General features: G+C 67.5%; 56 protein-coding genes (2 of these 56 only partly in view). 25 read left to right on the top strand and 31 right to left on the bottom strand.

Features of this window, described 5'->3' with window-relative positions:
* The 8 genes from sdhA to E1832_RS19255 form a co-directional block, all read left to right on the top strand.
* Positions 1-1,194, top strand: partial view of a succinate dehydrogenase flavoprotein subunit gene (gene sdhA, locus E1832_RS19285; RefSeq protein ID WP_133361411.1) — the 3' portion only. 612 nt of this gene lie to the left of the window's left edge; only the last 1,194 of its 1,806 coding nucleotides appear in the window; its start codon lies beyond the left edge, outside the window; it ends in the stop codon at positions 1,192-1,194.
* A gap of 85 nt (positions 1,195-1,279) precedes the next feature.
* The gene (locus tag E1832_RS19280; RefSeq protein WP_133361410.1) at positions 1,280-2,368 is read left to right on the top strand and encodes a glycosyltransferase; all 1,089 of its coding nucleotides are present in this window, start codon (positions 1,280-1,282) and stop codon (positions 2,366-2,368) included.
* A gap of 108 nt (positions 2,369-2,476) precedes the next feature.
* Positions 2,477-3,256 (top strand): succinate dehydrogenase iron-sulfur subunit, encoded by a 780-nt coding sequence (locus tag E1832_RS19275; RefSeq protein ID WP_133361409.1) that lies wholly within the window; start codon positions 2,477-2,479, stop codon positions 3,254-3,256.
* Between the two features lie 9 nt (positions 3,257-3,265).
* Positions 3,266-3,979: a ZIP family metal transporter gene (locus tag E1832_RS19270; protein ID WP_206021079.1), complete on the top strand. Its 714-nt coding sequence runs from the start codon at positions 3,266-3,268 to the stop codon at positions 3,977-3,979.
* A gap of 104 nt (positions 3,980-4,083) precedes the next feature.
* Complete coding sequence (locus E1832_RS22600; RefSeq protein WP_165978928.1) at positions 4,084-4,260, top strand: hypothetical protein; 177 nt, start codon at positions 4,084-4,086, stop codon at positions 4,258-4,260.
* A 64-nt stretch (positions 4,261-4,324) separates the two neighbouring features.
* Entirely contained in the window at positions 4,325-4,522 is a 198-nt protein-coding gene (locus tag E1832_RS19265) for a hypothetical protein (RefSeq protein WP_133361408.1), read from the top strand.
* A 211-nt stretch (positions 4,523-4,733) separates the two neighbouring features.
* The gene (locus E1832_RS19260) at positions 4,734-5,906 is read left to right on the top strand and encodes a type III PLP-dependent enzyme (RefSeq protein ID WP_133361407.1); all 1,173 of its coding nucleotides are present in this window, start codon (positions 4,734-4,736) and stop codon (positions 5,904-5,906) included.
* Positions 5,907-6,090: 184 nt separating this feature from the next.
* On the top strand, positions 6,091-6,936 hold the full coding sequence (locus E1832_RS19255) for an urea carboxylase-associated family protein (RefSeq protein ID WP_133361406.1): 846 nt from the start codon (positions 6,091-6,093) through the stop codon (positions 6,934-6,936).
* A gap of 79 nt (positions 6,937-7,015) precedes the next feature.
* Here the strand turns inward: E1832_RS19255 and deoD are convergent, their stop codons facing one another.
* The 3 genes from deoD to E1832_RS19240 form a co-directional block, all read right to left on the bottom strand.
* The gene (gene deoD, locus E1832_RS19250) at positions 7,016-7,729 is read right to left on the bottom strand and encodes a purine-nucleoside phosphorylase (protein ID WP_133361405.1); all 714 of its coding nucleotides are present in this window, start codon (positions 7,727-7,729) and stop codon (positions 7,016-7,018) included.
* Positions 7,730-7,747: 18 nt separating this feature from the next.
* Complete coding sequence (locus E1832_RS19245) at positions 7,748-8,071, bottom strand: H-NS histone family protein (RefSeq protein ID WP_133361404.1); 324 nt, start codon at positions 8,069-8,071, stop codon at positions 7,748-7,750.
* 105 nt (positions 8,072-8,176) lie between these two features.
* Complete coding sequence (locus E1832_RS19240; RefSeq protein ID WP_133361403.1) at positions 8,177-10,156, bottom strand: protein meaA; 1,980 nt, start codon at positions 10,154-10,156, stop codon at positions 8,177-8,179.
* 192 nt (positions 10,157-10,348) lie between these two features.
* On the opposite strand from E1832_RS19240, the gene E1832_RS19235 reads away from it, so the two are divergent.
* From E1832_RS19235 to E1832_RS19215, 5 genes are all read left to right on the top strand, one after another.
* The gene (locus tag E1832_RS19235) at positions 10,349-11,761 is read left to right on the top strand and encodes a 1-acyl-sn-glycerol-3-phosphate acyltransferase (protein ID WP_133361402.1); all 1,413 of its coding nucleotides are present in this window, start codon (positions 10,349-10,351) and stop codon (positions 11,759-11,761) included.
* Between the two features lie 167 nt (positions 11,762-11,928).
* Positions 11,929-13,218 (top strand): crotonyl-CoA carboxylase/reductase, encoded by a 1,290-nt coding sequence (ccrA, locus tag E1832_RS19230; protein WP_133361401.1) that lies wholly within the window; start codon positions 11,929-11,931, stop codon positions 13,216-13,218.
* 170 nt (positions 13,219-13,388) lie between these two features.
* On the top strand, positions 13,389-13,574 hold the full coding sequence (locus E1832_RS19225; RefSeq protein ID WP_133361400.1) for a hypothetical protein: 186 nt from the start codon (positions 13,389-13,391) through the stop codon (positions 13,572-13,574).
* Positions 13,575-13,633: 59 nt separating this feature from the next.
* Positions 13,634-15,163, top strand: a complete 1,530-nt coding sequence (locus E1832_RS19220) for an ATP-dependent DNA helicase (protein WP_133361399.1) — start codon at positions 13,634-13,636, stop codon at positions 15,161-15,163.
* Positions 15,160-15,894, top strand: coding sequence for an SDR family oxidoreductase (locus E1832_RS19215; RefSeq protein WP_133361398.1), 735 nt, complete (start codon positions 15,160-15,162; stop codon positions 15,892-15,894). The genes E1832_RS19220 and E1832_RS19215 overlap by 4 nt, the downstream gene beginning before the upstream one ends.
* Positions 15,895-15,920: 26 nt before the next feature.
* Here the strand turns inward: E1832_RS19215 and E1832_RS19210 are convergent, their stop codons facing one another.
* The 13 genes from E1832_RS19210 to E1832_RS19150 form a co-directional block, all read right to left on the bottom strand.
* Entirely contained in the window at positions 15,921-16,682 is a 762-nt protein-coding gene (locus tag E1832_RS19210) for a TIGR02186 family protein (protein WP_133361397.1), read from the bottom strand.
* A gap of 3 nt (positions 16,683-16,685) precedes the next feature.
* Positions 16,686-17,606 carry a sulfite exporter TauE/SafE family protein gene (locus tag E1832_RS19205; protein ID WP_133361396.1) on the bottom strand — a complete coding sequence of 307 codons (921 nt, stop codon included), beginning with the start codon at positions 17,604-17,606 and terminating at the stop codon, positions 16,686-16,688.
* Positions 17,607-17,700: 94 nt separating this feature from the next.
* A complete protein-coding gene (locus E1832_RS19200) occupies positions 17,701-18,624 on the bottom strand; it encodes a sulfite exporter TauE/SafE family protein (RefSeq protein WP_133361395.1) in 924 nt (307 codons plus the stop codon).
* Between the two features lie 63 nt (positions 18,625-18,687).
* Positions 18,688-19,695, bottom strand: coding sequence for an ABC transporter permease (locus E1832_RS19195; RefSeq protein WP_133361394.1), 1,008 nt, complete (start codon positions 19,693-19,695; stop codon positions 18,688-18,690).
* Positions 19,695-20,789, bottom strand: coding sequence for an ABC transporter permease (locus tag E1832_RS19190; protein WP_133361393.1), 1,095 nt, complete (start codon positions 20,787-20,789; stop codon positions 19,695-19,697). The genes E1832_RS19195 and E1832_RS19190 overlap by 1 nt, the downstream gene beginning before the upstream one ends.
* 40 nt (positions 20,790-20,829) lie before the next feature.
* Positions 20,830-22,368, bottom strand: coding sequence for an ABC transporter ATP-binding protein (locus E1832_RS19185; protein WP_133361392.1), 1,539 nt, complete (start codon positions 22,366-22,368; stop codon positions 20,830-20,832).
* 73 nt (positions 22,369-22,441) lie between these two features.
* Entirely contained in the window at positions 22,442-23,440 is a 999-nt protein-coding gene (locus tag E1832_RS19180; RefSeq protein ID WP_133361391.1) for a BMP family lipoprotein, read from the bottom strand.
* Between the two features lie 138 nt (positions 23,441-23,578).
* Complete coding sequence (locus tag E1832_RS19175; protein WP_245514051.1) at positions 23,579-24,025, bottom strand: GNAT family N-acetyltransferase; 447 nt, start codon at positions 24,023-24,025, stop codon at positions 23,579-23,581.
* Positions 24,026-24,035: 10 nt separating this feature from the next.
* A complete protein-coding gene (gene tsaB, locus E1832_RS19170) occupies positions 24,036-24,695 on the bottom strand; it encodes a tRNA (adenosine(37)-N6)-threonylcarbamoyltransferase complex dimerization subunit type 1 TsaB (RefSeq protein ID WP_133361390.1) in 660 nt (219 codons plus the stop codon).
* A 20-nt stretch (positions 24,696-24,715) separates the two neighbouring features.
* Entirely contained in the window at positions 24,716-25,276 is a 561-nt protein-coding gene (locus tag E1832_RS19165) for a NifU family protein (protein WP_133361389.1), read from the bottom strand.
* 95 nt (positions 25,277-25,371) lie between these two features.
* Positions 25,372-25,827, bottom strand: a complete 456-nt coding sequence (locus E1832_RS19160) for a universal stress protein (RefSeq protein ID WP_133361388.1) — start codon at positions 25,825-25,827, stop codon at positions 25,372-25,374.
* Positions 25,828-25,897: 70 nt separating this feature from the next.
* Complete coding sequence (locus E1832_RS19155) at positions 25,898-26,761, bottom strand: branched-chain amino acid aminotransferase (RefSeq protein ID WP_133361387.1); 864 nt, start codon at positions 26,759-26,761, stop codon at positions 25,898-25,900.
* 101 nt (positions 26,762-26,862) lie between these two features.
* Complete coding sequence (locus E1832_RS19150) at positions 26,863-27,327, bottom strand: Lrp/AsnC family transcriptional regulator (RefSeq protein WP_133361386.1); 465 nt, start codon at positions 27,325-27,327, stop codon at positions 26,863-26,865.
* Positions 27,328-27,458: 131 nt separating this feature from the next.
* Between E1832_RS19150 and E1832_RS19145 the strand changes: the two genes are divergently transcribed.
* Complete coding sequence (locus tag E1832_RS19145) at positions 27,459-28,508, top strand: Leu/Phe/Val dehydrogenase (RefSeq protein WP_133361385.1); 1,050 nt, start codon at positions 27,459-27,461, stop codon at positions 28,506-28,508.
* 80 nt (positions 28,509-28,588) lie between these two features.
* Here E1832_RS19145 and trpS read toward each other — a convergent pair whose 3' ends face one another.
* On the bottom strand, positions 28,589-29,617 hold the full coding sequence (gene trpS / locus E1832_RS19140; protein WP_133361384.1) for a tryptophan--tRNA ligase: 1,029 nt from the start codon (positions 29,615-29,617) through the stop codon (positions 28,589-28,591).
* A 103-nt stretch (positions 29,618-29,720) separates the two neighbouring features.
* Here trpS and E1832_RS19135 point away from each other — a divergent pair, with 103 nt between their 5' ends.
* Positions 29,721-30,407, top strand: coding sequence for a rhomboid family intramembrane serine protease (locus tag E1832_RS19135; RefSeq protein ID WP_133361383.1), 687 nt, complete (start codon positions 29,721-29,723; stop codon positions 30,405-30,407).
* 123 nt (positions 30,408-30,530) lie between these two features.
* On the opposite strand, the gene E1832_RS19130 is transcribed toward E1832_RS19135, so the two are convergent.
* The 4 genes from E1832_RS19130 to E1832_RS19115 form a co-directional block, all read right to left on the bottom strand.
* A complete protein-coding gene (locus E1832_RS19130) occupies positions 30,531-30,722 on the bottom strand; it encodes a YgaP family membrane protein (RefSeq protein WP_133361382.1) in 192 nt (63 codons plus the stop codon).
* Positions 30,723-30,805: 83 nt separating this feature from the next.
* Positions 30,806-32,350, bottom strand: a complete 1,545-nt coding sequence (gene murJ / locus E1832_RS19125) for a murein biosynthesis integral membrane protein MurJ (RefSeq protein ID WP_133361381.1) — start codon at positions 32,348-32,350, stop codon at positions 30,806-30,808.
* Positions 32,351-32,448: 98 nt separating this feature from the next.
* Positions 32,449-35,292, bottom strand: a complete 2,844-nt coding sequence (locus E1832_RS19120; RefSeq protein ID WP_133361380.1) for a [protein-PII] uridylyltransferase — start codon at positions 35,290-35,292, stop codon at positions 32,449-32,451.
* On the bottom strand, positions 35,252-36,430 hold the full coding sequence (locus E1832_RS19115; RefSeq protein ID WP_133361379.1) for a penicillin-binding protein activator: 1,179 nt from the start codon (positions 36,428-36,430) through the stop codon (positions 35,252-35,254). Before E1832_RS19115 ends, E1832_RS19120 begins: the two co-directional genes overlap by 41 nt.
* 86 nt (positions 36,431-36,516) lie before the next feature.
* Here E1832_RS19115 and rsmI point away from each other — a divergent pair, with 86 nt between their 5' ends.
* The 3 genes from rsmI (at position 36,517) to gshB (ending at position 38,881) form a co-directional block, all read left to right on the top strand.
* Complete coding sequence (gene rsmI, locus E1832_RS19110; protein WP_133361378.1) at positions 36,517-37,374, top strand: 16S rRNA (cytidine(1402)-2'-O)-methyltransferase; 858 nt, start codon at positions 36,517-36,519, stop codon at positions 37,372-37,374.
* A 4-nt stretch (positions 37,375-37,378) separates the two neighbouring features.
* Positions 37,379-37,843, top strand: coding sequence for a YraN family protein (locus tag E1832_RS19105; protein ID WP_133361377.1), 465 nt, complete (start codon positions 37,379-37,381; stop codon positions 37,841-37,843).
* A 102-nt stretch (positions 37,844-37,945) separates the two neighbouring features.
* A complete protein-coding gene (gene gshB, locus E1832_RS19100; protein WP_133361376.1) occupies positions 37,946-38,881 on the top strand; it encodes a glutathione synthase in 936 nt (311 codons plus the stop codon).
* Between the two features lie 21 nt (positions 38,882-38,902).
* On the opposite strand, the gene E1832_RS19095 is transcribed toward gshB, so the two are convergent.
* The 4 genes from E1832_RS19095 to cobU all read right to left on the bottom strand — a co-directional run bounded on the left by E1832_RS19095 (position 38,903) and on the right by cobU (position 42,382).
* Positions 38,903-40,417, bottom strand: a complete 1,515-nt coding sequence (locus E1832_RS19095) for a YifB family Mg chelatase-like AAA ATPase (protein ID WP_133361557.1) — start codon at positions 40,415-40,417, stop codon at positions 38,903-38,905.
* A 122-nt stretch (positions 40,418-40,539) separates the two neighbouring features.
* Positions 40,540-41,226: a glutathione S-transferase gene (locus tag E1832_RS19090; RefSeq protein ID WP_133361375.1), complete on the bottom strand. Its 687-nt coding sequence runs from the start codon at positions 41,224-41,226 to the stop codon at positions 40,540-40,542.
* A 59-nt stretch (positions 41,227-41,285) separates the two neighbouring features.
* Positions 41,286-41,864 (bottom strand): histidine phosphatase family protein, encoded by a 579-nt coding sequence (locus E1832_RS19085; protein ID WP_133361374.1) that lies wholly within the window; start codon positions 41,862-41,864, stop codon positions 41,286-41,288.
* The gene (gene cobU / locus E1832_RS19080; protein ID WP_133361373.1) at positions 41,861-42,382 is read right to left on the bottom strand and encodes a bifunctional adenosylcobinamide kinase/adenosylcobinamide-phosphate guanylyltransferase; all 522 of its coding nucleotides are present in this window, start codon (positions 42,380-42,382) and stop codon (positions 41,861-41,863) included. Before cobU ends, E1832_RS19085 begins: the two co-directional genes overlap by 4 nt.
* Positions 42,383-42,481: 99 nt before the next feature.
* Between cobU and E1832_RS19075 the strand changes: the two genes are divergently transcribed.
* The 7 genes from E1832_RS19075 (at position 42,482) to E1832_RS19045 (ending at position 49,626) form a co-directional block, all read left to right on the top strand.
* On the top strand, positions 42,482-43,360 hold the full coding sequence (locus E1832_RS19075) for an RNA polymerase factor sigma-32 (RefSeq protein ID WP_133361372.1): 879 nt from the start codon (positions 42,482-42,484) through the stop codon (positions 43,358-43,360).
* Positions 43,357-44,184 (top strand): ChaN family lipoprotein, encoded by an 828-nt coding sequence (locus E1832_RS19070; protein WP_133361371.1) that lies wholly within the window; start codon positions 43,357-43,359, stop codon positions 44,182-44,184. Before E1832_RS19075 ends, E1832_RS19070 begins: the two co-directional genes overlap by 4 nt.
* Before the next feature lie 87 nt (positions 44,185-44,271).
* Positions 44,272-45,468, top strand: a complete 1,197-nt coding sequence (gene coaBC, locus E1832_RS19065; protein ID WP_133361370.1) for a bifunctional phosphopantothenoylcysteine decarboxylase/phosphopantothenate--cysteine ligase CoaBC — start codon at positions 44,272-44,274, stop codon at positions 45,466-45,468.
* Positions 45,469-45,516: 48 nt separating this feature from the next.
* Entirely contained in the window at positions 45,517-45,972 is a 456-nt protein-coding gene (gene dut, locus E1832_RS19060) for a dUTP diphosphatase (RefSeq protein WP_133361369.1), read from the top strand.
* Positions 45,972-47,033 (top strand): HesA/MoeB/ThiF family protein, encoded by a 1,062-nt coding sequence (locus E1832_RS19055; protein ID WP_133361368.1) that lies wholly within the window; start codon positions 45,972-45,974, stop codon positions 47,031-47,033. Before dut ends, E1832_RS19055 begins: the two co-directional genes overlap by 1 nt.
* A 224-nt stretch (positions 47,034-47,257) precedes the next feature.
* Positions 47,258-49,273 carry a M3 family metallopeptidase gene (locus E1832_RS19050; protein ID WP_133361367.1) on the top strand — a complete coding sequence of 672 codons (2,016 nt, stop codon included), beginning with the start codon at positions 47,258-47,260 and terminating at the stop codon, positions 49,271-49,273.
* Positions 49,270-49,626, top strand: coding sequence for an MmcQ/YjbR family DNA-binding protein (locus tag E1832_RS19045; protein ID WP_133361366.1), 357 nt, complete (start codon positions 49,270-49,272; stop codon positions 49,624-49,626). The genes E1832_RS19050 and E1832_RS19045 overlap by 4 nt, the downstream gene beginning before the upstream one ends.
* Before the next feature lie 28 nt (positions 49,627-49,654).
* On the opposite strand, the gene E1832_RS19040 is transcribed toward E1832_RS19045, so the two are convergent.
* The 6 genes in view from E1832_RS19040 to E1832_RS19015 are tightly spaced (at most 59 nt apart) and all read right to left on the bottom strand, a layout consistent with a single transcriptional unit that may run on beyond the window.
* Positions 49,655-50,590, bottom strand: a complete 936-nt coding sequence (locus E1832_RS19040; protein ID WP_133361365.1) for a 2-hydroxyacid dehydrogenase — start codon at positions 50,588-50,590, stop codon at positions 49,655-49,657.
* Positions 50,591-50,603: 13 nt separating this feature from the next.
* Entirely contained in the window at positions 50,604-51,752 is a 1,149-nt protein-coding gene (rodA, locus tag E1832_RS19035; protein WP_133361364.1) for a rod shape-determining protein RodA, read from the bottom strand.
* Positions 51,749-53,692 carry a penicillin-binding protein 2 gene (gene mrdA, locus E1832_RS19030; RefSeq protein WP_133361363.1) on the bottom strand — a complete coding sequence of 648 codons (1,944 nt, stop codon included), beginning with the start codon at positions 53,690-53,692 and terminating at the stop codon, positions 51,749-51,751. The genes rodA and mrdA overlap by 4 nt, the downstream gene beginning before the upstream one ends.
* On the bottom strand, positions 53,689-54,228 hold the full coding sequence (locus tag E1832_RS19025; protein WP_133361362.1) for a rod shape-determining protein MreD: 540 nt from the start codon (positions 54,226-54,228) through the stop codon (positions 53,689-53,691). Before E1832_RS19025 ends, mrdA begins: the two co-directional genes overlap by 4 nt.
* On the bottom strand, positions 54,221-55,150 hold the full coding sequence (mreC, locus tag E1832_RS19020) for a rod shape-determining protein MreC (protein WP_133361361.1): 930 nt from the start codon (positions 55,148-55,150) through the stop codon (positions 54,221-54,223). Before mreC ends, E1832_RS19025 begins: the two co-directional genes overlap by 8 nt.
* 59 nt (positions 55,151-55,209) lie before the next feature.
* Positions 55,210-55,763, bottom strand: the 3' portion of a protein-coding gene (locus tag E1832_RS19015; RefSeq protein WP_133361360.1) for a rod shape-determining protein. Its footprint extends 493 nt past the window's final position; 554 of the gene's 1,047 nt are visible here — the last part of the coding sequence; its start codon lies off the right edge, out of view; its stop codon occupies positions 55,210-55,212.

Here is a 55,763-nt window from a genome sequence, read left to right as displayed (position 1 = left end):
GCCACCGGCGGCTATGGCCGGGCCTATTTCAGCTGCACATCGGCGCATACCTGCACCGGTGACGGCGGCGGCATGGTGGCGCGCGCGGGTCTGCCGCTTCAGGATATGGAATTCGTTCAGTTCCACCCGACCGGCATCTATGGCGCCGGCTGCCTGATCACCGAGGGCGCGCGCGGCGAGGGCGGGTATCTCACCAACGCCGAGGGCGAGCGGTTTATGGAGCGTTATGCGCCCCAGTACAAGGATCTGGCGCCGCGCGACTATGTCAGCCGCTCGATGACGATGGAGATCCGCGAAGGCCGAGGTGTCGGCGAGCATGGCGATCATATCCACCTGAACCTGAGCCACCTGCCGGCCGAGGCGCTGGCGGAACGGCTGCCGGGGATCTCGGAAAGCGCCAAGATCTTTGCCGGTGTCGATGTCACCAAGGAGCCGATCCCGGTTCTGCCGACGGTGCATTACAACATGGGCGGCATTCCGACCAACTACTGGGGCGAGGTGCTGAACCCGACGGCCAAGGATCCCAACGCCGTCGTGCCGGGCCTGATGGCCGTGGGCGAGGCCGGCTGCGCGTCGGTGCACGGCGCCAACCGCCTTGGCTCCAACTCGCTGATCGACCTGGTGGTGTTCGGCCGCGCCGCCGCGATCCGCGCCGGCAAGGTGGTCGACCCCGAGGCGCCCAACCCGGAACTGAACCGCCCCTCGATCGACAAGGCGTTCGACCGGTTCGACGGGCTGCGCCATGCCAAGGGCAACATCCCCACCGCCGAACTGCGGCTGGAGATGCAGCGCACCATGCAGGCCGACGCGGCGGTGTTCCGCACCGACGAGACGCTGAAGGAAGGCGTCGAGAAGATGACCGCGATCGCCGCCAAGGTGGACGATCTGGCGGTTACCGACCGCAGCCTGGTGTGGAACAGCGACCTGATGGAAACGCTGGAGCTGACCAACCTGATGCCCAACGCGCTGGCCACCATCCACGGCGCCGAGGCACGCAAGGAAAGCCGCGGCGCGCACGCGTCCGAGGATCATCCGACGCGCGACGACGAGAACTGGCGCGTGCACACGATCAGCCGTGTCGAGGGCAACCAGGTCACGCTGACACATCGCCCGGTGATCGTCGATCCGCTGACCACCGAGGCCGAAGGCGGCATCGCGCTGAAGAAGATCGCGCCCAAGGCGCGGACCTTCTGAGGGCGGCGCAAATGGGGCACCGGGCCGGGTTCAGCGCAACATCGACACCGCCTTGCCATCGGCAGGGCGGCGGGTGCGCGCGGCCATGGTGAGCCCCGAGCGCCCCGTTTCGCCGCGCGCGGGCGCGGGCGCCGGATCGTCCCGCCCGGGATTGTCCCGGCCGGTGCATTTCGTGGCGCCGGATCCGGCCACCTGGCCCGAGCTGAAATCCGGCGACGGGGCCGAGATCGCGCCGGAGCGGCTGGCCGAGATCTGTATCAACAGCGCCGATTGCTGGGTGCTGCGCAGCTATTACGAGCTGCGCCGCGCCGGGTATGAGGTGACCTTGTCGGACAGGCCGCGCGCGGATGCGGTGAATATCGGCGATATTTATGCGCTGGGCCGCACGGTGCGCGGCTGGACCGCGTTCTTTGTCATTCCGCGCGGCGACGGCCACGAGCCGGAGCTGGCCAATTTCACCCTGTTGCAAAACGCCGGATCGACCTCGACCAGGCCGTTCGCGACGGTGCCGCTGTGGTCGCAGCCGGGGCTGATCGCGCGCGATCCGGACCGCGGCGAGCGGATCGAGACCGTGTCCTTCAAGGGCGCCGCGGTCAATCTGGACCCGGCCTTTCAGAGCGATGCGTTCCGCGCCGCGCTGGCGGGCGAGGGGGTGCGGCTGGAGATCGGCGTGCCGAGCGAGGGCGCCGGTGGCCGGGCCTGGGCCGATTACCGCGAGACCGACCTGATTCTGGCGGTGCGCAACCTGACCGAGTACGACGCCGCGCGCAAACCGGCCAACAAGCTGGTCAATGCATGGTGGGCCGAGGTGCCGGCGCTGCTGGGCCCCGAGCCCGCCTTTGCCGAGGTCGGCACATCGCCCGAGGATTATATCGAGGTGCGCCGTCCGGAGGATGTGATCGCGGCGATCCGGGCCTTCCGGCAGGCGCCCGGCAGCTATGCGGCCATGGTCGAGCGCGGCCGCGAAAAGCGCACGGCCTTCAGCAATGCCAGGCTGGTTGCGCGTTGGGTCGAGGTGCTGAACGGCCCGATCGCCGCGGCGTTCGACCGCTGGCAGGCGCGGTCCCGGCTGCGCCGGATGCTGAGCGTGATGAAGATGTTCCTGATGGAGCCGTTGAGCAAAAGGCGGCATCAGGGCAATTTCAGCCAAGGACGGAGAATTCTCGATGTGTGACACCACCAGCCGCAACCGGCGCAGTGTCCTGTAAACGCCGATTGCATGCCCCCTGATCCCCCTTTGACAGGGCGCGGGGCCTGACTGAAGATAACGAAAGGTCGTGACATGGTACAATTCACTCTTCCCAAGAACAGCCGGATCACCACCGGCAAGACCTGGCCGAAGCCGGAGGGGGCCAAGTCCCTGCGGACCTTCAAGATCTACCGCTGGACCCCCGACGACGGGCAGAACCCGCGTGTCGACACCTATTTCCTCGACATGGACAAATGCGGACCGATGGTTCTGGACGCGCTGATCAAGATCAAGAACGAGATCGATCCGACGCTGACCTTCCGCCGCTCCTGCCGCGAGGGGATCTGCGGCTCCTGCGCGATGAACATCGACGGGATCAACACGCTGGCCTGCATCTATGGCCTCGACGAGATCAAGGGCGATGTGAAGATCTATCCGCTGCCGCATATGCCGGTGGTCAAGGACCTGATCCCCGACCTGACCCATTTCTATGCCCAGCACGCCAGCATCATGCCCTGGCTGGAAACCAAGACCAACCGCCCGGCGAAAGAGTGGAAGCAGTCGATCGAGGACCGCAAGAAGCTTGACGGTCTTTACGAATGCGTGATGTGCGCGTCGTGCTCGACCTCCTGCCCGAGCTACTGGTGGAACGGCGATCGGTATCTGGGCCCGGCCGCGCTGCTGCATGCCTATCGCTGGATCATCGACAGCCGCGACGAGGCCACGGGCGAGCGTCTGGATGCGCTGGAGGATCCCTTCAAGCTGTATCGCTGCCACACCATCATGAACTGCACCAAGACCTGCCCCAAGGGTCTGAACCCGGCCAAGGCGATCGCCGAGATCAAGAAGCTGATGGTCAAGCGCGCGGTCTGAGCGGCGCCGGTGGATCCGACCTCTGGCGTGGTGGTGTTGGCCGGGGCGGCGGGGCTTTCCCTGCCGCTCGGCGGCGCGCTGGCATGGATCGCCTATCGTCACGAGACGGCGTTCACCGAACCGGTGATGCACGCGCTGATCGCCTTTGGCGGCGGCGCGCTGCTGTCGGCGGTGGCGCTGGTGCTGGTGCCCGATGGGGCGGCGATGCTGCCACCCTGGTTGGCGCTGGGGCTGCTGTTCCTGGGCGGGATCGTTTTCTATCTGCTCGATCTGCGTCTGGAGCGTGGCGGCGGCAACGGCGGTGCGCTGCTGGTGGCGATGCTGCTGGATTTCCTGCCCGAGGCGCTGGCGTTGGGCGCCCTGCTGGTCACCGAGGCGGCGACCGCCAGACTGCTGGCGCTGATGATCTTTCTGCAGAACCTGCCCGAGGGGTTTTCCGCCTTTGGCGAGATATGGCGCCATGGGGTGGCGGCCCGGCCGCTGCTGCTGGCCTTTGCCCTGCTGGCGGGACTTGGGCCGCTCTGCGCCCTGCTGGGGATGTGGTTTCTGGTCGAGATGGATGCTGTTCTTGGTGCGATCATGATCTTTTCCGCCGGTGGCATCCTGTATCTGTTGTTCCAGGACGTGGCCCCTGCGGCCCGGACCCGCGACAGCAGCGCACCGGCGCTTGGCGCGGTGCTGGGGTTCGGGCTGGGGCTGGCCGGGGCGCTGGTCATCGCGTGATGCAGCAAGCGCATGGCAAGATTGCGTTTTTGTCCGATGCGGCAGTGCAGCATTGGCCTTAGGTTATGCCGCAGGGAGGGCCTCTGATATTGCCGGAGCGACCCATGTACGACAACGCGCATACCCCCGAAATCGCCGCCAGTGCCATTGCCGAGCGCAAGGCGCAGGCCGCGCTGAAAACCCTTGAAGAAGCCTGGGCCTATTTCACGCCCGAGGCGCTGCCGGTCGAGGCCGAGGCCGATCCGGCGCAGGAGTTGTTTCAGTACCACGCCGCCGCCTGACCGCCTGCTGGCAAGTGTCCCGCCCCTGCAATAGAACGGGCCCCGGACCGAAAGGGAGGGGCCCTTGCCTGTATTGCTTCTGATCCTTCTGGCCGGGGTGCTGGCCTATTTCATCTGGCGCCATCGCAGCAGTTCGCTCAGCCGCGACTGCCGCTGGCGGCAGGACCGTGCGCGCGGCGTCTGGCGCTGCGCCGCCTGCGGCGGCGAGATACCCGGGACCGGCCACGGCCCGCCGCGGTTATGCCTGAAAAACCACAGCTGACAGCATTCGGAAAAAAACGAGTCTGTTGTGATTTTCCCTCTTGATCGACTCGGGGTTTGGCCCGATATGCGCGATCAAGACGCCAACGCACGCGCCTCTGGCGAAAGGGGTTCCAAAGTCCCCTATGGTTACGTAGCGACGGTAACGTCTCCTTTTGAAGTGAGCGGTCTGCGCCGGGAAACCGGAATGGCCGGGTCTGATGGAGATGACCATGAACGCATACGTAACCGAGTTTTCGGTCGCTAAAGACGTGCGCCCGCACGCCCGCATCGAAAATTTCATCCGCTCGACGCAGTTCGACCACCCGACGCTGGTTCTGGACGTGGATCGCGTCGCCGATCAGTATCACGCGCTGAAGGCCGGTCTGGGCCGTGCGCGCATTCACTATGCCGTCAAGGCCAACCCGGCCCGCGAGATCGTGGAGCGCCTGGTGGGCCTCGGTTCGGGCTTTGACGCGGCCTCGCGCGCCGAGATCGAGCTGTGCCTGTCGCTGGGCGCGCATCCCGAGAATATCTCGTTCGGAAACACCGTGAAAAAGGCGCGCGACATCGAGTTCGCCTTTCACGCCGGCGTCACCCTGTTTGCCGCCGATGCCGAGGAAGAGCTGGAGAAGATCGCCGAATCCGCACCCGGATCGCGGGTCTATATTCGCCTGATCGTCGATGCGTCCGAGGCCGACTGGCCGCTGAGCCGAAAGTTCGGCTGCGCCCGCGACAAGGCGATCGGGCTGATGGATTACGCCGTCTCGCTGGGGCTGGCCCCGGTGGGCCTGTCGTTCCACGTGGGCAGCCAGACCCGGCGGGCCGAGATGTGGACCACCACGCTGGATCAGGTGGCGGCCGTCTGGCACGCCGCCCGCGACGCGGGGCATGCGCTGGAGCTGCTGAACATCGGCGGCGGGTTCCCGGCCTACTACGGCGAGGAGATCGAGGGCCCGACCGCCTATTCGGCACGGGTGATGGAGCTGGTGACGGAGCGGTTCGGCGACGTGCCGCATGTGATGGCAGAACCGGGCCGCGGGCTGGTGGCCGAGGCTGGCATGATCGCCGCCGAGGTGCTGCTGGTGTCGCGCAAGTCGGACAGCGATCTGCACCGCTGGGTTTATCTGGACATCGGCAAGTTCTCGGGGCTGGCCGAGACCATGGACGAGGCGATCCGCTATCAGTTCGTGACCGAGCGCGATCACGAGCCGATGGGCGCCTGCATCCTGGCCGGCCCCTCCTGCGACAGCGCCGACGTGCTTTATGAAAAGCGCCCGGTCGAGTTGCCGCTGGGGCTGAAATCCGGCGACCGCATCCTGATCCGCAACTGCGGCGCCTATACCTCGACCTACGCCAGCGTCGGCTTCAACGGCTTTCCGCCGCTGGACGTGGTGGTGATCTGAGCCAGGCGGCCCCGCCCGAACGGGCGGGGCTGTTTCCGGGCGGTTCCCGGGGCGTTGCCCCGTCGCCCTGTCCGGTCCGCCGCCCCCCGGGAATCGTTGCGGTGAAAGGATGACGAGGCGAGGTTGGGCGCTTGCATGTCGGGGCGCGGCGCGGTTTTCTCGGCGGAACAGACGGAGGCCCGCCATGACCCAAGCGCCACAAGACGCCGATGCCCGCCGTGCCGTTGCGCCGGTGATCTGTTATCCGGGTGACAGGCTGCCGCCGCCCGATCCGGCGCTCTACGCGCGGGCGCGGGCCGGGGCGGAAAAGGTGGCCGAGGTGATCGCACCGCCGCGCGAGGCCGCCGCCTTTGCCGTTCCGGCCGGGCAATTCTTTCGCATCTCCAGTATCGAGGGGCCGCAGGTGGGGGATCTGAACCTGTGGAACGCCCATGACCTCACCGAGCGGTTCTATTCCGGCAAGACCCGGGCGCTGCATGGGACGCATGTGACCACCGGCGAGCGGTTGTGGAGCAGTTTCCCCGCGCTGCGGCCGATGGCGACCATCGTTGAGGACACGCTGGGCTGGTATGGGATCGATGAATTCGGCGGCTCGGTGCATGATGTGATCGGCACCCGCTGCGATCCCTACACCCATAATCTGCTGTCGGGCGGGCAGTATCACCATTGCTGCCATTCCAACCTGACCCGCGCGCTGGCCGATCACACCGGTCTGTCGCTGGCCGAGGCGGAGCGCCATGTCCATGACGTGCTCAATGTCTTTATGTGCACCGGCTTTACCCGCGATACGGGGCAGTATTTCATGAAGGCAAGCCCGGTGCGGCCGGGCGATTATCTGGAGTTCTTTGCCGAGATCGACCTGCTGGGTGCGCTCAGCGCCTGCCCGGGTGGCGATTGTTCGGCGGAGCATTCCAGCGATGCCGCCACCTGCCATCCGCTGCTGATCGAGGTCTTCGCGCCGCAGGAGGGGGCGCTGGAGGGCTGGGCATCGCCGCCGGTCAACGGCTACGACCGCAGCCACGGGCGCTGACCCGGCTGCACGCCCACTGCACGGCCCCGTGCACATCGGGTGCAGGGGCGGTGCACATGCTTTTTCGCGCCAGCGCGCTTTAGCGGGCGTCGGGGAACGCGGCGTTCAGCGCGATTTCCACCATGTCGCCAAAGCTGCTTTCCCGATGCTCGGAGGCCAGCGCCTCGCCGGTGATCAGGTGGTCGGAGACCGTCAGCACCGCCAGCGCGCGGCGGCCATAGCGGGCGGCCAGCATATAGAGTTCCGCGGCCTCCATTTCCACCGCCAGGATGCCATGGCGCACCATCTGTTCGTTCAGATCGGGCCGTTCGTCATAGAAGGTGTCCGACGAATAGATGCCGCCGACATGGGTGCGGGTGCCCTTTGCCTCGGCCGCCGCGACGGCCGCGCGCAACAGCGACCAGTCGGCGCCGGGGGCGAAATTCACCTCGCGGAAGATGGTGGAGGAGGGGGAGGTCACCGTGCTGGCCGTCATCGCCAGCACCACGTCGCGCAGACCCACGTGATCCTGCATTCCGCCGCAGGAGCCGATGCGGATCAGGGTCTGCGCGCCATAGTCGCGGATCAGTTCGTTGACGTAGATCGACAGCGACGGCATGCCCATGCCGCTGCCCTGTATGGTGACCGGATGGCCGTTCCAGGTGCCGGTAAATCCCAGCATGCCGCGCACCGCATTGACCTGCCGCACATCCGACAGAAATGTCTCTGCCGCCCATTTCGCGCGGTAGGGATCGCCGGGCAACAGGACCGTTTCGGCAATGTCACCGGGCGCGGCACCAATATGAATTGTCATTTTGAGACCGCGTGGCTCTCAGATTTCCATATCGGTGATATCGGCGCCCCGGCTCAGGGCGTCATGAACCCATTGCGGTTTGCGCCCGCGTCCCGACCAGGTTTGTTCGTGGTTGTCCGGGTTGCGGTATTTCGGCGGTGTCTTGGGTTTTTTCGTCGCGCCGCGCGCCGCCGCGTCGGTGGAGAGTTCCGACAGCGAGAAGCCGAATTCCGCCGCAGCCTTTTCCGCCGCTTTCAGGGCTTCGCGTCTTTCGCGTTGCTCGGCATCTTTAAGGGCCTTTTCGACGTCTTTCTGGAGCTGAAGCAGCTCCTTGCGAGTCATGGAAGTCAGATCAAGCGCCATGGCATTCCCCTGTAAATCATCGGTGCGCCATCCCTATGGTCGGCGCATTCCAATTACAATAGCGATAATCATGGTGCCGGTCAGCGCCAAAATTCAGAACCTGGATTATTCCGCCGCAATTCTTTCCGGATCCACCAGTGTCACGATATCGCCCATAATGGTATTTAGCTCGAAATCCTTCGGTGTGTAGATTTTTGCCACACCCATTTTGCGTAATTTTTCAGCATCGTCCTCGGGAATGATTCCGCCGACGATAACCGGGGTCTTCCCAAGGCCCGCCGCGCGCATGCGGGTCATCACATCCTCGACCAGAGGAATGTGGCTGCCGGACAGGATCGAAAGGCCGACCACATGGGCGTTTTCGCTTTGCGCCTTTTCGACGATTTCCTGCGGGGTGAGGCGAATCCCCTCATAGGAAATGTCCATGCCGCAATCGCGGGCGCGGAAGGCGATCTGCTCGGCGCCGTTGGAATGGCCGTCAAGACCCGGTTTGCCGACGAGAAATTTCAGCCGGCGGCCCAGTTTGTCGCTGACCGCATCGACGGCCTCGCGCAGATCCTCCAGCCCCTCGGTTCTGTTCGAGACCGAGCCGGACACGCCGGTGGGTCCGCGATAGGTGCCATGGACGGTGCGCATCTGCTCGGCCCATTCGCCGGTGGTGGCGCCGGCCCTGGCGGCGGCGATCGAGGGTTCCATGATGTTGCGCCCCTCGCGCGCGGCCTCGCGCAGGGCGGCGAGGGCGGCCTGAACCGCCGGCTCGTCCCGCTCGGCGCGCCAGGCGTTCAGCCGGTCGATCTGATCCTGTTCCACCGCCGGGTCGACCGTCATGATGCCGCCATCGGCGCTCATCAGCGGCGAGGGCTCGGTTGTGGTGAACCGGTTCACGCCGACGACCACGGTTTCGCCGGCCTCGATCCGGCCCAGCCGTTCGGCGTTGGACTCGACCAGCCGCGATTTCATGTAGTCGATCGCCTGGATCGCACCGCCCATGCTGTCGAGATTGGCCAGTTCCGCCCGCGCGCCCGCTTTCAGCGCCTCGACCCTGGCGTCGACCGCCGGGTTGCCGTCGAACAGATCCTCATATTCCAGCAGATCGGTCTCATAGGCCAGGATCTGCTGCATCCGCATCGACCATTGCTGGTCCCAGGGGCGCGGCAGGCCCAGCGCCTCGTTCCAAGCGGGCAATTGCACGGCGCGTGCGCGGGCCTTTTTGCTGAGCGTCACAGCCAGCATTTCGATCAGGATGCGGTAGACGTTGTTTTCCGGCTGCTGTTCGGTCAGGCCAAGCGAGTTGACCTGCACGCCATAGCGGAAGCGGCGGAATTTCGGGTCGGTGACGCCATAGCGTTTTTCGCAGATCTCGTCCCAGAGATCGACAAAGGCGCGCATCTTGCACATTTCTGTAATGAAGCGGATCCCGGCATTCACAAAGAACGAGATGCGTCCGACCATGGCCGGAAAATCCTCGGCCGGGACGCGGGGGCGCAATTCGTCCAGTACCGCGATGCCGGTCGCCAGCGCAAAGGCCAGCTCCTGCTCGGGCGTCGCGCCGGCCTCTTGCAGGTGATAGGAGCAGACATTCATCGGGTTCCATTTCGGCACATGAGTATAGCAATACTCGGCCACGTCGGCGATCATCCTGAGCGAGGGCTTCGGCGGGCAGACATAGGTGCCGCGCGAGAGGTATTCCTTGATCAGGTCGTTCTGCACCGTGCCCTGCAGTTTCGAGATGTCGGCGCCCTGTTCCTCGGCCACCGCGATATAGAGCGCCAGCAGCCAGGGGGCGGTGGCGTTGATGGTCATCGAGGTGTTCATCTGGTCCAGCGGGATCTGGTCGAACAGCATCCGCATGTCGCCCAGATGCGAGACCGGCACGCCGACCTTGCCGACCTCGCCGCGCGCCAGGGTGTGGTCGCTGTCATAGCCGGTCTGGGTCGGCAGGTCGAAGGCCACCGAAAGCCCGGTCTGCCCCTTGGCCAGGTTGCTGCGATAGAGCGCGTTCGAGGCCCGGGCGGTGGAATGGCCGGCATAGGTACGGATCAGCCAGGGACGGTCGGTCTGGCGGGGTTTCTGCGTCTGCGTCATCGGGAACCTCTCAAGTCGGGGTCGCAAGATTATTTCGCTTTGCTGTTCTAAATCGTAATTATCGACGCATGTCAATTCGCTGCATTGCGGCATCGCGGGGCGCCCGGCCGGCTGCGGCGGCGGCGCCACTTTTGCCGCCATCTTGTGCACGCGCCCCTTTCCCGCCGGGCCAGGTTGCGGCAAGGCTTGCACATGACCAAGGCTGTCGAACTCCCGCTGTGGCTGTTTGCGCTGATCGTGCTGTTCGCGGCGGTCACCTTTGCCTCGCATTTCCTGTTTCCGTCGGTGCGCTGGTATTTTCGCCGCCGGCTGGAGCGGGCGGTGGCGCAGCTGAACCAGCGGCTGGACCGGCCGATCCAGCCGTTCAAGCTGACCCGGCGCTTTGATATGATTCAGCGGATCATCTACAATCCGCAGGTCAGCCAGGCGATCGCCGACCATGCCCGCGCCGAGGGCATCCCCGAGAACGTCGCCTTCCAGCAGGCGCGCCGCTATGCGCGCGAGATCGTGCCGTCGTTCTCGGCCTCGCTCTATTTCGGAGTCGCGATCAGGGCGGCGCGGTTCCTGAGCAACGCGCTTTATCATGTGCGGCTGCGGCAGCTGGACGAGCCCGCGTTGCGCGCCATCGATCCCGAGGCGACGGTGGTGTTCGTGATGAACCACCGCAGCAACATGGATTACGTGCTGGTCACCTATCTGGCGGCGGACCGCTCGGCGCTGGCCTATGCGGTGGGGGAATGGGCGCAGGTCTGGCCGCTGAGCCGGCTGATCCGCGCGATGGGGGCCTATTTCATCCGGCGCAGGTCGCGCAACGATCTCTATCGTGCGGTTCTGGCCTGCTATGTGCGGCTGGCCACCGGCGCCGGCGTGACCCAGGCGATGTTCCCCGAGGGCGGGCTGAGCCTGACCGGCGGGCTGATGCCGGCCAAGCTGGGGCTGCTGAAATACATCACCGCGGGGTTCGATCCGGAGGGGCGCGACGTGGTCTTTGTCCCGGTGGCGCTGAACTATGACCGGGTGCTGGAGGACCGGATCCTGATCGCCGCCAGCATGGGGACCGGGCGCTGCTTCAATGCCCGTATCGGGGTGATCGCGGGGCATGTGCTGCGACAGCTCTGGCTGTGGCTGACCGGACGTTATCGTCGGTTCGGCGATGCGGTGGTCACCTTTGGCCCGCCGCTGTCGCTGCGCGCGCTGCGGGCGGAGCGGTCGGGCGACGTGACCGAGGTGCTGGCGGACCGGCTGATGCGGCGGATCGCCGATGGCGTGCCGGTGCTGCCGGTGCCGCTGGTGGCCTGGCTGTTGCAGACCCACGGGGCGATGACCCGGGCCGAGATCGACGCCCGCGCCGCTGCCGCGCTGGCCAGCCTGCCAGCCTCGACCGTAGGCCGGCTGTGCGCCGATCCGCATGCCGCGACCGGGGCCGGGTTGCGCGCATTGAGCCGGCAGGGGGCGTTGCGGCAGGATCAGGGGCGTTACGTCCCCGATGCGCAAGGCGGTGACCTGTTGCGGTTCTACGCCAATTCGATCCGGCACCTGATGCCGGGCGATGTGCCCGGAAATGGGTTGGGGGCCGAGCCGGAGGCCGCGCCGGGGGATGGGTAGGGGACGTCCAGCTCATTCTGCGGGCGCGAAGGTCTTTCTGCGGTCGCAAAGTCATAAAATTACAAAAACACACCAATTCAATGTTGCAATGTTGCGCGGCTGTTTCTATCCCATCCTGAGAGCCGCGATTCTGCATCGCGGCACAGAGGATAGAGAAGGAGGCCATCATGGCTTTGGACACCAATGGCGGCATCGCGCCCTATGAGGCGCCCGAAAAAGACCTTTACGAAATGGGCGAAATGCCTCCGCTCGGCTATGTGCCGAAGCAGATGTATGCCTGGGCCATCCGCAAGGAGCGTCATGGCGAGCCCGACACCGCGATGCAGCTGGAAGTCGTGGATACCCCGACGCTGGACAATCACGAGGTGCTGGTGCTGGTGATGGCGGCGGGCGTCAACTACAACGGTGTCTGGGCCGCGCTGGGCCAGCCGGTGAGCCCCTTTGACGGCCACAAGCAGCCGTATCATATCGCCGGCTCCGATGCCGCCGGCATCGTCTGGGCGGTCGGCGACAAGGTCAAGCGCTGGAAGGTCGGCGACGAGGTGGTGATCCACTGCAACCAGGACGACGGCGACGACGAGGAGTGCAACGGCGGCGACCCGATGTTCTCGCCCAGCCAGCGGATCTGGGGATACGAGACGCCGGACGGCTCGTTCGGGCAGTTCACCCGGGTGCAGGCGCAGCAGCTGATGCCGCGCCCCAAGCACCTGACCTGGGAGGAGAGCGCCTGTTACACGCTGACGCTGGCCACCGCCTATCGGATGCTGTTCGGTCACCACCCGCATGATCTGAAGCCGGGCCAGAACGTGCTGGTCTGGGGGGCCTCGGGGGGGCTTGGCTCTTACGCGATCCAGCTGATCAACACCGCCGGCGCCAACGCGATCGGCGTCATCAGCGACGAGGACAAGCGCGAGTTCGTCATGGGCCTGGGCGCCAAGGGCGTGATCAACCGCAAGGACTTCAACTGCTGGGGGCGCCTGCCCACCGTCAACACGCCGGAATATAACGCCTGGCTGAAAGAGGCGCGCAAGTTCGGCAAGGCGATTTGGGACATCACCGGCAAGGGTGTGAGCGTCGACATGGTGTTCGAACACCCGGGCGAGGCGACCTTTCCGGTGTCGTCGCTGGTCTGCAAGAAGGGCGGCATGGTTGTGATCTGCGCCGGCACCTCGGGCTTCAACTGTACCTTCGATGTCCGCTACATGTGGATGCATCAGAAACGGTTGCAGGGCTCGCATTTCGCGCATCTGAAACAGGCGGCATCGGCCAACCGGCTGATGCTGGAGCGGCGCCTCGATCCCTGCATGTCCGAGGTGTTCACCTGGGGCGACCTGCCGCAAGCGCACATGAAGATGCTGCGCAACGAGCACAAGCCGGGCAATATGTCGGTGCTGGTGCAATCGCCCAGAACCGGGCTGCGCACCTTTGAAGAGGTGCTGGAGGCCGGTCGCCGCTGAGACCGGCCGGAACCTGAAACCGGCCATATGCGCCGGAGACAAGACCCGCAGCGCAGATCGCGTTGCGGGTTTTTCCTTTTGGACCGGGTTTGCGCGTATTTTGATTATCAAATTGATAATTAAACATGTCGTGGTAATACTTCTATTATTAGTCAATAGCGGAATTTTTTATGCCACATCGGAACTGGATCCTTGCCGTTCTGGAGGATTTGCGCCTCTATTCCGAGAAACACGGATTGCCGGAATTGGGGCGGCAATTGGAACTGGCCCGACGGATCGCTACCCGGGAATTGCCGGCAGGGCGTGAGGGGGCGCAGGCGGGGGACATCTCGGGCGGTTCCGGCGATCCGGGTTGAGCGGTTCGGCGCGCCGCTTGATACTGGTGCCCGCCGCGGCAGCGGGGTAGGGTCGCGCCATGACCGCGCCGGCTATTACATTTTCCGAGGATCAGGCGACCGCCTTCGACAGCGTGGCCGAGATGCTGCGCGGCGCGGGGGTCGATCTGGAGAACGGCGCCCTGACGCCGCCTCAGGCGGCCGGGTCGGGGGTGCTGGCGCTGATCGGCAAGGCCGGCTCGGGCAAGACTTTGTTGCTGGCCGAGCTTTACAAGGCGCTGGAGGCGGCCGGGGTCGAGGTAGTTTCGGGCGACTATGAAGGGCGCAAACGGCGGGGGCGCCGCACGCTGGCAATCCTGGCACCGACCAACAAGGCGGCCAGTGTGCTGCGGTTTCGCGGTGTGCCGGCGACTACCATCCACCGCATTCTCTATACCCCCGTCTACGACCCGGAATACGAACGCATCGCCGAATGGCTGGCCGGCACCGGCGAGCGGCCCGAGATCGAGGGGCTGACCGATCTGGCGCTGGACCGCGCGGCGGCCTTTTATGCGGTCAACAAGTCGATTCCCGGCGCCCTGGCCGCCGCCGGCCTGCGCGGGTCCGATTTCATCACCGGCTGGAAACGGCGGGAGGATCCGCTGGACATCGGCTTTGTCGATGAGGCCTCGATGCTGGACGAGCGGCAATTCGGCGATCTGAAAGAGATTTTTCCCAATCTGCTGCTGTTCGGCGATCCGGCGCAGCTGGCCCCGGTGAACCAGTCGGGCGCGATGGTGTTCGACGCGCTGCCCGAGACCCGCAAGCTGGAGCTGCACCGCATTCACCGGCAGGAGGCCGACAACCCGATCCTGGATCTGGCCCATGCGCTGGCCGATCCGCAGCTGAGCTTTGAAGAGTTCGAGCGGATGGTCGAGCAGACCTCGCGGCGCGACGACCGGGTGGTCTGGGGGAGCCGGGTCGAGGTCGATCTGATGGCGCGCAGCCCGGTGCTGGTCTGGCGCAACGCCACGCGGATCCGGCTGATCACCGCCTTTCGCGCGGTTCACGGCGCGCCGGAGGACGACCTGTTGGCCGGCGAGCCGCTGATCTGCGACGGCATCGAGCTGCCGCTCAAACACCGCAAGAAACGGCTGGATCTCGAGGCGCGCGGTCTGATCAAGGGGGCGCAGGTGATCTATCTGGGCCCCGGACGCAAGCCGGGGTTCTCGCGGCTGCATGTGATCGGCGCCGAGGATCCGCAGGTCAGCGCGGCCACGATCATCAAGATCGAGAAGCCGGACGAGGAAGAGCCGTTCATTCCCTTTGCCGCGCGGATGGGGGCGACGTTCCTGCACGGGGCGGCGGTGACCATCCACAAGGCGCAGGGCAGCCAGTGGGACACGGTGCAGGTCTTTGCCCCCGACCTTTACGCGGCGGCGCGAATGGGCCGGGGCGAGGCCGGCCAACCGCTGTGGAAACGGCTGGCCTATGTGGCGATCACCCGGGCGCAGGAGCGGCTGATCTGGGTGGTGCGCAACCGGCTGTCCAAGCCGACCTACCCCCTGCGGGTGGACGATCTGCGCGCCGCCCCGGTGGCGGCGCTGGAACTGCAAGCGGAGGAGACATGAAGACCATACTGATCACCGGCGCCAGTTCCGGCATCGGCCGGGCGACGGCCGAGCTGTTCCTGGCCGAAGGCTGGCGCGTGGGCCTGCTGGCGCGCCGCGCCGCGGCGCTGGAGGAGGTCGCGGCGGGGCAGGCGGGCGCCGTGGTGCTGCCCGCCGATGTCACCGATCCGCAGGCGGTCGAGGCGGCCTTCGCCGATTTCGTCGCCCGTGCCGGGCGGCTCGACGTGCTGTTCAACAATGCCGGCATCTTCACCCCCGCCGGCACCATCGACGAGATCGCGCTGGACGACTGGTTCGCCTCGGTCAACGTCAACCTGACCGGTATGTTCCTGGCCGCGCGGTCGGCTTTCGCGGCGATGCGGGCGCAAAGCCCTCAGGGTGGGCGGATCATCAACAACGGCTCCATCGCCGCCCATGTGCCGCGGCCGCTGTCCACCCCCTATTCGGCGACCAAGCACGCGATCACCGGGCTGACGCGCAGCCTGTCGCTGGACGGGCGGCCCTTTGACATCGCCTGCGGCCAGATCGACATCGGCAACGCGCGCACGCCGATGGTCGAGGGGCTGATCGCCAAGCAGAAGGCAGACACCCCGGACGCGCCGCCGCCCGAGACCATGGCGGTCGAGGATGCGGCAAAATCGGTGCTGCACATGGCCAGTCTGCCGTTGGAGGCCAATGTTCAGTTCATGACCGTGATGGCGACCAGGATGCCCTATATCGGGCGGGGCTGACACCGCCGGTCAGCCGGTTGCGCCGGTCACCGGTTCCGCAGCATGGTGAAGGCGGCCGAGGCGCCCCAGCCGGCGACGATGGCGATCGCCAGCGACATCAGCCCGTAAAGGATCGGCTGCTGCCGCGACAGGACGAAAAGCCACCGCTCCAGCCCGACCTTGCGCACGTCGATCGTGGTTTCGTATTGCGACACCACCTTTCCCTGCCGGGTCAGAAAAATGCGCGCGGTGTAATCGCCCTCGGTAAGGTCGGCGGGCATGTCGATGGCGGTGCGGAACAGCGTCTGCTGATCGAGCGCGACCTTGCCCTCCAGCATCTGATAGAGCCCGGCCTGTTGCCGGATGCGGACCAGCGCCTCGGAGAAATGGGGGGCGTCGCGGATCTCCATCGGGGCGCCGACCGAGCGGATCGCGCGGCCGATACTGACCTTGTGGCGCAGATCCTCGGTATCGGTCAGCACGTCCTTCCACGCTCCGGTGGTGGCCACCGCATAGAACGAGGGGGCGGCGTCCACCTCGACCGCCTCGGCATTGACCCAGATGCCGAACCGGTGCGCCTTGCGCCGCACCAGCACCGGGTGCGAGGGGCCGGCGACGGTGATGACCACCTCCAGCGGTTCGGGCAGGATCGGCGTTTCGCGTTTGACCGCCCCGAAGATCAGGATCTCGGAGCCGTCGAAACTGGTGGTGATCGAAACCCGGTCGCTGGACAGGCCCAGCACGACCTCCTCCTGGGCCCGGGCGCCCAGCGGTATCATCAGCAGCAGGATGGCAAGCAGGCGCCGCATCGCTCAATGCCCCCCCGCGGGGCCGAGCGAATAGAGCTCGGCCGGTTGCAGCAGCAGGTCGGCGGCCAGCCTGCCGCAGACCACCAGAACCATCAGCGCCAGCAGGATGCGCAGCTGTTCTGCCTTGAGCTTCAGCCCGATCCGGGTGCCGATCTGCGCGCCGATCACGCCGCCCACCAACAGCAGCACCGCCAGAACGATGTCGACGGTATAGTTGGTGGTGGCGTGCAGCATGGTGGTGAACCCGGTGACCAGGATGATCTGGAACAGCGAGGTGCCCACGACCACCTTGGTCGGCATCCCCAGCAGGTAGATCATCGCCGGCACCATGATGAAACCGCCGCCGACCCCCATGATCGCGGCCAGGATGCCGACCGCTATGCCGATGCCGATGGGCGGGATCACCGAGATGTAAAGGCCCGAGGTGCGAAAGCGCATCTTGAACGGCAGCGCGTGCACCCAGCCGCGCTGGCGGCGTTTGGGTGTCGGGCCGGTGGCGCCGCGGGCCTTGCGCAGGGCGCGCAGGCTTTCCAGGAACATCAGCCCGCCGACCACGCCAAGGAACACCACATAACACAGACGCACCAGCAGATCGACCTGACCCAGGCTCCTGAGATAGTTGAAGATCACCACCCCCAGCGCGGCGCCGATCAGGCCGCCGGCCTGCAGCACCAGACCCATTTTGATGTCGACCGTGCGCCGTCGGAAATGTGCCAGCACGCCGGAAAAGGACGAGGCGACGATCTGGTTCGCCTCGGTCGCCACCGCCACCGCTGGCGGGATGCCGATAAAGAACAGAAGCGGCGTCATCAGGAACCCGCCGCCGACGCCGAACATGCCCGACAGAACGCCCACCAGTCCGCCGAGCCCGAGGAGAAGAAAGGCGCTGACCGATACTTCCGCGATTGGGAGGTAAACCTGCATGAGACCATCTAACTCCGCTTGTTCCGGCGATCAAAGGCGAAACCGGGTCCGAAAACGCACCGGCGGTCCGGGCGCGGGCGGGGGCGCGCCGGGCTCAATGCCGCCCCGGCTCGGACAGGTTGTAAAGTTCGGCCGGCTCGAACAGCAACTCCAGCGCCAGCTTGCCGCAGACCGCCAGCACCAGCGCGGCCAGCAGGACGCGCAGTTGCTCGGCCTTGAGCTTCAGCCCGATCTGCGTGCCGATCTGCGCGCCGATCACGCCGCCGAGGATCAGGTAGACCGCCAGCACGATATCCACCGTCTGGTTGGTGGTGGCATGCAGCATGGTGGTAAAGGCGGTGACAAAGATGATCTGGAACAGCGAGGTGCCCACCACCACCTTGGTCGGCATCCCCAGCAGATAGATCATCGCCGGCACCATGATGAAACCGCCGCCGACCCCCATGATCGCCGAGAGCACCCCCACCGACAGACCGACCAGCAGGGGCGGGATCACCGACATGTACTGGCCGGAGGTGCGAAAGCGCATCTTGAACGGCAGCGTATGGACCAGGGTGCGGGGGCGGCGCGGCGCCCGCGCGCCGGCCTGCGCGCCGCGCGCCTTGCGCAGGGCGTTGAGGCTTTCGACGAACATCAGCGCGCCGACGATGCCGAGGAAGACCACGTAGCAAAGCCGCACCAGCAGATCGACCTGGCCCAGGCTCTTGAGATAGTTGAAGACAAAGACGCCAAGGCCGGCGCCCACCAGCCCGCCTGCCAGAAGGACCGAACCCATGGTCAGATCGACGGTGCGCCGCCGGAAATGCGCCAGCACCGCGGAAAAGGACGAGGCGACGATCTGGTTGGCGCCGGTGGCCACCGCCACCGCGGGCGGCACACCGACGAAGAACAGAAGCGGTGTGATCAGGAAACCGCCGCCGACGCCGAACATGCCGGACAGTATGCCCACCAGCCCGCCGAGCCCCAGAAGCACGAATGCGTTCACGGAAACTTCGGCGATCGGCAGGTAGGTTTGCATGATCCCAGTTAGGCCCCGGCGCGCGAAAAGGTCAATCGCCAACCCGACCCGGAGGGGCCGCGTTCACCGTTCTTTCACATAGGGCTCGCCGCCTGCCCGCGGCGGGATCGCCTTGCCCACGAACCCGGCCAGAATGACCACCGTCAGGATATAGGGCAGCGCGTCCATCACCTGTACCGGGATCACCACGCCGCCCACGTCGATGTTCTGATAACGCAGCGCGATCGCCTGCAGAAACCCGAACAGCAGGCAGGCCCACATCGCCTGCCAGGGCCGCCACTTGGCAAAGATCAGCGCCGCCAGGGCGATGAAACCGCGCCCGGCGGTCATGTCCTTGACAAAACCCGCCTGCAGCGCGGTCGCCAGATAGGCCCCGGCGATGCCGCACAGCAGGCCGCAGATCGCCACGGCGGCATAGCGCAGCCCGACCACCGAGACACCGGAGGTGTCCACCGCCGCCGGGTTCTCTCCGACCGCCCGCAGGCGCAGGCCAAAGCGGGTGCGGAACAGCACCCACCAGGTCGCCGGCACCGCGAGGAAGGCCACATAGACCAGAATCGAATGGCCCGAGATCAGGTCGGAATAGACCTGGTGCAGCGGGTTGGTCCCGGCGATCAGTTCCGAGACCGGGCGACCGGTGGCCTCGGCATCCGCCGGTCCGATGGCGCCTGGAAACTCCAGCCCGCCGAACCGGCCGCCGCCGATCAGCGAGGGGGTGCGCCCGCCCTGACGGAACCAGTCCTGGGCGATCAGAACGGTCATCCCGGCGGCGAGGAAGTTGATCGCCACGCCGGAAATCAGCTGGTTGCCGCGAAAGGTGATCGAGGCCAGCCCGTGCAGCCCCGCCAGCACCATGGACGCGGCGATGCCCGCCAGCAGGCCCAGCCAGACCGAGCCGGTGACCGAGGCGATGGCCGCCGAAAAGAAGGCCGCCATCAGCATCTTGCCCTCAAGCCCGATGTCGAAGATGCCGGCGCGTTCGGAGAACAGCCCGGCAAGGCAGGCGAGCAGCAGCGGCGTGGACAGCCGCACAGTGCTGTCGAACACCTGGATGAGCGTCAGGAAATCCATCACGCGCGCCCCTTCCGCAGGCTGAGGAACAGTTTCTCGAGCGGCATCCGCACCATGTTGTCCAGCGCCCCGGTGAACAGGATCACCAGCGCCTGAATGACCACGATCAGCTCGCGCGGGATCGAGGTCCAGAGCGCGAGCTCGGCGCCGCCCTGATAGAGAAAGCCGAACAGGATCGCCGCCAGGAACACCCCGAACGGGTGGCTGCGCCCCATCAGCGCCACCGCGATACCGATGAAGCCCGCCCCCTCGGTTGCGTTCAGCACCAGCCGCTCGGCCTCGCCCATCACGTTGTTGATCGCCATCATGCCCGCAAGCCCGCCGGAGATCAGCATGGCGATCATGGTGATCCGCACCGGCGAGATACCGGCATAGAGCGCGCCGGTCTCGGAATGGCCATAGGCGCGGATCTCGTATCCCAGCCTTGTGCGCCAGATCAGCAGCCAGACCAGCACGCAGGCGGCGACGGCGACCAGCAGGCTGACGTTGGCCGGCGCGGCCTTGGAGAAATTGATCCCGATTGGGGCCAGCAGCTCGTGCAGGGTGGGCAGGTGCACCGGCTCGGGGAACCGCGCGGTGGCCGGATCCATCGAGCCCTGCGGCCGCATCAGGTTGACCAGAACATAGTTCAGCACCGCCGAGGCGATGAAGTTGAACATGATGGTGGTGATCACGATATGGCTGCCGCGCTTCGCCTGCAGCCAGGCTGGGATCGCCGCCCAGGCCGCGCCGAAGAGGGCGGCCAGCGTGCTGGCCCCGATCAGCGCCAGCGTCCAGTGCGGCCAGGGGACATAGAGGCACATCAGCGCCACGCCGAGCCCGCCCAGCATCGCCTGCCCCTCGCCGCCGATATTGAACATCCGCGCGTGGAAAGCCACCGCGACGGCGAGGCCGGTGAACATGAAATTGGTGGCGTAATACAGCGTATAGCCCCAGCCATAGGTCGACCCGAGCGCGCCGGAGACCATCAGCCTGACCGCCGCGACCGGATCCTCGCCGATGGCCAGGATGACCAGCGCCGAGAGCGCGGCGGCAAGGATCAGGCTGATCAGCGGGATCAGGACCACGTCGGCCCACTTTGGCATCTTGTCCATCAGCGGACCCCTTCGATTTCTGCGCCGACCCGGGGCCGCATCACGCCGCCTTGCCCGAGACGCCCGCCATCAGCAGGCCCAGTTCGGTCTCGTCGGTCTGAGCGGGCAGCCGTTCGCCCATCATCCGGCCGTCGAAGATCACCGCGATGCGGTCCGACAGCGACAGGATTTCGTCCAGCTCGACGCTGACCAGCAGGATCGCCGCGCCCTGGTCGCGCAGGGCGACGATCTGGCGGTGGATGAACTCGATCGCGCCGATGTCCACGCCGCGGGTGGGCTGGCCCACCAAAAGCAGGTCGGGGTTTCGCTCGATCTCGCGCGCCACGACGATCTTTTGCTGGTTGCCGCCGCTGAAATTCCTGGCGGTCAGCCAGGGGTCGGGCGGGCGGACGTCGAATTTCTCCATCTTGGCTTGGGTGTCGCGGCGCAGCGCGGCGTTGTCCATCAACATCGCGTTGCGCTGATAGGCCGGGTCGTGGTGATAGCCGAAGGCGACGTTTTCCCAGGCGTGAAACTCCATGATCAGGCCTTCGCGCTGGCGGTCCTCGGGCACATGGGCCAGGCCCGCGGCGCGGCGCGACTGGCCGTCGGAGCCGCGCCCCTCCAGCGCCAGCGGCACGCCGTTCAGCATCACCGTGCCGGCGCCGGGACGCATGCCGCCCAGCACCTCCAGCAGTTCCGACTGGCCGTTGCCGGCCACCCCGGCCACGCCGAGGATCTCGCCGGCGCGCACGGTCAGATCTATGCCCTTGACGCGCTCCACCCCCTGCTGGTCGCGCACCCGCAGGTTTTGCACCTCCAGCACGGTCTTGCCGGGGGAGGCAGGCGCCTTGTCGACCCGCAACAGCACCTTGCGGCCCACCATCAGTTCGGCAAGCTCATCGGGGCCGGTCCCGGCGGTCCTGACCGTCGCCGTCATCTCGCCGCGGCGCATCACGCTCACGGTATCAGTGATCTCCATGATCTCGCGCAGCTTGTGGGTGATCAGGATGATGGTCTTGCCCTCGGCGCGCAGCCGGTCGAGGATGCGGAACAGCTGATCTGCCTCCGCCGGCGTCAGCACCCCGGTGGGTTCGTCGAGGATCAGGATATCGGCCTGCCGGTAGAGGGCCTTGAGGATCTCGACCCGCTGCTGCATGCCGACGCCGATCCGGTCGATGCGCGAGTCCGGGTCGACGTTGAGTTCGTATTCCACCGCCAGTTCGCCAAGGATCTTGCGGGCCTTGGCCAGCGACGGGCGCAGCAGCCGGCCGTCCTCGGCGCCTAGCACGACGTTTTCCAGAACGGTGAAATTCTCCACCAGCTTGAAATGCTGGAACACCATGCCGATGCCGGCGGCGATGGCGGCCTGGCTGTCGGGGATCTCGGTTCTTTTCCCGTTGATGAAAATCTCGCCGGCGTCGGCCTTGTAGAAGCCGTAAAGGATGCTCATCAGCGTGGATTTGCCGGCGCCATTCTCGCCGATGATGCCGTGGATGGTGCCCGGCATCACCCGGATCGAGATGTCCTTGTTGGCCTGCACCGGGCCGAACGCCTTGGAGATGCCGCGCAGTTCGATGGCTGGCGATGTGCCGGTCATGTGGCCCCCTGCTGAAAACGCGGGCCGTGCAGTGCGATCCGCACGGCCCGCTGGACTTGCTATCGGGTCCGGATCAGAAATCCAGAACCGGGCAGCTGTCGTTCTCGTAGTAGCTGGTGACCTTCAACTCGCCGCTGATGATCTGTTCGCGCGCGGCGTCCACGGCGGCCTTCATCTCGGGGCTGATCAGCGCGGCGTTGTTGTCGTCCAGCGCATAGCCGACGCCGTCCTCGGCCAGGCCCAGCACGAACACCCCGGTTTCCACTTCGCCGCCGGCCTTCATGGCGTCATAGACCGCCACATCGACGCGCTTGAGCATCGAGGTCAGCACCTTGCCCGGATGCAGGTGGTTCTGGTTGCTGTCCACCCCGATCGAGAGGATCCCCTCGTCGGCGGCGGTCTGAAGCACGCCCACGCCGGTGCCGCCGGCGGCGGCATAGACCACATCCGCGCCCTGACTGATCTGCGCCTTGGTCAGCTCGGAGCCCTTCACCGGATCGTTCCAGGCCGCCGGCGTGGTGCCGGTCATGTTGGCGATGATTTTCGCATCCGGGCTGACCGACTTGACGCCCTGCGCATAGCCGCAGCCGAAGTGGCGGATCAGCGGAACGTCCATGCCGCCGACAAAGCCGACGGTGCCGGATTTCGAGGCCATCGCGGCCAGCATCCCGACCAGATAGGACCCCTCATGCTCGGCAAAGCCGATCTGGCGGATGTTGTCGCCGGCGATCCAGGTCACGTCGACCACCACGAATTTGGTATCCGGGTAATCGGGGGCGACGTTGCTCAGCGGGTCGGCCATGGCAAAGCCCATGGTGATGATCGGGTTGGCGCCGGCCTCGGCGAAACGGCGCAGCGCCTGCTCGCGCTGGGCCTCCGACTGCAGTTCGATCTCGCGGAAGCTGCCGCCGGTCTCATCGGCCCAGCGTTGCGCCCCGGTGAAGGCGGCCTCGTTGAAGCTCTTGTCGAACTTGCCGCCAAGGTCAAAGATCAGGGCCGGTTCGGCCAATGCGGCGCCGGCGCTCAGGGCCATTGCGGCAGCGGCCCCCATCAGGGATTTCAAAAGGGTCATCATTATACTCCCGGTTGATTTTTCTAATTGCGGCGCGCCGTCGGTCCGGTTGGGCGAATACCGGCGCGCCGATCATCTTGACCCGCCAATTTAGGACGCAGCAGAGGCGAGCGGTCAACCCGCTTTTGACCATATGGTTCAGGATTCTGCGGGCTGACCCGAGGGCAACCGGCAGGACATGAGCACGGCGTCGGCGGCGACGGCTCCCGGGCGCGGGTAGTATCCGCGGCGCAAACCGCTGCGGTGGAACCCCATCGCCTCGTAGAGCGCCAGCGCGGCGGCGTTGTCATGCGCCACCTCGAGAAAGGCCTGCGCCGCACCGCGCCTTGCCGCCTCGGCCATCCAGGCGGCCATGCAGGTCCGCGCACGGCCCTGACGGCGGTGATCGGGATGGGTGGCGATGGTCAGCAGCTCCGCCTCGTCCGCGATCACCCGGACGAGCGCGAAACAGGCGCTGTCCCCGAGGGCAAACGTGCCCGGCAAGGACAACAGCGCGGCGAACTCATCGGCCCGCCAGGGGCGGGACTGTCGGAAGGCGGCGGCGTGGGTCATCGCCATCTCTTCGGGGGTCGGCTGGACGCTCATCGCGCCGGCGTCAGTCCAGCAGCACCGGCGGCGCCTCGCGCGAGGGGGCGGCGTCGGCGGCGCGGATATAGAGCGGTCTGGGCGGGGCGATGTCGGTTCCGATCCGGCGCGCGGCGATGCGGGCGATCGCCTCGGCCAACGGATGGGCGGGGGAAAGGGCGCGCCCGCCGGTCAGCCGCGCCAGCGCCTCGGCCTCCGCCCCGATCACGTCGAGGCCGCTGTCGCGCAGATCCTCGCGCAGATCCTCGGGTAAGTCTTCGGGCTGCACCGGTCCCAGCGGCGCGCCGCCGGGGGCCTGCAGATAGACCGCCCCGCGCGGCGCCGCGACGGCGGTCAGCACCGGCGCGCGCGCGCCCTCGCGCAGCGCCTCGAAGGTTGAAACGCCGATCGCGGGGGCGGGCAGCGCCAGCGCCAGCCCGCGGGCGGCCGAGACGGCGATGCGGATGCCGGTGAAATTGCCCGGGCCGACACCGACGCCGATGGCGGAGAGGTCGGCCCAGTGCGCGCCGGCCTCGGTCAGCAGCTCTTCGAGCAGGGGAAACAGCCGTTCGGCCTGGCCACGGCCCATGTCCTCGCCGCGCGTGACAAGGATCTTTCCGCCCGACAGCAAGGCGGCCGCGCAATGCGCGGCCGAGGTGTCGAAAGACAGGATCAGGGGGTCTTGCGCCATGGGGGCGGCCGGTCCGCCGGTCAGACCGCGACCGGGCGCACCTCGATCACTTCGGGGATGTAGTGGCGCAGCAGGTTCTCGATCCCCATCTTCAGGGTCAGGGTCGAGGACGGGCAACCGGCGCAGGCGCCCTGCATGTGCAGGTAGACCACGCCGCGGTCAAAGCCGTGAAAGGTGATGTCGCCGCCGTCCTGCGCCACGGCGGGGCGCACGCGACTGTCCAGCAGCTCCTTGATCTGGCCGACGATCTCGGAATCCTCGCCACTGAACTCGGCATGGCCCGAGGCGCTGTCCTCGCCCTCCATCACCGGGGCGCCGGACTGGTAATGCTCCATCACCGCGCCGAGGATGGCGGGCTTGATGTGATCCCATTCGACATCGTCGCGTTTGGTGACGGTCACGAAGTCATTGCCGAAGAAGACGCCGGTCACACCGCTCACGGAAAAGATACGGGTCGCCAGCGGCGATTTTTCCGCCGCCTCGGTCGAGGCGAAATCGGCGGTGCCTGCCTCGAGCACGGTCTGGCCGGGCAGAAATTTCAGCGTTGCAGGGTTCGGGGTCGATTCGGTCTGGATGAACATCTGACATGCACCTTTGCTGAGTTGTTTCCTATATGCGACTCCAGCGGCAGGCCGTCAAGGTTTGGAATGGTTCTAAGAAACCCCGGACAGGCCGGTCAGGTGATCGCCTCGAGCTTTTCCTTGCTCAGATCGCCGGGCACGATGGTGATCGGGATCGGCAGGCTGCCGGCGGTCTTGGTCAGCTGGGTGACCAGCGGCCCCGGCCCCTTGCGACCGGTGCCCGCGCCAAGCACCAGCACGCCGATGCTGGGGTCGTCCTGAACCTGGGCGATGATCTCATCGACCGGTTGGCCTTCGCGGATCACCAGTTCGGGATCGACATTCTGCTTGTCGCGCATCCATTTGGCGAAGACCTCGAAATGGGCGTGGATCCGTTCGCGCGCCTCTTCGCGCATCACCTCTCCGACGCCGATCCAGTGGTTGAACTCCTCCGGCGGAATCACCGACAGGATCGCCACGCCGGCCCCGGTATGGGCGGCGCGCATCGCGGCGAAGCGCATGGCGTTCAGGCATTCGCGGCTGTCATCCAGCACGACGAGAAATTTGCGCATTTGGGGCCTCTCCTTGACGCGGATGATGCCCGATGGCCCGGGGGCAGGCAAGCACGGGGTTTTCCGCGCCTCAGCGCTCGGATGCCGCCCAGTCCCAGTACATCTCGCGCACGCGCCGGGTCACCGGACCCACCTGATACTGATTTTCTTCAAAGGCGGTCACCGGGGTCACCTTGCTGAAATTGCCGGAGAGAAAGATCTCGTCAGCCTCTTCGAAATCCCTGAAGGTCAGCACCGTCTCATGCACCGTCATGCCGTCGGCGCGCATGTTTTTCATATGCCGCGCCCGGGTGATGCCGGCGAGGAAGGTGCCGTTGGCGATCGGGGTGAACACCTCGCCGTCCCTGACCATGAACACATTGGCGGTGGCGGTTTCGGCGACATTGCCCGTGGCGTCGGCCACCAGCGCATTGGCAAAGCCCTTGGAGCGGGCCTCGACCAGCATCCGGGCGTTGTTGGGGTAAAGACAGCCGGCCTTGGCGTTGCAGACAGCGTTTTCCAGAACCGGACGGCGGAACCGGGTGCGGGTCAGCGTGGTGCCGGCCTCGGGCGGGGGCATCGGGATTTCTTCCAGACAGATGGCAAATCCGGTCTCGTCGGTCCGGGGCACCAGCGCGGTCTCATCTCCGTTGATGCCCCAGTACATCGGGCGGATATAGACCGCCGCGTCGGGACCATAGGACTTGAGCCCCTCTTTCACGATCTCGACCATCTCATCGGTATCGACCGTGGGATTCAGCATCATCGCGCTGGCCGAGCGGTTGATGCGGGCGCAATGGGCGTCGAGATCCGGCGTCAGCCCCTCGAACAGCCGCGCCCCGTCGAACACCCCCGACCCCAGCCATGCACCGTGATCGGCGGCACTCATGATCGGGGTGTCGCCGTTGTGCCAGGTGCCATTGAAATAGGTGCGGATGTTTGTGCCGGTCGCCATGGGGTTCTCCTTGTCTGCCGAGCGGACACTAGGAAGAAGCCGGGGGAAGGTCTAGGGGGCTGATGTCGCGGGGCGCGTGACCGTGCGTAGCGTCGCCGGGGTCACCAGGTTCCCCGCATCGGCAGCGCGGCGCGCCGCACCATGGTCCGCAGCGCGAAGTTGGAGCGCAGGTTGCGGATGCCGGGGATCTGCATCAGCCGGTTTTCCAGAAACGCGTCAAAGGCGGTCAGATCGGCGCAGACGACCCGCAGCAGGATATCGCGCGAGCCGGTCATCAGATAGCATTCCATCACCTCGTCGCAGGCGCCGATGGCGCGTTCGAAGGCGTCGATGGCGGCGCGGTCCTGTCGGCTGAGTTCGACCGAGACGAAGACCGAGATGGGCAGGCCGAGCTTTTCGGCATCGACCCGGGCGCCGAACCCGGTGATCACGCCATCCGCCTGCAACTTGTCCAGCCGCCGCGCACACGGGGTGGGCGAAAGGCCCACCGCCTCGGCCAGATCGGCAATCTTCATGCGCCCGTCGCGCTGGAGGCTGCGGACGATTCTGCGGTCTATGGCATCCATGGGTGAAGCCTCCAATCTGACGTTCGTTATTAGCGGAAATCGCTAACATTATTTGATCTTGCGCGCAAACTTGGTGAAAACCGCTCCCTCGCTCATGGCAGAACCGCGACATAACGACAGGGAGTCATCAGATGGAAATCACCGAGATCGCCGCGCCGGAGCATGAACGTGTGGTGCGGGTCCGCGACACCGCCAGCGGCCTTGCCGGCATCATCGCCATTCACTCCACCCGGCTGGGGCCGGCGGCGGGCGGGCTGCGGATGCGCACCTATGCGGATGAGGCCGCCGCGCTGGAGGATGCGCTGCGACTGTCGCGGGGCATGAGCTTCAAGAACGCCGCTGCGGGCCTGCCGCTGGGCGGCGGCAAGGCGGTGATCCTCGGCGATCCGGCCCGCGAAAAGAGCCCGGCGCTGCTGGCTGCCTTCGGCCGCGCGGTCGAGGCGCTGGGCGGGCGCTACTGGACCGCCGAGGACATGGGGATGACCCCCGCCGACATGACCCGGATCGGGCAGGAGACCACCTATGTCGCCGGTCTGCCCAATGGCCCGTTTGCCAGCGGCGATCCGTCACCGATCACCGCGCGGGGCATCTTCAACGCGATCCGCACCACCGCGCGGCACCGGTTCGGCACGCCCGATCTCGGCGGCCGCCGGTTGGCGGTGCAGGGGCTGGGCCATGTGGGGCTGCACCTGTGCGCGCTGCTGTACGGGGCCGGGGCGTCGCTGACCGTGGCGGATATCCATGAGGCGGCGGTGCGCGAGGCGCAGGAGCGGTTCGGCGCGCAGGCTGTGGCGCCCGAAGCGATCCTGGGGGTGGAGGCGGATATCCTCGCCCCCTGCGCCATCGGGGCGATCCTGAACGAGACCACCATTCCCGGGCTGCGCGTGCAGGCGGTGGCCGGGGGCGCGAACAACCAGCTGGCCACGGCGCAGGACGGGCGGCGGTTGCAGGACCGCGGCATTCTCTACGCGCCGGATTTCGTGGCCAATGGCGGCGGCATCATCAATGTGGCGACCGAGATCCTGCGGATCTCCGGGGGCGAGGCCTGGGTGGCGGAGAAGCTCGCCGCGCTGGATGCGACGCTGGACCGGATCCTGACCCGGGCGGCGGCGCTGGGGGTCAGCCCGAATGAGGTGGCCGAGGGGATCGCAGCCGAGCGGCTGTCGCGCAAAGCGGCCTGAGCGGCGCGCAACCCGTACAGAAAACGGCCCGGAACGTGGGAAACGTCCGGGCCGTGGTTCTTGTGGTCAGAAGGGCGCGATCAAAGCTCGACCGGCGGCACCAATCCGACGATGTCATAGGTCTGGCGCAGGATCGGCGCGGTGATCGCGCGGGCGCGTTCGGCGCCGCGGGTCAGGATGCGGTCGATCTCGTCCTGCTCGCCCATCAGGCGGCTCATCTCCTCGGCGATCGGGGCCAGCTTGGCCACCGCCAGATCGGCCAGCGAGGGCTTGAAGGTGGCGAAGTTCTGGCCGGCGTGATCGGCGATCACCTGTTCCACCGGCATATCGGCCAGCGCGGCGTAGATATTGACCAGGTTGCGGGCCTCGGGGCGCTCGTCCAGCTCATCGGTATTGTCGGGCAGCGGCTCGGGGTCGGTCTTGGCCTTGCGGATCTTCTTGGCGATGGTGTCGGCATCGTCGGTCATATTGATCCGGGAGGCATCCGAGGGATCGGATTTCGACATCTTTTTCGAGCCGTCGCGCAGCGACATCACCCGGGTCGCGGCACCTTCGATCACCGGCTCGGTCAGCGGGAAGAAATCGACGCCGTAGTCGTGGTTGAACTTGGCGGCGATGTCGCGGGTCAGTTCCAGGTGCTGTTTCTGATCCTCGCCCACCGGCACATGGGTGGCGTGATAGATCAGGATGTCGGCGGCCATCAGCGAGGGGTAGGCGAACAGCCCGAGCGAGGCGTTCTGCGCGTTCTTGCCGGCCTTGTCTTTCCACTGGGTCATGCGCTGCATCCAGCCCATGCGCGCGACGCAGTTGAAGATCCAGGCAAGCTGGGCGTGTTCGGGCACCTGGCTCTGGTTGATCAGGATCGACTTTTCCGGGTCGAGGCCGGAGGCGATGAAGCCGGCGCAGAGCTCGCGCGTGGCGCGGCGCAGATCGGCCGGATCCTGCCAGACGGTGATCGCGTGCAGGTCGACCATGCAATAAATCGACTCGATGCCCTCGTTCTGCGCGGCGGCGAACCGCTTGAGCGCGCCGAGATAGTTGCCCAGGTGCAGGTTGCCCGAGGGCTGGATCCCGGAAAACACCCGCGGCGTGAACGTGGTCTCGGTCATCTTGCGACAACTCCCGTCTGGATAAATGGACCTGTGTCGCTTACCCATGCCTCCAGGTGGCGTCAACAGGCGCCGGCAGTCAGGCGCGCGAGGAGATCGGACCATGAAGCAAGAGCCGCATAACGGGGCGGTCAATCCGCTGCCGCCGGTGGTGGCGGCGCTGTTTCTGGTGATCATGGGTATCGAGGTGGCGTTTTTCCTTGGCGCGCGGGGACTTGTGGGCGGACCGGCGGCGGTGGGATGGCGGCTGTCGGCGTTGCAGAGTTATGGGTTCTCGGGCGAGATATTCGACTGGATGTGGCTGACCGGGACCTGGCCGGTCGCGCATCTGATCCGGTTTGTGTCCTACCCGTTCGTGCACGGATCGTTTACCCAGTCATTGTTCGTCGGCGTGTTCGTTCTGGCCATGGGCAAGATGGTGGCCGAGATCTTCGGCAGCCTGGCGATGCTGGCGATCTTCGTGGTTTCGGCAGTGGGTGGTGCGCTGGCCTATGCGGCGTTGCTGAATGATCCGGCCTGGCTGATCGGCGGGTTCCCGGCGGTCTACGGGCTGATCGGGGCGTTCACCTTTATCCTCTGGCGGCGGCTGGGCGCGGTGGGGGCGAACCAGTCCCGCGCGTTTTCGCTGATCGCGATGCTGATGGGCATCCAGCTGGTGTTCGGCCTGATCTTCGGCGCCAGCGCCGATTGGGTCGCCGATCTGGGCGGCTTTGCCACCGGGTTCGTGCTGTCGTTCTTTGTCTCGCCCGGCGGCTGGGCGCGGATGCGCGGGAAGATCCGCCACGAGTGACGCCGCTGACGGCAGGCATTCATTCGGATTGAGGGGCCGCCCGGCGTTGCTGCCGGGCGGCCGGTTGGTTCAGGGCGCGCGCCCTGATTGGCAGGCGCGGCCCCTTGTTCTATTGGAGCGGCTCTATTTCTTCATCGGGCAGGTGCTGAGGCCCAGCACCTTGTACAGCGGGCAATGACCCGCCAGACCGGTCAGCAACGGGATCAGCCCGACCAGACCCCACATGGTCTTGGGTCCGATAAAGATCAGCGACAGCAGGACCAGCCCGACGATGACGCGCAGGGCGCGGTCGATGGTGCCTTCGTTGCGCAGCATGACATATTCCTTCCGAGAATCAGCCAAAGATGCCGGGATGATAGCGGGAAATCGCCCCGCCGTCCCGGCCGTCGTCGCTGGCCTCAGCCCTTGCGGCGCAGGGCGCGGGCGAATTCCGACAGGCGTACCGCGCCGATCACATGGGCGGTGCCAAAATAGACCACGATCCCCAGCCCGACCAGCCCGGCCAGCGCCAGATAGCGCAGACCGCCGGTGTTGAGCGCCGCATCCAGCGCCCGGGCAGCAACCCAGAGGCACACGCCCATCACCGCAGAGGCCAGGCAGATGCGCCAGATGCGGGTGCGAAAGCGGGCGTCGAAGCGGGCGACATCGCCGAACCGCCGGCCGCCGCGCGCCAGCAGCAGCACCATCGCCCAGCCCGCCGCAGTGGTGGCCACCGCCGGGGCGATCCAGCCCAGCAGCGGCGACAGCCCGATCGCGGCGGCGGCGTTCAGCGCCATCGCCGCCAGCGCGTAGTGGAACGGTGTCGTGGTGTCCTCGCGGGCGAAGAACAGCGGTTGCAGGATCTTTTGCAGCACGAAGGCGGGCAGGCCGAGGCCATAGATCGCCACAGCCTGGGCGATGGCGGCGCTGTCGGCGGCCGTGGTCTCGCCGCGCTGGAACAGCACCGAGACCAGCGGCAGCGGAATCACCACCAACGCCACCGCAGAGGGGATGGTCAGCGCCAGCGACACCTCGCCGGCGCGGGAAAACGCATGGCGCCCGCCGCCGTCGTCCTTTGCCGCCAGCCGGCGCGAGAGGTCGGGCAGCAGCACCACGCCGATGGCGATGCCGACGACGCCGAGGGGCAACTGATAGAGCCGGTCGGCGGCATAGAGCCAGCCCACCGCGCGGTCGAAATAGCTGGCCACTTGCTGGCCGACCAGCAGGTTCACCTGGACCACCCCGCCCGCCAGCGCGGCGGGCACCGCGACGCGCACCAGTTGGGCCAGCTCGGGCGTCCAGCGCGGGCGGCGCGGGCGCAGGGCAAATCCCGCCTTTGCCGAGGCCCGCCAGACCAGCGCCAGCTGCGCCACACCCGCCACCGGGATCGCCCAGATCAGCGTGCGCGCGACGTCGCCGCCCAGCCAGTGCGCCGCCGCCATCGCCGAAACCAGGATCACGTTCAGCAGCACCGGGGCCGCCGCCGCGGCGGCAAAGCGGCCGGTGGCGTTGAGGATGCCCGAGAACAGCGCCGCCAGCGAGATGAACAGGATATAAGGAAAGGCGATGCGCCCGAACTCCGCCGACAGCTCGAACTGTTCCTGGCCGGAAAAGCCGCTGGCCATGGCGAAGATCAGCCAGGGCATCGCCGCCTGGGCGATCAGGGTCAGAAGGATCAGCACCGAGGCCAGCCCGCTCAGGGCGTCCTCGGCGAAGGTTTGGGGATGTTCCTCGGTCTCGAAGCGTTTCGAGAACATCGGAACGAAGGCCATGTTGAAGGCGCCCTCGGCGAAGAAGCGGCGGAACATGTTGGGCAGCCGGAACGCCACCACATAGGCCTCGTAGAGCGGGCCGGTGCCCAGCAGCGCCAGGATCATCGCGTCGCGGACAAAGCCCAGTACGCGGCTGGCCAGCGTCCAGACGCCGACGGTGAAGAACCCGGCCATCAGGCGGATCGGTTTCATAGGGCCCTCGTCCTAACCGGGGCCCGGCGCGGGGCCGCCTTGTTCACTGCTCGGCCCAGCTTTAGCCGCCCGGGGGCGCCGGGGGAAGGGGCGTATGCCTAGGTTCCGGCGCGTTCGGCCCCCTCGGCGATGGCCTGCCGCAACTTGGCCTCGAGCGACTTCTGCTTGGCCTTGGAGTGGTATTTCAGCCCGAACATGTCCTTGACGTAGAAGGTATCGACCACCTGCTCGCCATAGGTCGCGATCACCGCGTTGGCGATATAGACATTGGCCGAGGCCAGCGCCCGGGCCAGATCGTAGAGCAGGCCGGGACGGTCGCGGGTGTCGACCTCGATGATGGTGTAGATGTCCGAGCCGTCGTTGTCGAAGGTGATATGGGTCGGCACGTTGAAGGCCCGCTCGCGCTTGCGGATCTTGTCGCGGGTCTTCAGCGCATCGCGCGCGACCACCTCGCCCTTGAGGGTCTTGTGGATCATCTGGGTCAGGCGCGGCAGGCGGGCGGCCTCGAACGGGTGGCCGTCGGCATCCTGAACCCAGAAGGCATCGGTGACGTAGCCGTCCTTGGTGGTATAGCTGCGCGCATCGACCACATTGGCCCCCACCAGCGCCAGCGCACCGGCGATGCGGGCGAAGATGCCGGGATGGTCCACCATCACGAAACAGGCGCGGGTGGCGTCGCGGTCCTCGTCGGGATAGAGGCGGATCACGATCTCGGCCGGGTCGTCCTTGTCCTCGAGCGCGCGCAGCATCTCGGCGAAATCAACATGCGCGGTAAGATGCAGCCCCTGCCAGTAGGGCGGGTAATGGCGCCCGGTCTCGGTCTTGAGCACGGGTTTGGGCCAGTCGGGCAGGGCGTCGCGCAGGGCCTTCTTGGCCTCGGCGCCGCGGTTTTCGCGGGTCAGATCCTCCATCCCCGTCTCCAGCGCGCGGCGGGTCTGGCGATACAGCGCGCGGATCAGCGCCGCCTTCCAGTTGTTCCAGGTGGTGGGGCCGACGCCGCGGATGTCGCAGACCGTCATAACCGTCAGCAGGTCCAGCCGCTTGACCGTCTGCACCGCCTTGGCGAAATCGCGCACCGTGCGCGGGTCGGCGATGTCGCGTTTCTGCGCCATGTCCGACATCAGCAGGTGATAGCGCACCAGCCATTCCACGGTTTCGCTTTCGCTCTTGTTCAGGCCCAGCCGGGGCGCAACTTCGCGGGCGATCCTGGCGCCGAGGATCGAGTGATCCTCGGGCCGGCCCTTGGCGATGTCATGCAGCAGCAGCGCCACATAAAGCACGCGCCGGTTGACCCCGCGTTCGAGGATGTTGGAGGCGATCGGCAGGGCCTCGGTCAACTCGCCCTTTTCCAGTTTGGCCAGTTGCGCGATGCATTGGATGATATGTTCGTCAACCGTGTAGCTGTGATACATGTTGAACTGCATCATCGCCACGATCGGCTCGAATTCCGGGATGAAGGCGGCGAGCACGCCAAGCTCGTTCATCCGGCGCAGCGCGCGTTCGGGGTTGCCGTGCCGGAGCATCAGGTCGAGGAAGATGCGGCGCGCCTCCTTGTCGGTGCGCATCCCGTCGTCGATCAGGTGCAGATTGGCGGTGACCAGGCGCATCGCGTCGGGGTGGATCAGCATGCCGGTGCGCAGCCCCTCCTCGAACAGCCGCAGCAGGTTCACCTTGTCGGCCAGAAACGCCCCGGGATCGGCGATGGCCAGGCGGTTGTTGATCACCTCATAGCCGGCGCGGACACGCGGGCGGCGGCGAAAGATCCGCTCCAGCAGCGGTTCGTTCTTGAGGTGGATCGCCTCCAGCTTGGTCAGGAAGATCCGGGTCAGATCGCCCACCGCGGTGGCTTCGCGGAAGTAGCGCTGCATGAAGATCTCGACGCCGCGGCGTCCGGCGCGGTCGCGATAGCCCATGCGCTCGGCCACCTCGACCTGCAGATCGAAGGTGAGCTGCTCGGTCGGCCGCCCGGTGATCAGGTGCATATGCGCCCGCACCGCCCAGAGAAAGTCCTCGGCCTGGACGAAACGGTCGAATTCGTCGGGCCGGAACACCCCCAGCGGCACCAGTTCGGCGGCGTCCTGCACGCTGTGGATGTACTTGGCGATCCAGAACAGCGATTGCAGGTCGCGCAGCCCGCCCTTGCCCTCCTTGACGTTGGGCTCGACCACATAGCGTTCGCCCTGTTTGCGGTGGCGCGCCTCGCGCTCGGAGAGCTTGGCCTCGATGAAGGCGCGCGCGCCCTCCGAGAACAGCTCGTTCCGCAGCCGGGTCTCGAACTCGCTGGCCAGCGGCGCGTGACCGGCGAGAAAGCGATGCTCCAGCATCGCGGTGCGAATCGTGAAATCCTCCTGCCCCAGGCGGATGCAATCGCGGATGGTGCGGCTGGCATGGCCGACCTTCAGCTTGATGTCCCACAGGGTGTAGAGCATGGATTCGATCACGCTCTCGGCCCAGGCGGTGATCTTGTAGGGGGTCAGGAACAGCAGATCGACGTCGGAATAGGGGGCCATTTCGCCGCGGCCATAGCCGCCGACGGCGATCACCGCGATACGTTCGGCCAGCGTCGGGTTGGGCAGCGGATGCAGATAGGCGGTGGCCAGATGCAGCGCCGCGGTCACCAGCCCGTCGGTCAGGTAGGTATAGGAGCGGGTCAGCGGCCGCGCCGCGAAGGGCTGTTCGGCAAAGGCCGCTGCGATGGCGGCGCGTCCGGTCTCCTGCGCGGTGCGCAGGACGTTCACCACCTCGGCCCGCAGCGCGGCCGGCTCGGGGCTGGCCGCGGCAGCGGCGTCGATCCGCGCCCGCACGGCGGCGGCATCGAAGATGACCTGTGGCGCACAGATCAGCTGTCCGGAGGGAACCGGCAGGATGTTGTCCGCGAGGGCGGGCGCGCCCGGGGCCGGATCAGAAGCCGGCGCCGGAGAAGCTGGTCGGGGCAGGGTCAATCACAACCACCTGTTTGTTCTGGATCGCGGCCACAGCGAGGCCGCGCTCATTGGTGCCGTCCGGGCGCAGCCGGAAGATGCCGCCGACGCCCTTGAAACCGGCATTCTGGGTCAGCGCGGCCCCGGTCAGCGCGTCCGATTTGCCGGCGCCCACCAGCGCGCCGATCGCCGCGATGCCGTCATAGGCCAGACCGCCGATCGGATGCGGCGGGCCGCCGTAGGCATGGGCATAGCGGTCGCGGAACTGGGCCGTCAGCACCGGATCGGGCAGCGCGAACCAGCCGCCCTGAACGCCGGGCAGGGAGAGGGTCTGGGCCGGGATGTCCCAGCGCGTGAGGCCGATGTACTGCGTGGTCTGCGGCGCCACGCCGGCTTCGGGCAGCAGTTGCGACAGCAGCGGCAGCGCCCCGGCGGTCGTGGCGGTGAAAAAGACCGCGTCGGCGCCCTGGTTCTGGACCGCGTCGCGGATCGCGGGCACCGCGTTGATCACGCCCTGCTGCGACAGCTCGTGGGCGACGGCGCCGGCCTCCTGCGCGCCGGTCTCGGCCAGCGCGGCGCGGATCGCATTGCGCCCGAGCTGGCCCGACACGTCGGTGCCGTGCACGATCAGGATATTGCCCTTGCCCTGGCGGGCGGCAAAGCCGGCCAGACGCCGCGCGGTATTCTCGAAGGTGGGGCCGAGCACGAAGACGTTGCCGCCGGCGATGGTCGGGTTGTTGGAAAACGACAGCACGTTGATCTGGCGCCCCGCCACCGCGAGCCCGGCGGCGTTGGCGGCCTCGGCATAGACCGGGCCGAGGATGAGGCGCGCGCCTTCGCTCACCGCCTGCGAGGCGACGGCGGCGGCGGTGGTGGCCTCGCCCCTGGTGTCGTAGACGCGCAGGTCGATCTGCACGTTCTTCAGATCGGCGATGGCCAGGCGCGCGGCGTTCTCGAGGCTTTGCGCCAGCACCGCATCGCCGCTGTTGCCCGAGCCTTGCGGCACCAGCAGCGCGACCGGGACCGGTTTGGAGGTGTTGATCATCGGCCCGCCGCCGCCACCGGCGATATTGGTGTCGCAGGCCGCCAGCAGCGCGGCCGCGGTCAGGGCAAGAACGGCCAGCGCCGCCTTGCGGGCGGTGGTTAAAACGGCAAACATGGCGTAACGAACTCCCTGATCCGGCGGAATGGATGTGCTGTGGCAATCGGCCTTGGATCATAAACGTCTGAAAGGTCGGGTCCAGCGTGAATCACCAAAAAGTCAGTTTGTCCGCCGGGCTGTATTTCGTCGCCACGCCGATCGGGACGGCGCGGGACATCACGCTGAGGGCGCTGGACATCCTGTCCTCGGCCGATGTGATCGCGGCCGAGGACACCCGCAGCCTGCGCCGGCTGATGGAAATCCACGGTGTGCCGTTGGCGGGGCGGCGGATCGTGGCCTATCACGATCACAGCGGTGTACAGGCGCGGGCAAGGCTGCTGGCGGCGCTGGGCGAGGGGCGTTCGGTCGCCTATGCGTCCGAGGCGGGCATGCCGCTGATCGCCGATCCGGGATACGATCTGAGCCGGGCGGCATCGGAGGCGGGATATGCGGTGACCGCCGCACCGGGCCCCTCGGCGGTGACGACGGCGCTGACGCTGGCCGGGCTGCCCACCGACGCGTTCTTTTTCGACGGCTTTTTGCCCAACGCCAAGAGCGCCCGGCGCGCCCGGCTGGAGGCTCTGCGCGATATCCCCGGCACGCTGGTGTTTTACGAATCGCCAAAGCGCGCGGCGGCGAGCCTGGCGGACATGGCCGAGGTGCTGGGGGGCGAACGGGCGGCGGCGCTCTGCCGGGAGCTGACCAAGAAATTCGAACAGGTGCGCCGCGGCACGCTGGAGGCACTGGCCCTGGGCGCCGCCGAGGATCCGCCGCGCGGCGAGATCGTGATCCTGGTGGATCGCGGACATTTACCGATCGTTAGCGCATCCGAAATAGAGTCCGATCTGCGCGCGGCGCTCGAGGATCATTCCGTGCGCGACGCCGCCGACCTGGTGGCGCGCATGCATGGGCAGAAACGCCGCGAGGTGTATCAGCTTGCGCTGAAGCTGTCGAAAGGGTGACGGGATGCTGGATTTCGGCCGGGACGCCGATCAGGAGGTCGATCAGGACGCCGATCAGGACGTGTGCCAGGATGTGGGCCAACCGGGTTCTGCCGGACCCGTCGCGGGGCGGCGCGACCGGGGGCTGCGGGCCTATCTGTCGGGGGAGGCGGCCGAGTTGCGCATCGCCCGCGACTACGAACGGCGCGGGTTTGCGATTGACCGGCGGCGCTGGCGCGGACGGGGCGGCGAGATCGACCTGATCGCGCGCCATGGCGGGGGGGTTGTTTTCATCGAGGTGAAATCGGCACGGGATTTCGCCACCGCCGCCGAGCGGCTGGGCGCGCGTCAGATGCGGCGGCTCTACACCGCGGCCAGCGAGTTTCTCGAAGGGGAGCCGGCCGGTCAGCTGACCGAGGCGCGGTTCGACGTGGCGCTGGTCGACGGGCGCGGCGCCTATCAGATCGTCGAGAACGCTTTTGGCGCCTGATCGCCGCTGACCCCCATTGATCCCCCGGGCCGGCTGGGCCATGTATCTTGCGACCAAGCCGTCGCAGACAGCCGCAGACAGCCGCACACAGGGGACCTGCCCATGAAAATCGCCTTTCAGATGGACCCGATCGGGGCCGTGGACATCAATGCCGACAGCAGCTTCCGGCTGGCCGAGGAGGCACAGGCGCGGGGGCATGAGCTGTTTTTCTACGGGCCAGACCAGCTGGCCTATCAGGAGGGGCGGATCACCGCGCGCGGCCATGACTTCACGGTGCAGCGGATCCCGGGCGACCCGGCGGTTCTGGGCGCGGCGCGTGAGGTCGATCTGGCCGAGTGGGACGTGGTCTGGCTGCGCCAGGATCCGCCCTTCGACATGCATTACATCACCTCGACCCATCTGCTCGACCGCTTGAAGGGGCAGGCGCTGGTGGTGAACGATCCGTTCTGGGTGCGCAACTATCCCGAAAAGCTGCTGGTGCTGGATTTCCCGCATCTGACCCCGCCGACCACCATCGCCCGCGACCTGTTCACCATCCGGGCGTTCAAGGAGAAGCATGGCGACATCATTCTGAAACCGCTCTACGGCAACGGCGGGGCAGGGGTGTTCCGGCTGGACGCCAATGACCGCAACCTGAGTTCGCTGCATGAGCTCTTTACCGGGTTCAGCCGCGAGCCGCTGATCGTGCAGAAGTTCCTGCCGGATGTCAGCAATGGCGACAAGCGGGTGATCCTGGTCGACGGCGCGCCGGTGGGCGCGATCAACCGGGTGCCGGCGGCGGGCGAGACGCGCTCGAACATGCATGTGGGCGGTCGGCCCGAGAAGATCGGGCTGACCGCGCGCGATCTGGAGATCTGCGCCGCCATCGGTCCGCTGCTGAAAGAAAAGGGCCAGGTGTTTGTCGGCATCGACGTGATCGGCGACTACCTGACCGAGATCAACGTGACCTCGCCCACCGGCATTCAGGAACTGGAGCGTTTCGACGGCATCAACGTCGCCGAAATGATTTGGGAGGCGGTCGAAGCGCGGGTGCGGTGAGCGGTTCGGCGGCGGGCCGGATCAGGCGGGGATTGCCGCCGTCAGACGAAAGCTGAGCGCCTCGGCCAGGTGCGGGCGGCGGACGCTGTCGTCCCCGTCGAGATCGGCAATGGTGCGGGCCACGCGCAGGATGCGGTGATAGCCGCGCGCCGAGAGGCCAAAGCGCTCCGCCGCCCTGATGAGCAGCGCGCGACCCTCGGCATCCGGCGCGGCGATCTCTTGCAGCAGACGGCCCTCGGCGTCGGCGTTCTGGCGGGCCTGCGGGTGGCCGGCGAACCGAGCCGCCTGCACCGCGCGGGCGTCGGCGACGCGGGCGGCGACAGTTGCCGAGCTTTCGCCATTGGCGGGCAGGTCGAGATCGGCAAAGGCCACCGGCGGCACCTCGACCCGCAGGTCGAACCGGTCCATCAGCGGCCCCGATATGCGGCCGAGGTAGTCGGCGCCGCATTGCGGCACCCGGGCGCAGGCGCGGGCCGGGTCCGAGAGATAGCCGCATTTGCAGGGGTTGGCGGCGGCCACCAGCAGAAAGCGGCAGGGATAGGTGACATGGGCATTGGCGCGGGCGACCATCACCTCGCCGCTCTCGATCGGCTGGCGCAGGGTCTCCAGAACGGTGCGCGAAAACTCGGGAAACTCGTCCATGAACAGCACGCCGTTGTGCGCCAGGCTGATCTCGCCCGGCCGGGCGCCGCGGCCGCCGCCGACGATGGCGGCCATCGAGGCGGTGTGATGCGGCTCGCGGAACGGCCGGGTGCGGCTGATACCGCCCTCCTCCAGCACACCGCAGAGCGAGTGGATCATCGAGGTTTCCAGCGCCTCGGCTGGGGTGAGCGGCGGCAGCAACCCGGGCAGCCGCGCGGCGAGCATGGATTTGCCCGACCCTGGGGTGCCCACCAGCATCAGGTGATGGCGGCCCGCCGCGGCGATCTCCAGCGCGCGCTTGGCGCGTTCCTGGCCCTTGACGTCGCAGAGATCGCGGTCGGCGGGCGCCTCTTTCACCTCGCCCGGCTCGGCGGGCGGGATCGCAGCCTGGCCGGTGGCGTGGCGGATCACCGCGCCGAGGCTGTCGGCGCCGATCACCTGGCAATCGCCGACCCAGGCGGCCTCGGCGCCGCAGCCGGCCGGGCAGATCAGGCCGCGCCCCTCCTCGGCGGCGGCCATGGCGGCGGGCAGCGCGCCGGGCACCGCGATCAGTGAGCCGTCGAGCGACAGCTCTCCCAGCGCCACGGCGGTCTCGGCGGCGTCATCGGGGATGATGCCCAGCGCGGCCAGCAGCGCCACCGCGATCGGCAGGTCGAAATGGCTGCCCTCCTTGGGCAGGTCGGCAGGCGAGAGGTTGACGGTGATGCGTTTGGCCGGCAGCGCGATGGCCAGCGCGCTGAGCGCGCTGCGCACCCGGTCGCGCGCCTCGGACACCGCCTTGTCGGGCAGACCGACGATGGCGAAGGCGGGCAGACCGGCGGTGACGGCGCATTGCACCTCGACCAGCCGGGCCTCGACCCCCTGGAAGGCGACGGTATAGGCGCGTGAGACCACGGGTGCGGACCCCATGTGAGGACGGTTGTCCGACCATCGCTAGCGGTCGCGTGGTTTAGAAAGGGTTAACGGCGCCGCGAGGGGCGCCGCTGGATCGGGGCAGTCCGGCAGGCCGGAAGGGATCAGTCGGCAATCGGCCAATCGGTCGAGGCCAGGCTGCAGGCATAGGGTTCGGGGTCATAGGTGACCTCTTGCGCCTGCCGCCGCCAGGCCCGCACCGCCGGGTCGGAGAGCAGCGCCGTGCAATAGGCGCGCGCGTCCTCGCCGACCGCCAGGTCATAGCCGATGATCCGGGCCGCCACCGGGGTGTAGAACACATCGGCCAGGCTGTAGCCGCCGAAAAGCCAGCCTTCGGCGGCGCCGGAGACGGCGCGGGCATGGCTCCAGAGGGTTTCCAGCCGCGCCAGATCGGCCTGGACCGCGGGGGAGGGGGCAAAGCCGATGTACTGGCGCTGGAACTGCATCGGGCAGTCGGCGCGCAGGGCGGCAAAGCCGGTCGCCATCTCGGCGCAGAGCCAGCGGGCGGCGGCGCGGGCGGCGGCGTCCCCGGGCCAGAGCCCGGCGTCGGGGTGCCGTTCGGCGAGCGTTTCGGCCATGGCCAGCGTTTCGCCCACCACCGTGCCCTCGGGCGTGCGCAGCACCGGCACCAGCCGCGCCGGCGCCAGCGGCGCGAGATCCCGGGCCATGGTGCCGCCGTAGAGGCCCACCATATGGGTGCGGCAGGGGAGGCCGAATTTCTCGAGCATCAGCCAGCCGCGCAGCGACCAGCTGGAATACATCCGGTCGCCGAGGAAAAGATCATAGGTCATGGGCGCAACCTAGACCGGGCGCGCGCCCCGCGCCCAACGACGTTTTGTGCAGCCCTTCGTCACGGGATGTGATTGATCCGGCCCACGTTCCAGACGGTGCCGTCCCGGCCGATCTCGGTAACCGACAGATTGTCGATGCGGTGGCCGAAGGCCTGCGTGGAGTCGAGCGCCAGCGCCCGCTGGATCTGGGTCACGATCACGCCGAAATGGGCCACCACGATCAGATCGCCGCCGACATGTTCGGCGATCAGCGCGTCGATGGCGGCGTCGACCCGGGCACGGACCTGATGCCAGCTTTCGCCGCCGGGGGGGCGGGTCTCGCCGGGGGTGTCCCAATAGGCGCGGGCTCGCCCGGGGTCTTCGGCCTCGATGTCGCGAAAACTGCGCAGCTCCCAACTGCCGAAATTGATCTCGCGCAGCGCCCGGCGATGCGGCAGGCGCCGGCGCGCGCCCTGAATCGCGTCGGCGGTGGCGGCGGCGCGGGACAGGTCCGACGAGACCACCACCGCCCGCTCCGGCAGATGCGCCGACAGCCGGGAGAGGGCGGCGGTGTCGGACAGATCGGCGGGCAGGTCGGACCAGCCGACCATGCCCCTGGCATGGGTGGGGCCGTGGCGGACCAGATGCAGGCGGGTCATGGCAACGCCCCCTTCAGCACGTTGGGCAGGCCGGCGACCACCTGCACCACCAGACCGGCGCGGGCGGCCAGCGCGATGTTCAGCCGGCCCTGCGCCTCGCGGAACCGGCGCGACAGCGCATCGGCGGGCACGATGCCCTGGCCGACCTCGTTGGAGACGACGATGACCCGGGCCGGACAATCCGTCAGCGCGTCCAGCAGCCGCGCCTCGGCGGCGGCCAGATCGCCGTCCCGCATCAGCTGGTTGCTGAGCCAGAAGGTCGCGCAATCGAACAGGCACACGCAATCGTGATCCAGCGCGGCCAGCACCGGCGCGGGGTCGAGCGGCGCCTCGTGGGTGATCCATTCGGCGCCGCGACGGGCGCGATGGGCCTTGACCTTATGGCGCATTTCCTCGTCGAGGGCCTCGCCGGTGGCCAGATAATGCGCGGACAGGCCGGATTCCAGGGCCAGCGCCTCGGCGAATTCGGATTTGCCGGAGGCCGCGCCACCGAGTATGAATATGAGTCCCGAAGACATGTTTTGCCTTTTGTGATCCGCCATGGACCGGCATGCGTAGCACGATCATGCCGCCAGACAAGATGCGGCACCGAATTAGGCTGAGTTAAGGGGGAAGAGATGGCACAGGTTTGGACCGACGACAAATCGCTGTCGCGCCGCGCGATGAAGGCAGAGCTGCTGGACGCCGAGACCGAGCTCAGGCTGGCCTATGCCTGGCGCGATCAGCGTGACGAGGCGGCGCTGCACCGGCTGATCACCGCCTACATGCGGCTGGCGATCTCGATGGCGTCGAAATTCCGCCGCTATGGCGCACCGATGAACGACCTGATCCAGGAGGCTGGCCTCGGTCTGATGAAGGCCGCCGACAAGTTCGACCCCGATCGCGGTGTGCGGTTTTCCACCTATGCGGTCTGGTGGATCAAGGCCAGCATCCAGGATTACGTGATGCGCAACTGGTCGATGGTGCGCACCGGCTCGACAAGCAGTCAGAAATCGCTGTTCTTCAACATGCGCCGGGTTCAGGCCAAGCTGGAGCGCGAGGCCGCCGCGCAGGGCGAGGTTCTGGACCGGCACCAGCTGCATCACATGATCGCAACCGAGATCGGCGTGCCGCTGCGCGATGTCGAGATGATGGAGGGGCGGCTCGCCGGGTCGGACTTCTCGCTCAACGCGGTGCAGTCGGCCGACGAGGACGGCCGCGAATGGATCGACACGCTGGAGGATGACAGCGCCCAGAGCGCCGAACTGGTCGAGGACAGCCATGACACCGCCCGGCTGCGCGACTGGCTGGTCGAGGCGATGCAGGCGCTGAACGCCCGCGAGCGGCTGATCGTGCGCGAGCGCAAGCTGCGCGACGAGCCGAGGACGCTGGAAAGCCTTGGAACCGAGCTGGGCCTGTCGAAAGAGCGGGTGCGCCAGCTTGAGGCGGCGGCGTTCCAGAAGATGCGCAAGAGCCTTGAAGCCCGCTCGCGCGAGGTGCAACACTTCCTCGTATGACGAGATTTCTGATCGTTCTGAGTCTGACGCTCATTGTCAGCAGTGTCAGGGCCGTCCCGACCGGGGCGGCCTCTTTGCCTGCGGATGCGCTGGCGGCGATGGCGGGCGCCGATGTGGTGCTGCTGGGCGAGATCCACGACAACCCGGCGCATCACCGGCTCCAGGCCGAGGCGGTCTCGGCGCTCGCGCCCCGGGCCGTGGTCTGGGAAATGCTGACCGCCGAGGCGGCGGCAAGACTGGACGCGGCGGTGATCGGCGATCCGGCGGCGCTGGCGGCGGCGACTGATTGGGAAACCTCCGGCTGGCCGCCGCTGCAGCTCTATCTGCCGGTGTTCCGGGCGGCGGCGGGGGCGTCGCAATACGGCGCGCTGGTGCCGCGCAGCGCCGCGCGCGAGGCGATGGAAACCGGCGCCGCGGCAGCCTTTGGCGCAGAGGCCGCGCGGTTCGGCCTGACCGTGCCGCTGGGGGCCGCCGAACAGGCCGCGCGCGAGGCCGATCAGATGGAAAACCATTGCAACGCCATGCCCGCAGAGATGCTGCCGATGCTGGTCGCGATCCAGCGGCTGCGCGACGCCGTGCTGGCGCGGGCGGTGTTGCGGGCGCTGGACGAGACCGGCGGGCCGGTGGTGGTGATCACCGGCAACGGTCATGCCCGCGCCGATCGCGGCGTGCCGGTCTATCTGCGCCGGGCTGCGCCGGACGTTTCGCTCTATAGCCTCGGCCAGTCCGAGGCGGGGCAGATCGCGGGCGCGTTCGACGCGGTGCTGGACGGCCCCGTGACCGAGCGCCCCGATCCCTGCGCTGCCTTCACCAAGGGCGGCTGAGCCGCGCAATCTCCTCTGGCGGATCGGGCCGCGCTTGCCTAGGCTTGGGCGCGGCCGGACGGTCCGGCGCGGAACGGGAGACGAGGGATGCTGGCGAACAGGCGCATTCTGCTGATCATCGGCGGCGGCATCGCCGCCTACAAGTCGCTGGATCTGATCCGCCGGTTGCAGGATCAGGGCGCGCAGGTGACCCCGGTGCTGACCCGGGGCGGCGAGCAGTTCGTCACGCCGCTGTCGGTCTCGGCGCTGGCGGGCAACAGGGTTTACCGCGATCTCTTCGATCTCACCGACGAGGCCGAGATGGGGCATATCCAGCTTTCGCGCAGCGCCGATCTGGTGGTGGTGGCCCCGGCGACGGCCGACCTGATGGCCAAGATGGCGGCCGGGCTTGCCGACGATCTGGCCTCGACCCTGCTTCTGGCGACCGATACCCCGGTGCTGCTGGCCCCGGCGATGAATGTCCGGATGTGGGAGCATCCGGCGACCCGGCGCAACCTGTCGCAGCTGGTCCAGGACAGGATCGCCGTCGTCGGGCCGAATGACGGCGCGATGGCCTGCGGCGAGTTCGGCCCCGGCCGCATGGCCGAACCCGCCGAGATCGTCGCGGCAATCGAGGGGCAGCTTTCCGGCGGGCCGCTGGCGGGAAAGCGCATCGTCGTGACCTCGGGGCCGACCCATGAGCCGATCGACCCGGTGCGCTATATCGCCAACCGCTCCTCCGGCGCGCAGGGCACGGCGATCGCCGCGGCGCTGGCCGCCCTGGGCGCGCAGGTGGTCTTTGTCACCGGCCCGGCCGATGTGCCGCCGCCGCAGGGGGTCGAGGTGGTGGCGGTGGAGACCGCGCAGCAGATGCTGGCGGCTGTCGTGGCGGCGCTGCCTGCTGACGCGGGCGTCTTTGCCGCCGCAGTGGCCGACTGGCGCGTCGCCAGCGCCTCTGACCGCAAGCTGAAGAAAAGCCGCGATGGCATGCCGGTGCTGGAGTTCGCCGAGAACCCCGACATCCTGAAAACCGTGTCGCACCTGGACGAGGGGCGCCCGCGGCTGGTGGTGGGGTTTGCCGCCGAGACCGACGACGTGATCGAGAACGCCGCCGCCAAACGCGCGCGCAAGGGCTGCGACTGGATCGTCGCCAATGACGTGCGCCCGGCGACCGGCATCATGGGCGGGACCGAAAACGCGGTGACCCTGATCACCGAGGCGGGCAGCGAGGACTGGCCGCGCATGGGCAAGGCGGCGGTGGCCGACCGGCTGGCGCGGCGCATCGCGGCGGCGCTGGCCGATTAGGCCGGGCGGCGCAGACAGGAACCAGAACAGGACAAGGGGCCATCGCAAATGGTTGCAATCCGGGTGATCCATGACACCGAGGCGGACCGGGACGTGCCGCTGCCCGGCTATGAAACGCCGGGGGCGGCGGGCGCCGACCTGCGCGCCAATTTTCCCGACCGGGGCGGGATCGAGCTGGCGCCGGGGGCGCGGGCATTGGTGCCCACGGGTCTGAGGATCGAGATCCCGGACGGCTACGAGGTGCAGATCCGACCGCGCTCGGGCCTGGCGCTGAAACACGGGATCACCCTGCCCAACAGCCCCGGCACCATCGACAGCGATTATCGCGGCCCGCTGGGGGTGATCGTGATGAACGCAGGAAGCGAGCCGTTTCGCATCGCCCACGGCGACCGCATCGCCCAGATGGTCGTGGCCCCGGTGGTGCAGGCGCGCTTTGAGCTGGCCGGCGATCTGTCCGAGACCGCGCGCGGCGCCGGCGGTTTTGGCTCGACGGGGCGGCGCTGATGCTGCTGGTTCTGGTTCTGGCTGCCGCGCTCTGGGCCATCGGCTGGGCCGCCGGGCTGCCGCATCGGCTGCGCTGGGCGATGGTCGGGCTGCTTTATCTCGCGGTTATCGCGCTGCATCTGGTTTTGCCCGAGGGGCACGCGCTGCGGCTGGCGACCGGGAAATCCCCGGCGCTCTGGCTGATGCTGGGCGGCGCGGCGCTGATCGCGCTGGTCTATGGCCGGGGCGTGCGCGCGCTGAAGCGTCGGGCCGGGGCCAGGCGAGAGACACAGGCCACGCCGGCGCCAAAACCGGGCACCTTCTCCGAGGCCGAGCTGAACCGCTATGCCCGCCACATCGTGCTGCGCGAGCTGGGCGGGCCGGGGCAGAAGCGGTTGAAACAGGCGCGGGTCCTGGTGATCGGGGCGGGGGGGCTCGGCTCGCCGGCGCTGCTCTATCTCGCGGCCGCCGGGGTCGGCACCATCGGGGTGATCGACGATGACGCGGTCGACGGCTCCAACCTGCAGCGGCAGGTGATCCACACCGAGGCGCGGATCGGCACGCCAAAGGTGTTCTCGGCCGAGCTCGCGATCCGCGCGCTCAACCCCCATGTCGCCATCCGCCCCTATCACCGCAGGCTGGACGAGGAGATCGCCGGCGAGCTTTTCGCCGACTACGATGTGATCCTCGACGGCACCGACAATTTCGCCTCCCGCTACCTCGCCAACCGCACCGCCGTGGCACAGGGCAAGCCGCTGATCTCCGGCGCGCTGGCGCAGTGGGAGGGGCAGGTGAGCGTCTTTGACCCGGCCCGGGGCGCGCCCTGTTACCAGTGCATCTTTCCGCAGGCGCCGGCGCCCGGCCTTGCCCCCTCCTGCGCCGAGGCGGGGGTGATCGCGCCGCTGCCCGGCGTGGTGGGCGCGATGATGGCGGTCGAGGCGGTCAAGGTCATCGCCGATGCCGGCGCACCGCTGCGCGGCCAGATGCTGATCTATGACGCGCTTTATGGCGAGACGCGCAAATTCGCGCTGAAACGGCGCGCGGACTGCCCGGTTTGTGGCGGGATCGTCGCGCAATCGTAGAGAGGCGATTGGGCTGCGCCGCTTCACCGGCTGCCCCACAGAACAGGCCGCGCAAGCGCCGGACCGCCCCCACGGACCGGCACTTGCCCGGCGGCCTTCGGCCTTGAGACCGCGCCGGGATTTCTTCTGAAACACGGATTTCTGCTGAAGCAATCGCAAGGGTCATAACCGCCCCTAGACATTCCCCGCACACTGCATAGCTTGCAAAGGCAAAGGAGACCCCGATGAACAATCCGATCCTGTCCGACTGGAACGCCCCGTTCCGGATCGCCCCCTTCGACGCCATGTCCGACGAGGATTTCGCCCCGGCGCTGGAGCTGGCGCTGGCCGCCCACCGCGACGAGATCGCGGCGATCACGGAAAACCCCGAGCCGCCCACATTCGCCAATACCATCGAGGCGCTGGAGGCGGCGGGCAAGGCGCTGGACAAGGTGCTGTCGGTGTTCTTCACCGTGACGGGGGCGGACAGCAACCCGGCGCGCGAGGCCTTGCAACGCGACTTCTCCCCCAAGCTGGCCGCGCATTATTCCGAGATTTCCGCGAACACCGCGCTGTTCGCCCGTGTCGCCGATCTCTGGGCGCGGCGCAATGCGCTGGGGCTGAGCCCGGAACAGGCGCGGGTGCTGATGCTCACCCATCGCGGTTTCGTCCGCGCCGGCGCCGCGCTGGAGGGCGAGGCGGCCGATCGGATGAAACAGATCAAGGCCCGGCTGGCGACGCTGGGCACGCGGTTCACCCAGAACCTGCTGGCTGACGAACGCGGCTGGCGGATGCACCTCTCCGAAGACGATCTCGAGGGGCTGCCCGATTTCGTGATCCGGACCGCCCGCATGGCGGGCGAGGAAAACAGCCTGGGTGGGCCGGTGATCACGCTGTCACGCTCGCTGATCGTGCCGTTCCTGCAATTCTCGCCCCGCCGCGACCTGCGGGAAACCGCCTGGCGCGCCTGGGCCGCGCGCGGCGCCGGTGGCGGCGAGACCGACAACCGGGAGGTCGCCGCCGAGATCCTCAAGCTGCGCGAAGAGCGGGCGTGGCTGCTGGGCTACGACAATTTCGCCGCCTACAAGCTGGAAACCGAGATGGCCAAGACGCCCGAGGCGGTCAGGGATCTGCTGATGCAGGTCTGGCAGCCCGCCAAGGCGCAGGCCGAGGCCGATGCCCGGATATTGACCGGCATGATGCGCGAGGATGGCCTCAACGGCGATCTGGAACCCTGGGACTGGCGTTATTACGCCGAGAAACGGCGCCGGGCCGAGCACGATCTCGATGAGGCGGCGTTGAAACCCTATTTCCAGCTCGACCGGATGATCGAGGCGGCCTTCGCCTGCGCGACGCGGCTGTTCGGGCTGGAGTTCGCGCCGCTCGACGTGCCCCTCTATCACCCCGATTGCCGGGCCTGGGAGGTGACGCGGCAGGGCGCGCATGTGGGTGTCTTCATCGGCGACTATTTCGCCCGCGGCGCGAAACGCTCGGGCGCCTGGTGCAGCGCCATGCGGTCCCAGGCGAAATTCCCCGAGGCGCAGGCGCCGGTGGTGATCAACGTGTGCAACTTTGCCAAGGGCGATCCGGCACTGCTGTCCCATGACGATGCGCGCACACTGTTCCACGAGTTCGGCCACGCGCTGCACCAGCTTTTGTCGGATGTGACCTATGAGAGCATCTCGGGCACATCGGTTGCGCGCGATTTCGTCGAACTGCCGAGCCAACTGTACGAACACTGGCTCGAAGTCCCCGAAGTGCTGTCCGAATTCGCCACCCATGTGGAGACCGGCGCGCCGATGCCGGATGCGATGCGCGACAAGCTGCTGAAGGCCGGGAATTTCGACATGGGGTTCCAGACCGTGGAATATGTCGCCTCGGCCCTGGTCGATCTGGCCTTTCACGAGGGGGCGGCCCCCGCCGATCCGATGGCGAAACAGGCCGAGGTGCTGGCCGACATCGGCATGCCGCACGCTATCGGGATGCGCCATGCCACGCCGCAATTCGCCCATGTCTTTTCCGGCGACGGCTACAGCTCGGGGTACTACAGCTACATGTGGTCCGAGGTGATGGACGCCGACGCCTTCGCCGCCTTCGAGGAGGACGAGGATGCCTTCGACCCGGCCCGCGCCGAGGCGCTGGAACGCTTCATCCTTTCTGCCGGCGGCTCGCAGGAGCCTGAAGAGCTCTACATCGCCTTCCGCGGCCGTCTGCCGGGGGTGGAGGCCCTGCTCCGGGGCCGTGGCCTCGCGGCGGCGTGACCCGGGAGGAGTATAATGTCTTCTGCGGCGGGCTGCCCGCCAGCACCCATGTGGTGCAATGGGGCGGCTCGGACGTGTGGAAGGTGGGTGGCAAGGTCTTCGCCATCTGCGGCTGGGGCGAGGGCGGGCGCGCCGCCTTCACCTTCAAGGTGACCGAGCTGGGGTTCGAGGTGTTGACGGGTATGCCGGGGTTGCGCCCGGCGCCCTATCTGGCGTCGCGCGGGCTGAAATGGGTGCAGCTTTACGGTGACCCCGGTCTGCCGGATGCCGAGCTGGAGCGCCATATCGCTGCCTCGCATGAGATGATCGTGGCCGGCCTCACGCGGAAGAAACGGGCCGAGCTCGGGCTCTGAGCGCGGCAGGCGGCGGGGACCGCTCGCCTCAGTAGCCCAGGGACCGGTTCACCAGATGCAGCAGCGGCGCGCCCACCTCGCCGCGGCGGACGTTCTCGGCAATGACTTCCGAGGCGGTGGCGGGCCGGGTTTCCGAGGCGATATGCGGGGTGACCGTCACCTTCGGGTGGGCCCAGAACGGGTGCTCGGGCGGCAGCGGTTCGGTGCGGAAGGTGTCGAGCGTGGCATGGCCCAGATGGCCGCTGTCGAGGGCGGCGAGCAGCGCGTCGTCGTCGATCAGCGGGCCGCGGCCGGGGTTCAGCACCACGGCGCCCCGTGGCATCTGCGCGATGGTGGCGGCGTTCAGCACGTTCTGCGTCGCCGGCGTGTCGGGCAGCAGCAGCACCAGAATGTCGGCGGTGGAGAGCGCCTGTGTCAGCCCCTCGTCGCCGGACAGGCAGGTGATCCCCTCGACCGACTTGGCGCTGCGGCTCCAGCCGGTGACGGGAAAGCCCAGACCCGCCAGCGCCTGACCGCAGGCGCAGCCGAGCGTGCCGAGGCCCAGGATGCTCACCCGCCGGTCCTGTGCCAGCGGCGGGGCGGCGGGGGTCCACACCCCGTTCTGGCCGAGGATATGCGCGTCCATGCCCAGATGATGGCGCAGCACATGACCGGTGACCCACTCCACCATGCCCTGGGTCAGCCCGTGATCGACCATCCGGGCCAGCGGCACGGTCAGGGTGGGGTTGCCGATCACCGTCTCGATCCCGGCCCAGAGGCTCAGCACTGCCTTCAGTCGCGGGAACTGGATGAAATCGTGGTCGGTGGCGCCGCCGGGGGCATAGACGATGTACTCGACCTTCTCTGCCGGCAGATCCTCGCCCAGCCGGAAATCGAGGCCGGTGGCCTCCAGCGCGCGGCTCAGCGGCGCCTGATATTCGGACCAGCGTTTCGGGGTGGAGAGAAAGAGAACATTGGTGGTCATAGGGCTTTCCGTATCAGTGGGAACCGCGGGGGCGGTGGACATGCGCGCTCTGCACGATGCCGAAGGCGGCCATCAGCACCAGCATGGCAGAGCCGCCATAGCTGACCATCGGCAGCGGCACCCCGACCACCGGCGCCAGCCCCATCACCATCGACATGTTCACGGCGAAGAACAGAAAGAAGGTGACGGCGATGCCCAGCGTGACCAGCGACGAGAACCGGTCGCGCGCGCCCAGCGCCGAGGCGATGCAGAACAGGATGATCAGCGCGTAGAGCGTCAGCAGCGATATGCCGCCGATGAAACCGAACTCTTCGGCCAGCGTTGTGAAGATGAAGTCGGTATGTTTCTCGGGCAGGAAGTTGAGCCGCGATTGCGTGCCCTGCATGAACCCGCGCCCGGCCCAGCCGCCCGAGCCCAGTGCGATCTTGGACTGCGTGATGTGATAGCCGGCGCCGAGCGGGTCGCTGCCGGGGTCGAGAAAGGTGTCGATGCGGCGGTACTGGTAATCCTTGAGCATCTGCCAGGGGGTGCCGCGCGACTCGAACACCGCCGTCACCAGCCCGATGCCGGCGGCGATCACGGCGGCGAAATAGGCCCAGTGCACCCCGGCCAAGAACATCACCGCGCCGCCCGCCGCCAGCAGCAGGATCGAGGTGCCCAGATCCGGTTGCTTGAGAACCAGCGCGGTGGGAATGAGGATGAACAGCACCGGCAGCAGCACCCAGAGCGGGCGCGAGGTACGTTCCGCCGGCAGCCAGTCGTAATAGGCCGCCAGCAGCATCACCAGCGTGATCTTGGTCAGTTCCGAAGGTTGCAGGCGCATGAAGCCCAGGTCGATCCAGCGCTGCGCCCCCATGCCGACCGATCCGAACAGTTCGACCCCGATCAGCAGTATCACCGACAGCCCATAGGCCAGCGCCGCCATGTTGCGCCAGAACCAGATCGGCACCATGGCGACCGTCAGCATCACCGCGAATCCCAGCGCAAAGCGCTTGATCTGCGGCTCGGCCCAGGGCGAGAAGGAGCCGCCGGCAACCGAATAGAGCATCAGCACGCCGACACCGGCGACCGAGATCAGCAACAGCGCCAGCGGCCAGTTCAGGTAGAGCACCTTGCGCAGCCCCGAGGGCGTGGATTTGACCCGGTATTCCAGATAGCTCATGCGCGGCCGCTCTGTTCCTGTTGGGCGCGCAGCCGCTCGCGGTGCAGCCGCTCCTGCTGCGCCTTGATCCGGTTGCGGTCCTTGGACGGGTAGGCGGCAAGCGGCGGGGTGTCGCCGTAGAGCGCCTGCAGCATCACGTCGCGCGCGACCGGTGCCGCCGCCGACGAGCCGCCGCCGCCATGTTCGATCACCACCGTGACGGCGTATTTCGGCTTGTCATAGGGGGCGAAGCAGACAAAGAGCGCATGGTCCCGCCGGTCCCAGGGCAGATCGGCATTGCTGGTCACCCCGGCGGCGCGTTCGGCCGCGGTGATGTTGCGGACCTGGCTGGTGCCGGTCTTGCCGGCCATGCGGAAGGTGTCCTCGATGATGCGGCTGCCGTAGGCGGTGCCGCGCCGGTCGTTCGAAACCGCGTACATCGCCCGGCGCAGGGTCCGCAGATTGTTTTCGTTCACCCCCAGCGGCTCGCCTTCGCCGCCGGGCTGTTCGATCCCGTCGATCGACTTGATCAGGCGGGGCATGATGTTGCGCCCGGTGGCCAGCCGCGCGGTCATCACCGCCAGTTGCAGCGGCGAGGCCAGCGTATAGCCCTGGCCGATTGCGGCGTTGGCGGTGTCGCCGATCAGCCATTCCTTGCCGTGCACGCGTTGTTTCCACGCCCGGTCCGGGGCGAGGCCGGCGGCCACAGCCGACATCGGGATATCATGCCGCTCGCCCAGGCCGAAGCGCCGCGCCATGGCCGAGATCTTGTCGATCCCCACCTTGAGAGCGAGATCGTAGTAATAGACGTCGCAGCTTTGCTTGAGCGAGTTCTGCAGGTCCACATGGCCATGCCCGCCCCGGCGCCAGCAGTGAAATCGGCGGCCCGACACCTCCAGGTAGCCGGGGCACCAGACGGTGTCGTCGGGGCCGATCAGCCCCTCTTCCAGCGCGGCCATGGCGGTGATCATCTTGAAGGTCGAGCCGGGCGGATAGACCCCCTGCACGGATTTCGACGCCAACGGGCGATGCAGATCCTCGGTCAGCGCGCGGTAATCGGCGACCGAGATGCCCCGCACGAAAAGGTTGGGATCGAAGCTGGGCGCGGAGGCGATGGCGCGCAGATCGCCGGTCTCGCAATCGATCACGACGGCGCTGGCGCTCTCATCGCCCAGCCGGGCCTGGACATATCCCTGAAGTTCGGCGTCGACGCTCAGTTGCAGATCGGCGCCCGGCTGTCCCTCGCGCCGGTCGAGCTCGCGCATCACCCGGCCAGTGGCGTTGACCTCGACCCGCTTGGCGCCGGCCTTGCCGCGCAGCATGTCCTCGCGCCGGGCCTCCAGCCCGACCTTGCCAATCTGGAAGCGCGGAATCCGCAGCACCGGTTCGGGATCCTCGATCCTGCTGAGATCGTAATCCGAGACCGGGCCGACATAGCCGATCACATGGGCAAAATCCGCCCCCCGCGGATAAACGCGGGTCAGCCCGACCTCGGGGGTGATGCCGGGCAGGGCGGGGGTGTTGACCGCGACCCTGGAGATTTCCGCCCAGTCGATCCGGTCGGCCAGGGTGACCGGCAGGAACGGCGGGCTGCGCTGCATCTCGGCGCGGGCGCGCTCCAGATCCTCCGGATCGAGCGTGATCAGCCCGGAGAGCTTGTCCAGCACCTGATCCACGTCGCCGGCATCCTCGCGCACGATGACGATGCGATAGCTCTGCACGTTTTGGGCCAGCACATTGCCGTTGCGGTCGAAGATCTTGCCGCGGGCTGGCGGGATCAGCCGAATATTGATCCGGTTCTCCTCGGCCAGCAGGCGAAACTGATCGGCCTGCTCGACCTGAAGATAGCGCATCCGCATCGCCAGCCCGCCGGCAAAGGCCAGTTGCAGCCCGCCCAGCAACAGCGCCCGGCGGCCGGAGACCCGGTTCAGCAGGTCCAGTTCGCGGGGATTGCGCCTCATGCCCGTCCCCCCATCGCCTCGGCATCGCCGTGCGCCAGCTTGCGCACGCCCATCAGCGACTGGGTCACCAGCACCACCAGCGGATAGGCCAGCATGGTCATCGCCATCTGGATCAGGCTGAGGCTGAGCTGAGCCTGTTCAACCGACAGCACCCCCAGCACCAGGCGGTTCAGGACGGTGATCGCCAGCAGCGTCAGGCAGACCGCCAGCCATTCGCCGGCAAAGCTTGCCTCGCGCAGCCCGCCGGCGCGGGTCTTGAGGTATTCGCTGCCCAGCACCGCCAGCAGCGCCATCAGCCCCGGCGGGCGCTGGAACAGCAGGTCGGCCATAAGCATCACCGCCGCGATGCTGACGGCGGGGGCGTAATCGGGCCGCCGCAGGCACCAGGCAAAGGCCGCCGCGATCAGCAGATCCGGCGGCGCCCAGCGGCGCGGCAGGGTGTCGAGCGGGATCAGGTGAAAAAACATGATCAACAGCGCCAGCCCCAGAAAGGCCGCGCGCATCAGCCACAGACGCGAGGGCGACATGCTATCCATCGCTGCCCCTCCCGCCGGTGCCCTCCGGGGTGCCGGGCGTCGCCGCCTCGGCCGCCGCCCCGGTCGCCGGCAGGACCAGCCCGCCGGGGTCAGAGACGGTCTCGGCGCCGTGGTGGCGCAGCACGCGCAGGAACTCCAGCCGTTCGTAATCGGCGGCCAGCCGCACCCTCAGCCGCCCGGTGGGGTCGGCGGCGACCTGGCCGATCAGCAGCCCGGCGGGAAACACCCCGCCATCGCCCGAGGTGATCACCCGGTCACCGGGGCGGACCAGATCGGGGTTTTCGAGGAAATCGATCAGCGGCGCCGCGGTGTTGTTGCCGGTGACCAGCGCGCTCTGCCCCGACGGCTGTATGGTCGCCGGGATCGAGCTGGAGGCGTCGGTCAGCAGGATCACCCGGGCGGTGTTGCGGCCGGTTCCCGAGATGCGTCCGACCAGGCCGATCCCGTCCATCGCCGCCCAGCCGTCGCGGATGCCGTCGCGGGCGCCCACGTTCAGCAGCACCGACTGCCGGAACGGAGAGCCGCTGTCGGCCAGCACCACCCCGGTGATGAAGGTCAGACGCGGATCGAGCCGCACGTTGTTGAGATCAAGCAGCCGGGCGTTTTCCTGTTCGAGCTGCAGCGCCGCCTCTTTCCAGGCCTTCATCTGGCGCAACTCGCGGCGCAGTTCCTGGTTCTGTTCGGCCAGCCGCTGGTAGCTCTGGAAATCGCGGATCAGGTTGATCGTGCCGGTGACCGGCGCCATCGCCCAGTCCATCGACGGCACCACGCGGTCGACCACCTGTGCGCGAAACCGTTCCACCCGCGGGCTGTCGATCCGCCAGACCAGAAAGATACCCAGCAGACACAGAACAATGATCCCCAGCACCAGCCGGCGCAGGGGGCCTGTGTAATCGTCGCGCTGTGAGCGGTCCCTGGCCAATGGCGTCCTTCCGTCACAAGTCGCAGCCACGCGCGGCGGCCGGACAAAGGGTGCGCCCCCTAGCTGTCGTAGTCAATCGCGTGGCGGAGCTGCTTTTCGTATTCCAGCGCCTTGCCGGTGCCCAGGGCCACGCAGTTGAGGCTTTCGTCGGCGATGGAGACGGCCAGCCCGGTCTGCTCGCGCAGCGCCAGGTCCAGATCGCCCAGCAGGGCGCCGCCGCCGGTCAGCATCACGCCGCGGTCCACGATGTCGGCGGCCAGGTCCGGCGGCGTGGTTTCCAGCGCGGTCATCACCGCCTCGCAGATCTGCTGCACCGGTTCGGCCAGCGCCTCGGCAATCTGCGCCTGGCTGACCTCGATCTCCTTCGGCACGCCGTTCAGCAGGTCGCGGCCACGGATCTGCATCGAGGTGCCGCGGCCGTCATCGGGCATCCGCGCGGTGCCGATTGTGGTCTTGATGCGCTCGGCGGTGCTTTCGCCGATCAGCAGGTTCTGCTGGCGCCGCAGATAGGCGATGATCGCCTCGTCCATGCGGTCGCCGCCGACCCGGACCGAGCGGGCATAGACGATGTCGCCCAGCGACAGCACCGCAACCTCGGTGGTGCCGCCGCCGA

Source organism: Antarcticimicrobium luteum (genome assembly GCF_004358185.1).
GTDB classification, from domain to species: domain Bacteria; phylum Pseudomonadota; class Alphaproteobacteria; order Rhodobacterales; family Rhodobacteraceae; genus Antarcticimicrobium; species Antarcticimicrobium luteum.
The sequence above is the reverse complement of the archived record's forward strand: the minus strand, read 5'-3'. Positions and strand labels throughout refer to the sequence as shown.

Bases quoted from the DNA above. Each gene is read 5' to 3' on its own strand.
- E1832_RS19280 (WP_133361410.1), top strand. From the start codon at position 1,280: ATGGTGAGCCCCGAGCGCCCCGTTTCGCCGCGCGCGGGCGCGGGCGCC.
- E1832_RS19275 (WP_133361409.1), top strand. From the start codon at position 2,477: ATGGTACAATTCACTCTTCCCAAGAACAGCCGGATCACCACCGGCAAG.
- E1832_RS22600 (WP_165978928.1), top strand. From the start codon at position 4,084: ATGTACGACAACGCGCATACCCCCGAAATCGCCGCCAGTGCCATTGCC.
- E1832_RS19260 (WP_133361407.1), top strand. From the start codon at position 4,734: ATGAACGCATACGTAACCGAGTTTTCGGTCGCTAAAGACGTGCGCCCG.
- E1832_RS19255 (WP_133361406.1), top strand. From the start codon at position 6,091: ATGACCCAAGCGCCACAAGACGCCGATGCCCGCCGTGCCGTTGCGCCG.
- deoD (WP_133361405.1), bottom strand. From the start codon at position 7,729: ATGACAATTCATATTGGTGCCGCGCCCGGTGACATTGCCGAAACGGTC.
- E1832_RS19245 (WP_133361404.1), bottom strand. From the start codon at position 8,071: ATGGCGCTTGATCTGACTTCCATGACTCGCAAGGAGCTGCTTCAGCTC.
- E1832_RS19240 (WP_133361403.1), bottom strand. From the start codon at position 10,156: ATGACGCAGACGCAGAAACCCCGCCAGACCGACCGTCCCTGGCTGATC.
- E1832_RS19235 (WP_133361402.1), top strand. From the start codon at position 10,349: ATGACCAAGGCTGTCGAACTCCCGCTGTGGCTGTTTGCGCTGATCGTG.
- ccrA (WP_133361401.1), top strand. From the start codon at position 11,929: ATGGCTTTGGACACCAATGGCGGCATCGCGCCCTATGAGGCGCCCGAA.
- E1832_RS19225 (WP_133361400.1), top strand. From the start codon at position 13,389: ATGCCACATCGGAACTGGATCCTTGCCGTTCTGGAGGATTTGCGCCTC.
- E1832_RS19220 (WP_133361399.1), top strand. From the start codon at position 13,634: ATGACCGCGCCGGCTATTACATTTTCCGAGGATCAGGCGACCGCCTTC.
- E1832_RS19215 (WP_133361398.1), top strand. From the start codon at position 15,160: ATGAAGACCATACTGATCACCGGCGCCAGTTCCGGCATCGGCCGGGCG.
- E1832_RS19210 (WP_133361397.1), bottom strand. From the start codon at position 16,682: ATGCGGCGCCTGCTTGCCATCCTGCTGCTGATGATACCGCTGGGCGCC.
- E1832_RS19205 (WP_133361396.1), bottom strand. From the start codon at position 17,606: ATGCAGGTTTACCTCCCAATCGCGGAAGTATCGGTCAGCGCCTTTCTT.
- E1832_RS19200 (WP_133361395.1), bottom strand. From the start codon at position 18,624: ATGCAAACCTACCTGCCGATCGCCGAAGTTTCCGTGAACGCATTCGTG.
- E1832_RS19195 (WP_133361394.1), bottom strand. From the start codon at position 19,695: ATGGATTTCCTGACGCTCATCCAGGTGTTCGACAGCACTGTGCGGCTG.
- E1832_RS19190 (WP_133361393.1), bottom strand. From the start codon at position 20,789: ATGGACAAGATGCCAAAGTGGGCCGACGTGGTCCTGATCCCGCTGATC.
- E1832_RS19185 (WP_133361392.1), bottom strand. From the start codon at position 22,368: ATGACCGGCACATCGCCAGCCATCGAACTGCGCGGCATCTCCAAGGCG.
- E1832_RS19180 (WP_133361391.1), bottom strand. From the start codon at position 23,440: ATGACCCTTTTGAAATCCCTGATGGGGGCCGCTGCCGCAATGGCCCTG.
- E1832_RS19175 (WP_245514051.1), bottom strand. From the start codon at position 24,025: ATGAGCGTCCAGCCGACCCCCGAAGAGATGGCGATGACCCACGCCGCC.
- tsaB (WP_133361390.1), bottom strand. From the start codon at position 24,695: ATGGCGCAAGACCCCCTGATCCTGTCTTTCGACACCTCGGCCGCGCAT.
- E1832_RS19165 (WP_133361389.1), bottom strand. From the start codon at position 25,276: ATGTTCATCCAGACCGAATCGACCCCGAACCCTGCAACGCTGAAATTT.
- E1832_RS19160 (WP_133361388.1), bottom strand. From the start codon at position 25,827: ATGCGCAAATTTCTCGTCGTGCTGGATGACAGCCGCGAATGCCTGAAC.
- E1832_RS19155 (WP_133361387.1), bottom strand. From the start codon at position 26,761: ATGGCGACCGGCACAAACATCCGCACCTATTTCAATGGCACCTGGCAC.
- E1832_RS19150 (WP_133361386.1), bottom strand. From the start codon at position 27,327: ATGGATGCCATAGACCGCAGAATCGTCCGCAGCCTCCAGCGCGACGGG.
- E1832_RS19145 (WP_133361385.1), top strand. From the start codon at position 27,459: ATGGAAATCACCGAGATCGCCGCGCCGGAGCATGAACGTGTGGTGCGG.
- trpS (WP_133361384.1), bottom strand. From the start codon at position 29,617: ATGACCGAGACCACGTTCACGCCGCGGGTGTTTTCCGGGATCCAGCCC.
- E1832_RS19135 (WP_133361383.1), top strand. From the start codon at position 29,721: ATGAAGCAAGAGCCGCATAACGGGGCGGTCAATCCGCTGCCGCCGGTG.
- E1832_RS19130 (WP_133361382.1), bottom strand. From the start codon at position 30,722: ATGCTGCGCAACGAAGGCACCATCGACCGCGCCCTGCGCGTCATCGTC.
- murJ (WP_133361381.1), bottom strand. From the start codon at position 32,350: ATGAAACCGATCCGCCTGATGGCCGGGTTCTTCACCGTCGGCGTCTGG.
- E1832_RS19115 (WP_133361379.1), bottom strand. From the start codon at position 36,430: ATGTTTGCCGTTTTAACCACCGCCCGCAAGGCGGCGCTGGCCGTTCTT.
- E1832_RS19105 (WP_133361377.1), top strand. From the start codon at position 37,379: ATGCTGGATTTCGGCCGGGACGCCGATCAGGAGGTCGATCAGGACGCC.
- gshB (WP_133361376.1), top strand. From the start codon at position 37,946: ATGAAAATCGCCTTTCAGATGGACCCGATCGGGGCCGTGGACATCAAT.
- E1832_RS19090 (WP_133361375.1), bottom strand. From the start codon at position 41,226: ATGACCTATGATCTTTTCCTCGGCGACCGGATGTATTCCAGCTGGTCG.
- E1832_RS19085 (WP_133361374.1), bottom strand. From the start codon at position 41,864: ATGACCCGCCTGCATCTGGTCCGCCACGGCCCCACCCATGCCAGGGGC.
- cobU (WP_133361373.1), bottom strand. From the start codon at position 42,382: ATGTCTTCGGGACTCATATTCATACTCGGTGGCGCGGCCTCCGGCAAA.
- E1832_RS19075 (WP_133361372.1), top strand. From the start codon at position 42,482: ATGGCACAGGTTTGGACCGACGACAAATCGCTGTCGCGCCGCGCGATG.
- E1832_RS19070 (WP_133361371.1), top strand. From the start codon at position 43,357: ATGACGAGATTTCTGATCGTTCTGAGTCTGACGCTCATTGTCAGCAGT.
- coaBC (WP_133361370.1), top strand. From the start codon at position 44,272: ATGCTGGCGAACAGGCGCATTCTGCTGATCATCGGCGGCGGCATCGCC.
- dut (WP_133361369.1), top strand. From the start codon at position 45,517: ATGGTTGCAATCCGGGTGATCCATGACACCGAGGCGGACCGGGACGTG.
- E1832_RS19055 (WP_133361368.1), top strand. From the start codon at position 45,972: ATGCTGCTGGTTCTGGTTCTGGCTGCCGCGCTCTGGGCCATCGGCTGG.
- E1832_RS19050 (WP_133361367.1), top strand. From the start codon at position 47,258: ATGAACAATCCGATCCTGTCCGACTGGAACGCCCCGTTCCGGATCGCC.
- E1832_RS19040 (WP_133361365.1), bottom strand. From the start codon at position 50,590: ATGACCACCAATGTTCTCTTTCTCTCCACCCCGAAACGCTGGTCCGAA.
- rodA (WP_133361364.1), bottom strand. From the start codon at position 51,752: ATGAGCTATCTGGAATACCGGGTCAAATCCACGCCCTCGGGGCTGCGC.
- mrdA (WP_133361363.1), bottom strand. From the start codon at position 53,692: ATGAGGCGCAATCCCCGCGAACTGGACCTGCTGAACCGGGTCTCCGGC.
- E1832_RS19025 (WP_133361362.1), bottom strand. From the start codon at position 54,228: ATGGATAGCATGTCGCCCTCGCGTCTGTGGCTGATGCGCGCGGCCTTT.